Annotated in this window: 57 protein-coding genes and 2 tRNA genes (2 of these 59 cut by a window edge); 33 read left to right on the plus strand and 26 right to left on the minus strand. The window is 43.0% G+C overall.

Annotation, left to right across the window (positions count from 1 at the left end):
• From Q7J63_RS08370 to solA, 3 genes are all read left to right on the plus strand, one after another.
• Positions 1-1,535, plus strand: the 3' portion of a protein-coding gene (locus Q7J63_RS08370; protein WP_304885369.1) for a GMC oxidoreductase. The gene continues 172 nt to the left of window position 1, outside the view; only the last 1,535 of its 1,707 coding nucleotides appear in the window; its start codon lies beyond the left edge, outside the window; its stop codon occupies positions 1,533-1,535.
• A 10-nt stretch (positions 1,536-1,545) separates the two neighbouring features.
• A complete protein-coding gene (locus tag Q7J63_RS08375; RefSeq protein ID WP_304885371.1) occupies positions 1,546-2,139 on the plus strand; it encodes a gluconate 2-dehydrogenase subunit 3 family protein in 594 nt (197 codons plus the stop codon).
• Between the two features lie 293 nt (positions 2,140-2,432).
• A complete protein-coding gene (gene solA / locus Q7J63_RS08380) occupies positions 2,433-3,593 on the plus strand; it encodes an N-methyl-L-tryptophan oxidase (protein WP_304885372.1) in 1,161 nt (386 codons plus the stop codon).
• 54 nt (positions 3,594-3,647) lie between these two features.
• On the opposite strand, the gene Q7J63_RS08385 is transcribed toward solA, so the two are convergent.
• Positions 3,648-4,364 carry an NUDIX domain-containing protein gene (locus Q7J63_RS08385; protein ID WP_031327114.1) on the minus strand — a complete coding sequence of 239 codons (717 nt, stop codon included), beginning with the start codon at positions 4,362-4,364 and terminating at the stop codon, positions 3,648-3,650.
• A 99-nt stretch (positions 4,365-4,463) separates the two neighbouring features.
• Between Q7J63_RS08385 and Q7J63_RS08390 the strand changes: the two genes are divergently transcribed.
• Positions 4,464-6,098: a carboxylesterase/lipase family protein gene (locus tag Q7J63_RS08390; RefSeq protein WP_304885375.1), complete on the plus strand. Its 1,635-nt coding sequence runs from the start codon at positions 4,464-4,466 to the stop codon at positions 6,096-6,098.
• Positions 6,099-6,236: 138 nt separating this feature from the next.
• On the opposite strand, the gene Q7J63_RS08395 is transcribed toward Q7J63_RS08390, so the two are convergent.
• A complete protein-coding gene (locus Q7J63_RS08395; protein ID WP_304885377.1) occupies positions 6,237-7,286 on the minus strand; it encodes a proline iminopeptidase-family hydrolase in 1,050 nt (349 codons plus the stop codon).
• Positions 7,287-7,365: 79 nt separating this feature from the next.
• Entirely contained in the window at positions 7,366-7,821 is a 456-nt protein-coding gene (locus Q7J63_RS08400) for a heme-binding protein (protein ID WP_304885378.1), read from the minus strand.
• Positions 7,822-7,956: 135 nt separating this feature from the next.
• On the opposite strand from Q7J63_RS08400, the gene Q7J63_RS08405 reads away from it, so the two are divergent.
• Positions 7,957-9,060 (plus strand): Gfo/Idh/MocA family protein, encoded by a 1,104-nt coding sequence (locus tag Q7J63_RS08405; RefSeq protein WP_304885380.1) that lies wholly within the window; start codon positions 7,957-7,959, stop codon positions 9,058-9,060.
• A 77-nt stretch (positions 9,061-9,137) separates the two neighbouring features.
• Here the strand turns inward: Q7J63_RS08405 and Q7J63_RS08410 are convergent, their stop codons facing one another.
• The 4 genes from Q7J63_RS08410 to recG all read right to left on the minus strand — a co-directional run bounded on the left by Q7J63_RS08410 (position 9,138) and on the right by recG (position 13,178).
• Positions 9,138-9,329 (minus strand): hypothetical protein, encoded by a 192-nt coding sequence (locus Q7J63_RS08410; protein WP_304885382.1) that lies wholly within the window; start codon positions 9,327-9,329, stop codon positions 9,138-9,140.
• Between the two features lie 283 nt (positions 9,330-9,612).
• A complete protein-coding gene (locus Q7J63_RS08415; RefSeq protein ID WP_019596078.1) occupies positions 9,613-10,035 on the minus strand; it encodes a hypothetical protein in 423 nt (140 codons plus the stop codon).
• Between the two features lie 26 nt (positions 10,036-10,061).
• On the minus strand, positions 10,062-10,481 hold the full coding sequence (locus Q7J63_RS08420) for a hypothetical protein (RefSeq protein WP_304885385.1): 420 nt from the start codon (positions 10,479-10,481) through the stop codon (positions 10,062-10,064).
• 603 nt (positions 10,482-11,084) lie between these two features.
• Positions 11,085-13,178 (minus strand): ATP-dependent DNA helicase RecG, encoded by a 2,094-nt coding sequence (gene recG, locus Q7J63_RS08425; RefSeq protein ID WP_304885387.1) that lies wholly within the window; start codon positions 13,176-13,178, stop codon positions 11,085-11,087.
• Positions 13,179-13,593: 415 nt separating this feature from the next.
• Between recG and Q7J63_RS08430 the strand changes: the two genes are divergently transcribed.
• Complete coding sequence (locus Q7J63_RS08430; protein WP_304885389.1) at positions 13,594-14,697, plus strand: 6-bladed beta-propeller; 1,104 nt, start codon at positions 13,594-13,596, stop codon at positions 14,695-14,697.
• A gap of 1 nt (position 14,698) precedes the next feature.
• Complete coding sequence (locus Q7J63_RS08435) at positions 14,699-15,823, plus strand: hypothetical protein (RefSeq protein ID WP_304885391.1); 1,125 nt, start codon at positions 14,699-14,701, stop codon at positions 15,821-15,823.
• Between the two features lie 333 nt (positions 15,824-16,156).
• Here Q7J63_RS08435 and Q7J63_RS08440 read toward each other — a convergent pair whose 3' ends face one another.
• The 5 genes from Q7J63_RS08440 to dapF all read right to left on the minus strand — a co-directional run bounded on the left by Q7J63_RS08440 (position 16,157) and on the right by dapF (position 23,000).
• Positions 16,157-16,933, minus strand: coding sequence for a S1/P1 nuclease (locus tag Q7J63_RS08440; protein WP_019596071.1), 777 nt, complete (start codon positions 16,931-16,933; stop codon positions 16,157-16,159).
• A 60-nt stretch (positions 16,934-16,993) separates the two neighbouring features.
• Positions 16,994-18,181, minus strand: a complete 1,188-nt coding sequence (locus Q7J63_RS08445; RefSeq protein ID WP_304885695.1) for a M20 family metallopeptidase — start codon at positions 18,179-18,181, stop codon at positions 16,994-16,996.
• Positions 18,162-18,704 carry a hypothetical protein gene (locus tag Q7J63_RS08450; protein ID WP_019596069.1) on the minus strand — a complete coding sequence of 181 codons (543 nt, stop codon included), beginning with the start codon at positions 18,702-18,704 and terminating at the stop codon, positions 18,162-18,164. The genes Q7J63_RS08445 and Q7J63_RS08450 overlap by 20 nt, the downstream gene beginning before the upstream one ends.
• A gap of 10 nt (positions 18,705-18,714) precedes the next feature.
• Positions 18,715-22,101, minus strand: a complete 3,387-nt coding sequence (secA, locus tag Q7J63_RS08455; protein ID WP_304885394.1) for a preprotein translocase subunit SecA — start codon at positions 22,099-22,101, stop codon at positions 18,715-18,717.
• Positions 22,102-22,226: 125 nt separating this feature from the next.
• On the minus strand, positions 22,227-23,000 hold the full coding sequence (gene dapF / locus Q7J63_RS08460) for a diaminopimelate epimerase (protein ID WP_026333429.1): 774 nt from the start codon (positions 22,998-23,000) through the stop codon (positions 22,227-22,229).
• Positions 23,001-23,211: 211 nt separating this feature from the next.
• Between dapF and Q7J63_RS08465 the strand changes: the two genes are divergently transcribed.
• The 5 genes from Q7J63_RS08465 to Q7J63_RS08485 all read left to right on the plus strand — a co-directional run bounded on the left by Q7J63_RS08465 (position 23,212) and on the right by Q7J63_RS08485 (position 26,987).
• Positions 23,212-23,979, plus strand: a complete 768-nt coding sequence (locus tag Q7J63_RS08465; protein WP_304885396.1) for a superoxide dismutase — start codon at positions 23,212-23,214, stop codon at positions 23,977-23,979.
• A 229-nt stretch (positions 23,980-24,208) separates the two neighbouring features.
• Complete coding sequence (locus Q7J63_RS08470; protein WP_304885398.1) at positions 24,209-24,427, plus strand: hypothetical protein; 219 nt, start codon at positions 24,209-24,211, stop codon at positions 24,425-24,427.
• On the plus strand, positions 24,428-24,973 hold the full coding sequence (locus tag Q7J63_RS08475) for a hypothetical protein (RefSeq protein WP_304885400.1): 546 nt from the start codon (positions 24,428-24,430) through the stop codon (positions 24,971-24,973). It abuts the gene before it with no gap.
• Positions 24,974-25,065: 92 nt separating this feature from the next.
• Complete coding sequence (locus Q7J63_RS08480; RefSeq protein ID WP_019596064.1) at positions 25,066-25,539, plus strand: nucleoside triphosphate pyrophosphohydrolase family protein; 474 nt, start codon at positions 25,066-25,068, stop codon at positions 25,537-25,539.
• Between the two features lie 368 nt (positions 25,540-25,907).
• Complete coding sequence (locus Q7J63_RS08485; RefSeq protein ID WP_019596063.1) at positions 25,908-26,987, plus strand: acyl-CoA desaturase; 1,080 nt, start codon at positions 25,908-25,910, stop codon at positions 26,985-26,987.
• Between the two features lie 161 nt (positions 26,988-27,148).
• Here Q7J63_RS08485 and Q7J63_RS08490 read toward each other — a convergent pair whose 3' ends face one another.
• From Q7J63_RS08490 to mutS, 5 genes are all read right to left on the minus strand, one after another.
• A complete protein-coding gene (locus Q7J63_RS08490) occupies positions 27,149-27,562 on the minus strand; it encodes a VOC family protein (protein WP_304885403.1) in 414 nt (137 codons plus the stop codon).
• 137 nt (positions 27,563-27,699) lie between these two features.
• Positions 27,700-27,783, minus strand: a tRNA-Leu gene (locus Q7J63_RS08495).
• 68 nt (positions 27,784-27,851) lie between these two features.
• Positions 27,852-27,927: transfer RNA gene (locus Q7J63_RS08500), tRNA-Gly, on the minus strand.
• A 144-nt stretch (positions 27,928-28,071) separates the two neighbouring features.
• Positions 28,072-28,875 carry a LuxR C-terminal-related transcriptional regulator gene (locus tag Q7J63_RS08505; protein WP_304885405.1) on the minus strand — a complete coding sequence of 268 codons (804 nt, stop codon included), beginning with the start codon at positions 28,873-28,875 and terminating at the stop codon, positions 28,072-28,074.
• 67 nt (positions 28,876-28,942) lie between these two features.
• Positions 28,943-31,555 carry a DNA mismatch repair protein MutS gene (mutS, locus tag Q7J63_RS08510; RefSeq protein ID WP_304885407.1) on the minus strand — a complete coding sequence of 871 codons (2,613 nt, stop codon included), beginning with the start codon at positions 31,553-31,555 and terminating at the stop codon, positions 28,943-28,945.
• Between the two features lie 86 nt (positions 31,556-31,641).
• Between mutS and Q7J63_RS08515 the strand changes: the two genes are divergently transcribed.
• Complete coding sequence (locus Q7J63_RS08515; RefSeq protein ID WP_304885409.1) at positions 31,642-32,184, plus strand: RNA methyltransferase; 543 nt, start codon at positions 31,642-31,644, stop codon at positions 32,182-32,184.
• Between the two features lie 78 nt (positions 32,185-32,262).
• Here the strand turns inward: Q7J63_RS08515 and Q7J63_RS08520 are convergent, their stop codons facing one another.
• Positions 32,263-32,634, minus strand: a complete 372-nt coding sequence (locus Q7J63_RS08520; protein ID WP_304885410.1) for a hypothetical protein — start codon at positions 32,632-32,634, stop codon at positions 32,263-32,265.
• 77 nt (positions 32,635-32,711) lie between these two features.
• On the opposite strand from Q7J63_RS08520, the gene Q7J63_RS08525 reads away from it, so the two are divergent.
• Positions 32,712-33,047, plus strand: a complete 336-nt coding sequence (locus tag Q7J63_RS08525) for a tRNA-binding protein (RefSeq protein ID WP_304885411.1) — start codon at positions 32,712-32,714, stop codon at positions 33,045-33,047.
• Between the two features lie 4 nt (positions 33,048-33,051).
• On the opposite strand, the gene Q7J63_RS08530 is transcribed toward Q7J63_RS08525, so the two are convergent.
• Entirely contained in the window at positions 33,052-33,372 is a 321-nt protein-coding gene (locus tag Q7J63_RS08530) for a Rieske 2Fe-2S domain-containing protein (protein WP_304885412.1), read from the minus strand.
• Positions 33,373-33,423: 51 nt separating this feature from the next.
• On the opposite strand from Q7J63_RS08530, the gene Q7J63_RS08535 reads away from it, so the two are divergent.
• The gene (locus tag Q7J63_RS08535; protein ID WP_019596054.1) at positions 33,424-34,170 is read left to right on the plus strand and encodes a hypothetical protein; all 747 of its coding nucleotides are present in this window, start codon (positions 33,424-33,426) and stop codon (positions 34,168-34,170) included.
• Positions 34,171-34,309: 139 nt separating this feature from the next.
• Here the strand turns inward: Q7J63_RS08535 and Q7J63_RS08540 are convergent, their stop codons facing one another.
• From Q7J63_RS08540 to Q7J63_RS08550, 3 genes are read right to left on the minus strand one after another with little or no spacing between them, the layout of a single operon-like run.
• The gene (locus Q7J63_RS08540; RefSeq protein ID WP_019596053.1) at positions 34,310-34,906 is read right to left on the minus strand and encodes a DNA-3-methyladenine glycosylase I; all 597 of its coding nucleotides are present in this window, start codon (positions 34,904-34,906) and stop codon (positions 34,310-34,312) included.
• Positions 34,907-34,916: 10 nt separating this feature from the next.
• Positions 34,917-35,384 (minus strand): TspO/MBR family protein, encoded by a 468-nt coding sequence (locus Q7J63_RS08545; RefSeq protein ID WP_304885416.1) that lies wholly within the window; start codon positions 35,382-35,384, stop codon positions 34,917-34,919.
• Positions 35,385-35,690: a DUF4286 family protein gene (locus tag Q7J63_RS08550; protein ID WP_304885417.1), complete on the minus strand. Its 306-nt coding sequence runs from the start codon at positions 35,688-35,690 to the stop codon at positions 35,385-35,387.
• 121 nt (positions 35,691-35,811) lie between these two features.
• Here Q7J63_RS08550 and Q7J63_RS08555 point away from each other — a divergent pair, with 121 nt between their 5' ends.
• From Q7J63_RS08555 to Q7J63_RS08605, 11 genes are all read left to right on the plus strand, one after another.
• On the plus strand, positions 35,812-36,483 hold the full coding sequence (locus Q7J63_RS08555; RefSeq protein WP_019596050.1) for a carotenoid biosynthesis protein: 672 nt from the start codon (positions 35,812-35,814) through the stop codon (positions 36,481-36,483).
• A 41-nt stretch (positions 36,484-36,524) separates the two neighbouring features.
• Positions 36,525-36,968: a sterol desaturase family protein gene (locus Q7J63_RS08560; RefSeq protein WP_019596049.1), complete on the plus strand. Its 444-nt coding sequence runs from the start codon at positions 36,525-36,527 to the stop codon at positions 36,966-36,968.
• Between the two features lie 5 nt (positions 36,969-36,973).
• Entirely contained in the window at positions 36,974-37,870 is an 897-nt protein-coding gene (locus Q7J63_RS08565; RefSeq protein ID WP_019596048.1) for a MerR family transcriptional regulator, read from the plus strand.
• Positions 37,871-38,082: 212 nt separating this feature from the next.
• Positions 38,083-38,595 (plus strand): RNA polymerase sigma factor, encoded by a 513-nt coding sequence (locus tag Q7J63_RS08570; protein ID WP_026333427.1) that lies wholly within the window; start codon positions 38,083-38,085, stop codon positions 38,593-38,595.
• A 4-nt stretch (positions 38,596-38,599) separates the two neighbouring features.
• Positions 38,600-40,087, plus strand: coding sequence for an NAD(P)/FAD-dependent oxidoreductase (locus Q7J63_RS08575; RefSeq protein ID WP_019596045.1), 1,488 nt, complete (start codon positions 38,600-38,602; stop codon positions 40,085-40,087).
• 15 nt (positions 40,088-40,102) lie between these two features.
• Positions 40,103-40,945, plus strand: coding sequence for a phytoene/squalene synthase family protein (locus tag Q7J63_RS08580; protein ID WP_304885421.1), 843 nt, complete (start codon positions 40,103-40,105; stop codon positions 40,943-40,945).
• 3 nt (positions 40,946-40,948) lie between these two features.
• The gene (locus tag Q7J63_RS08585; protein ID WP_304885423.1) at positions 40,949-41,665 is read left to right on the plus strand and encodes a lycopene cyclase domain-containing protein; all 717 of its coding nucleotides are present in this window, start codon (positions 40,949-40,951) and stop codon (positions 41,663-41,665) included.
• Entirely contained in the window at positions 41,662-42,507 is an 846-nt protein-coding gene (locus Q7J63_RS08590) for a 4-hydroxy-3-methylbut-2-enyl diphosphate reductase (RefSeq protein WP_304885425.1), read from the plus strand. Before Q7J63_RS08585 ends, Q7J63_RS08590 begins: the two co-directional genes overlap by 4 nt.
• 32 nt (positions 42,508-42,539) lie before the next feature.
• Positions 42,540-43,268: a fatty acid desaturase gene (locus Q7J63_RS08595; RefSeq protein WP_304885427.1), complete on the plus strand. Its 729-nt coding sequence runs from the start codon at positions 42,540-42,542 to the stop codon at positions 43,266-43,268.
• Between the two features lie 97 nt (positions 43,269-43,365).
• Entirely contained in the window at positions 43,366-45,771 is a 2,406-nt protein-coding gene (locus tag Q7J63_RS08600) for a TonB-dependent receptor (protein WP_304885429.1), read from the plus strand.
• Positions 45,772-45,860: 89 nt separating this feature from the next.
• The gene (locus Q7J63_RS08605; RefSeq protein ID WP_304885431.1) at positions 45,861-47,000 is read left to right on the plus strand and encodes a BamA/TamA family outer membrane protein; all 1,140 of its coding nucleotides are present in this window, start codon (positions 45,861-45,863) and stop codon (positions 46,998-47,000) included.
• 301 nt (positions 47,001-47,301) lie between these two features.
• On the opposite strand, the gene Q7J63_RS08610 is transcribed toward Q7J63_RS08605, so the two are convergent.
• The gene (locus tag Q7J63_RS08610; RefSeq protein ID WP_304885433.1) at positions 47,302-49,002 is read right to left on the minus strand and encodes a capsule assembly Wzi family protein; all 1,701 of its coding nucleotides are present in this window, start codon (positions 49,000-49,002) and stop codon (positions 47,302-47,304) included.
• Positions 49,003-49,018: 16 nt separating this feature from the next.
• Complete coding sequence (locus Q7J63_RS08615; RefSeq protein ID WP_370691877.1) at positions 49,019-49,684, minus strand: hypothetical protein; 666 nt, start codon at positions 49,682-49,684, stop codon at positions 49,019-49,021.
• Between the two features lie 185 nt (positions 49,685-49,869).
• Here Q7J63_RS08615 and wecB point away from each other — a divergent pair, with 185 nt between their 5' ends.
• Complete coding sequence (gene wecB / locus Q7J63_RS08620) at positions 49,870-50,964, plus strand: non-hydrolyzing UDP-N-acetylglucosamine 2-epimerase (protein WP_304885699.1); 1,095 nt, start codon at positions 49,870-49,872, stop codon at positions 50,962-50,964.
• 342 nt (positions 50,965-51,306) lie between these two features.
• Positions 51,307-51,786: a cupin domain-containing protein gene (locus Q7J63_RS08625; RefSeq protein ID WP_304885435.1), complete on the plus strand. Its 480-nt coding sequence runs from the start codon at positions 51,307-51,309 to the stop codon at positions 51,784-51,786.
• A gap of 42 nt (positions 51,787-51,828) precedes the next feature.
• On the opposite strand, the gene Q7J63_RS08630 is transcribed toward Q7J63_RS08625, so the two are convergent.
• Positions 51,829-52,407 carry an O-methyltransferase gene (locus tag Q7J63_RS08630; RefSeq protein ID WP_019596033.1) on the minus strand — a complete coding sequence of 193 codons (579 nt, stop codon included), beginning with the start codon at positions 52,405-52,407 and terminating at the stop codon, positions 51,829-51,831.
• 180 nt (positions 52,408-52,587) lie between these two features.
• Here Q7J63_RS08630 and Q7J63_RS08635 point away from each other — a divergent pair, with 180 nt between their 5' ends.
• From Q7J63_RS08635 to arsB, 5 genes are all read left to right on the plus strand, one after another.
• Positions 52,588-54,054, plus strand: a complete 1,467-nt coding sequence (locus tag Q7J63_RS08635) for a pyruvate kinase (RefSeq protein ID WP_304885438.1) — start codon at positions 52,588-52,590, stop codon at positions 54,052-54,054.
• A 422-nt stretch (positions 54,055-54,476) separates the two neighbouring features.
• Positions 54,477-54,812 (plus strand): helix-turn-helix transcriptional regulator, encoded by a 336-nt coding sequence (locus tag Q7J63_RS08640; RefSeq protein ID WP_304885440.1) that lies wholly within the window; start codon positions 54,477-54,479, stop codon positions 54,810-54,812.
• A 44-nt stretch (positions 54,813-54,856) separates the two neighbouring features.
• Complete coding sequence (locus Q7J63_RS08645) at positions 54,857-55,387, plus strand: DUF6428 family protein (protein WP_019596030.1); 531 nt, start codon at positions 54,857-54,859, stop codon at positions 55,385-55,387.
• Between the two features lie 87 nt (positions 55,388-55,474).
• The gene (locus Q7J63_RS08650; RefSeq protein ID WP_304885442.1) at positions 55,475-56,080 is read left to right on the plus strand and encodes a protein-tyrosine-phosphatase; all 606 of its coding nucleotides are present in this window, start codon (positions 55,475-55,477) and stop codon (positions 56,078-56,080) included.
• Positions 56,080-57,123: an ACR3 family arsenite efflux transporter gene (gene arsB, locus Q7J63_RS08655; protein ID WP_304885444.1), complete on the plus strand. Its 1,044-nt coding sequence runs from the start codon at positions 56,080-56,082 to the stop codon at positions 57,121-57,123. Before Q7J63_RS08650 ends, arsB begins: the two co-directional genes overlap by 1 nt.
• A 125-nt stretch (positions 57,124-57,248) precedes the next feature.
• On the opposite strand, the gene Q7J63_RS08660 is transcribed toward arsB, so the two are convergent.
• Positions 57,249-57,518, minus strand: partial view of a TonB-dependent receptor domain-containing protein gene (locus tag Q7J63_RS08660; RefSeq protein WP_304885446.1) — the 3' end only. The gene runs 1,905 nt beyond the window's last position; the window shows 270 of its 2,175 coding nt (coding positions 1,906-2,175); its start codon lies off the right edge, out of view; its stop codon occupies positions 57,249-57,251.

A 57,518-nucleotide genomic window follows, 5' to 3' on the forward strand; every position in this document is an offset into this window, starting at 1 on the left:
ACAAGGATCCTTGGGATTTTGAAAACAACAATCGGCTCACCCACAGTGAGCGCGAAGATTATTATATCCAGGCAAGAAGCGGTTTTGTCAGCGAAGAAAACAAACATTTTTACCACAATGACAAAGCCGATCCCTATGAGGAAAAGCAGCGTTTTGATTGGATACGGGCAGATGTAGTCGGTGGTCGGTCCTTGCTTTGGGGCAGACAGTGTTACCGCTGGTCTGATTTGGATTTTGAGGCCAATGCCAAGGAAGGGATTGCTGTGGATTGGCCGATTCGGTACAAGGATTTGGAGCCATGGTACGGCTATGTTGAAAATTACATAGGGGTTTCGGGAGAAAAAATGGGTCTTGCCCATGTTCCGGATGGAAATTTTTTACCCCCGATGGAACTCAACTGCCTGGAAAAGCACATCAAAAAAGAAATTGAAAGCAAATTTGATTACCGGAACATGACCATCGGGCGGGTAGCCAACCTGACCGTACCCCATAACGGCCGCGGCGCTTGCCAATCCAGAAACCGTTGCTCAAGAGGTTGTCCTTACGGCGCCTATTACAGCAGCAATGGCGTTGCTTTGCCGGATGCGGCCAAAACTGGAAACATGACCCTGCGTCCAAACTCCATGGTGCACTCGGTCATCTATGATGCGCAATCCGGAAAAGCCACCGGCGTCCGGATCATCGATCGGGAATCAAAGGAGATGATCGAGTATTATGCAAGAATAATCTTTTTGAACGCATCAGCCCCCGGAACGGCTGCCATCATGCTCAATTCCACCTCCGATCGCTTTCCAAATGGGCTGGGCAATGACAGCGGGGAATTGGGACACAACATCATGGACCATCACTACAGATTGGGTGCTTCGGGTACTTTTGATGGTTTTGAAGACCAGTATTACAAAGGCAGACGCCCAAATGGGATCTACATTCCGAGGTTCAGGAACATCAACGAACAGACCAAGACAAGTGAATTTCTACGTGGCTATGGTTACCAAGGCAGCGCAAGCCGTGGAGGCTGGGGCCGAGGTGCCAACGAGAAGGATTTTGGAGGAGAATTCAAAGACGGATTGATGCAGGCCGGTCCTTGGGGATTTGGCATGACCGGATTCGGCGAAGTATTGCCCTACCATGACAACCTCATGTATCTCGACCAAAACCAAAAGGATCAGTGGGGACTTCCAAAATTGGTGTTTGATGCGGGATACAAAGAAAACGAAATGAAAATGCGGGAATTCATCAAATCCGATGCCGCCGAAATGCTGGAAGCCGCAGGCTTGAAAAACGTCCATACCTATGACAACAGTGGCGCTTTGGGTGTAGGCGTACACGAAATGGGGATGGCCAGAATGGGAAGAGACCCAAAGACATCGGTCTTGAACGGTTTCAACCAAGTCCATTCCGTGCCAAATGTATTCGTGACCGATGGAGCTTGCATGACATCTTCGGGAACCCAAAACCCTTCCATTACCTACATGGCCATGACCGCAAGGGCCGTCGATTATGTAACCAAGGAAATCAACCGCAACAATCTTTAATTCCATGACCATGAACAGAAGAGAAGCCCTCAAAGGCACCGCAATGATACTGGGCTATGCATTTACCGGTTCTACGGTGGCTGCCCTCATGCAATCCTGCGACTCAGGAGCAAAATTGACATGGATCCCACAGGTGCTTTCCGAGACACAAGCCAAAACCCTCTCCGCGATTGTGGACAGAATCCTCCCGAAGACCGAAACACCGGGCGCTTTGGAGGTGGGCGTAGACCAGTTTATCGATAAAATGCTACAAAAAGTCTTCCCAGAAGACATCCAAAAGGGATTTTCCGGAGGATTGGATAGTTTTAATGCCGCTGCAAATACTGCTTTCGGAAAAGATTTCACCAAGGGCAGTGCCGAACAGCAAGACCAACTTATCCGTGAATACGAGGAAAAATCCGGACCGCTTCCCGGTTCGATGTGGGGATTTTCCTTTGGGGAACCCACAGAATTTCCTTTCTACAGGATGATGAAGGAATTGGCCTTGATGGGCTATTTTCAATCCGAAAAAGTGGGCAAGGAAATACTCGCCTACAATCCCATTCCCGGACCTTACGAGGGATGCATCCCCTACAGCGATGTCGGGAAAATCTGGACCGAATAGCAAACAAAAAACCTTCGAAGTCTTCAGGACAGAGAAGGTTTTTTGTTTTATGGATTTTTGTAAAGAAAACCTGGGTTTTAAGGAAATGGAATCCGCTAGAAAAAAAGGTCAAGAATCAGTTGATTTCCAAATTCCATGGGCTTGAAAAACCTGCCCACAAAAGCATTCTCCCTCTTTTCATGCCTACTTGTCAAAACAGGAAGCATTTTAGACCAACCGACATGCCTGAACCCAATGGTTCCGCATCTGATTTTTTCTATTTTTGTACCCTTCTGGAAAAATAATCTTTCAAAATGCAGCGAAAACCATTTGATATCGCAGTGATTGGCTTGGGGGCTTTGGGCTCCTCGGCGCTTTGGCAATTGAGTAAGTCGGGTAAAAGAATTTTGGGTATCGATCAATTTTCCCCGCCCCACACCATGGGATCGACGCACGGCGAATCCAGGATCACCCGCTTGGCTGTTGGTGAGGGAATGGATTTTGTCCCGGTGGTCAAACGCTCCCATGAAATCTGGCGCGAGCTGGAAAGGGAAACCGGGCAGGAAGTCATGATCACCACAGGCGGTTTGCTCTTTGATTCAGGAGGAAAAAGCTGGTCAAAACACGGATCGGAAGGTTTTTTTGCCAGAACCGTCAAGTTTTCTGAGGAAGGAAATATTCCACATGAGGTTTTTGATGGCCGGGAACTGAAAAGAAGGTTCAGGGAATTTAATTTGGAGGATGAAGGCAAGGTGTATTTTGAGCCGTCCGCGGGGATTCTTAAACCAGAACTTGCGGTTTCCCTTCAGTTGTCATTGGCTGAAAAAAATGGGGCGGTGATCAAAACCCATACAAAAGTATTCGGTGTACAGCCCATTTCCGACGGAGGCGTTTTGATCCGGACCAACCATGGGGATTTTGAAGCGGGGAAGGCGCTTATCAGCTCAGGACCCTGGATCAAGGATTTTTTGCCGGCACCCGAAAAAAGCCATTTTAAAATCTGTCGGCAACTTTTGCACTGGATCCCTAAAAACAAGGACTTTTTTGAGCTTGGGAAAACCCCTGTTTTTATGTGGGGGTTTGGGGAAAATCCGGAAGATTTTCTCTATGGATTCCCATCCCTGGACGGCCAGACCATTAAAATGGCATCAGAATCATTTATGGAAAGAGGGCATCCGGATACCGTTTCCCGAGAAGTGACAAGCGAGGAACAGCTTGCGTTTTTGAAGGAAAAAATATCCGGAAGAATCCATGGGATTGAAAATCGGATTGTAGATTCGAAGGTCTGTCTCTACACCATGACTGCCGACGCCAATTTTGTGATCGATGAAATGCCCGACTTTCCTGAGGTCCTGATCGCCTCTGCCTGTAGTGGCCATGGATTCAAGCATTCTGCTGGACTTGGGGAAGCCCTTGCCGAACAGCTTTTGGAAAAGACCACGAAAGTGGACCTGAAGCCATTTCTCCGGAAATAAGAACGTGGGTTGGATGAAAAATCCTTTGGCGAAAAAATTAAGGCATTTATATCTTCAATTCCCCATTTGATTTCCCTTAAAACTGTAGAGAAAGGGTGCTTTGTGTGATTTTCCGCTGTACAATTTTTCATGTCTTTCGAGGATATCCAAGCTTAATATTTTCCTTTGGAAGGTCGTTCTGCGGAGTTTTTCGCCCAAGATCGCCTCATATACCTGCTGCAATTCCTTGATTGTAAACCTTGGCGGAAGAAGGTTCATGCTGACCAATTTCCTGTCTATATTCGATTTTAAAGTTTCCAAAGCCTTCTTGACGATTTCCGAATGGTCCAAGATCAATTCCGGAAGGGCGTCTACATCATACCAAGCGATGGAATCCGATAAGGCATCCGGTTTTGGCTCGACTTCATGGTAATTGATCAGGGCATAATAAGCCACAGAAACAAACCGATCCAGCATCCAATTTTCCGCCGCGACCTGGTGGCCATTGGCTGCCAAAATGGTCTGCATGATCTCGGGCTTGAAACGGGCCAAATCCCCAAAGGTATAGAACTGCTCCAAATAGATTTTGTCCAATCCCGTCCGCTCCTGGAGGCCTCTTCTGACAGCGTCATTGAGATTTTCATTTTTCCCTACAAATCCTCCGGGCAGCGCCAGCCAGGCCGTATTGTGGTATTCCATCAGGAGGATTTTCAACTTTTCTCCCGAAAACCCAAAAATCACCGAATCAAAAGCCAAGTGTGGAATAAAATCGTTTTCTAAAGGAAGACTCATTTTTTGTTCAGGATTGTAAATTGTTGCCAAGTAAGTAGGAATTATCCTCAAATCCAATTACTATTGTTTCATATTGAGACAATAGTAAACCCATTCAACATGAAAAAACAAGCATTTTATATTTTGAGCCTACTTCTCCTTTCTTGTGCTGGGGCATTTGCACAGGGGAAAAACAGTTTCCCTGTGCAAGCCACGCTGACCACTGGTGTCATCGAAGGAGATTATGACACCCATTCGGGCATTCAAAGTTACCTCGGAATTCCCTTTGCCCAACCTCCGGTAGAGGCGCTCAGGTGGAAAGCGCCTCAGCCGATGGAAAATTGGGGGGAAGTAAAAGAGACCAAAAAGTTTGGGCCTAGACCCATGCAGACTGTCGTGTTCGGAGACATGAATTCATGGTCCGACGGGGTGAGTGAAGATTGTCTCTACCTCAATGTCTGGACACCGGCCAAAAGAGACACGAAAGACCTTCCGGTTTTGGTTTACTTCTTTGGTGGAGGTTTTGTAGCCGGTGACGGAGCAGAGCCGAGGTACAATGGAGAAAGCATGGCTAAGAAAGGAATCGTCGCTGTGACGGTCAATTATAGATTAAATGTCTTTGGCTTCCTTGCCCATCCTGAATTGAGTGCAGAAGCGCCTTACAAAGCATCTGGAAATTATGGTCTATTGGACCAATTGGCAGCATTGAAATGGGTGAAGGAAAACATTGCTTCCTTTGGAGGTGACCCCAATAAGGTAACCATTGCCGGTGAATCTGCAGGATCCATCGCGGTAAGTTACCAAATGGCGTCTCCCTTGGCCAAAGGCCTGATAGCAGGTGCCATTGGAGAAAGCGGTGCAGGAATCCATCCAACCTTGGCTCCGGTATCTTTGGCAGAAGCCGAGAAAGCAGGTGCTGAATTTGTCACCAAGGCCGGCATTTCATCGATCGCCGAGCTGCGAAAACTCCCTGCAAGGGACATCTATGAGATTTATAATGAGTCGGGAAGATTTGGATTTCCGATTGCATTGGATGGATATTTCTTGCCCAAAACCCTTCCGGAAATTTTCAACAACAGAGAGCAGGCGCAAGTCCCTTTGCTATTGGGATGGAATTCGGCAGAAATCCCGGGAATGGCATTTATGCAAGGTGCTCCTTATGACGAAAAAAACTACATTGATAAAGTGAAAGAAGCCTATCCAAATGACCATGCGGAAGTCTTGAAACTTTATCCTTACGGGTCGGCAAAGGAAATCGAACAATCGGCTACTGATTTGGCTTCTGACAGATTTATCGCATACAGTACCTGGAAATGGTTTGACCTGCACCGAAAAAATTCTGATCAACCTGTTTACCGGTATTTGTACAGCAAGCTTCGTCCGCCTTTGGTCGATCAAAACCTAACGACCGGACTTGCCGGAGGCACTACTTCCAATGATTCAGGTGCCAAAATGCCGGAGGCAATCGGTGCTCCCCATGCTTGCGAAATAGAATATTGCATGGGAAATCTCCATTTGGTCAAGGATTTTGCCTGGACAGCAGACGATTATAAGGTCTCCGAAGTGATGCAAAATTACTTCGCCAATTTCATCAAAACCGGCAATCCAAACGGAAACGATCAGGTAGAATGGCCGGCTGCCCAAGCGGCAGATCCAAATCCTCCGGTAATGATCCTGGATACGGAATCAAAGGTAATGAAGGCAAATAATGATGCCCGATATCTTTTCTTGGACAAGGCCTACGGCAATAAATAAAAAATGCAGCTGGTGGATTACACCATCAAAATAAAAAGACAATCGCTTTGAATTCAATATTCAAAGCGATTGTCTTTTTTAAACTTCTCTATACTCCAATCAAAGCCACGCTCTCATGGAATGTCAATTGTCATTTTTTTATCTCGTCCCTTTGTCCACATCCTTCACAAATTGGATCAATCCTTTGAAAAAGGTTTTTTGGTCATCATATTGGGAGAGATGGCTACCATTTGGACAATAGAGGTAATGTCCGTTTTTTACCTGAGTAGACATCCACTCCATGTGCTTGGGGTCCATGGTGTCATGTTCTGCCCCGATGACCAATGTAGGAACGGTGATTTTTGGTAAATCCGCCTTTCTATCCCATTCCTTCAAAGTAGCATCCCCTGTAATGCCAAATTCACTGTAGCCCTGCATGTGTATATACACATTCGAATTGAGGTGTTTAAAGGCCCTGTTGATATTTTCAGGCCACTCTTCCAATGGCATTCTGAGAACATGTTCCGTATAATGGTGCTCCATCAACAATTCCTCATACCTCGGATTTTCAAAATCCTGATTGGCTTCAATCTCTTGGATTTCAGCAAAAACGGCAGGAGGCAATTTTGGTCCCAGAACTTCCTGCGCATAGGCATTGTACTCCGGAATGCTGGCCATCATGTTGGAAATAATGAGTCCTTTGAGATTGTCCTGGTACTTCAAGGCATATTCAATGGCCAAGATTCCGCCCCAGGATTGTCCAAACAGATAAAAATTATCCTTATCCAAATTCAGCGCTTGACGGACCTGCTCCACTTCCTCGACAAATCTCTCCGTCGTCCAGAGTTCATCTCCCTCAGGTTGGTCGCTGTAATAGGAGCCCAATTGGTCATAATAAATGTATTCGATGCCTTCCGAAGGAAAGTATCCGTCAAAAGATTCATAGATTTCATGGGTCATTCCCGGCCCTCCATGCAGCAGGAGTACTTTTATCTTGGGATTGTTGCCTACCCTTTTGGTCCAGACCTTGAATTCTCCCTTTTCGGTGGAAATGGGAATCATTTTCACCCCACCGGTAAACTGATCATCCCTTTGGGAAAAATCAAGATAATTCCTCAAGGTTTCGCTTTCGTCCGTTTTCTTATCCGTCGAGACACAGCCAAAGGCAAAAAAACCTAACACAGCAAAAATCAAGAAATACTTGTTCATAAGGTCATGGTTTTTGTCGGGGAAAATAACAATTCCCCCTATGTATAGAATGCGATTTTTGGCAATACTACTCATAGAATCAAAGTGCCTTCAAGGCCGCTTCAGCAATGATCCCATCCTGCACCGAAGTCACCCCGGAAATACCGATGGAACCTACAATGATACCCTCTTTGAAAATAGGCAAACCACCCTCGATTGGAATGGCATTGGGCAAGGAAAGAATTCTGTTTCCTCCCTCATTGACTGCATCTTCGAACACTTTTGTTGACCTCTTGAAATACACTGCTGATTTGGCTTTTGCCTGGGCCACTTCCACACTGCCGATTTGGGTGCCATCCATCTTTTTCAACAACAACAAATGCCCTCCGTTGTCCAAAATGGCAATGACTACATTCCAGTTGTCCTGTCGGGCACGGGCTTCTGCCGCATCGGATATCCTTTCTGCCTCAGCCAGGTTGAGGTAAGGTTGTTGATGATTTTGGGAAAAAGAGGGGTAGGATAAAAAGAGCAAAAACAGGAATGTTAAATTCTTCATGGAATAGGTTTTTATGATTTTGGAAAAGAGACTAAGACTCTAATTTAATGAATTTTTTTGAACAAGTTTTTAAAAACCCTAAATTGAAGTCTACATGCATTTTTAACTATTGATTTCACACAACACAACCAAACCATGAAGAGTTTTTCCAGAAGGGATACCCTCAAAATGATCACATTAGGATCAGGAATCAGCCTATTGTCACCACTTAGCCTCTTGGCTTGTCAAAATGCGCCCAAAAAGGACAAATTGGGCATTGCCCTGGTGGGTTTGGGCTATTACAGCACGGATTTGCTGGCTCCTGGATTGCAGCAAACCGAGCATTGTTACCTTGCGGGAATCGTGACGGGAACACCTTCCAAAGCAGAAGCCTGGAAGGAGAAGTACAACATCCCCGAGAAGAATGTCTACAACTATGAGAACTTTGACACGATCGCTAATAATCCCGATATCGATGTCATCTATATCGTCTTGCCGCCTTCCATGCACATGGAATATGTTGTCAGAGCAGCAAATGCAGGCAAACATGTTTGGTGTGAAAAACCCATGGCGGTGACTGTGGAGGAATGCCAAACCATGATCGATGCCTGCAAGAAAAACAAGGTTTCTCTTTCGATTGGCTACCGCTGCCAGCATGAACCCAACACCTTGGCCTTTCAAAAAATCGTCAAGGAAGGTCAATTGGGGAAAGTCACCAAAGTCGATTGTGCGGCTGGATACCGGGAGGGAAGGACTGATCATTGGAAACAAAAAAGAGAAATGGGCGGTGGTGTGATTTACGACATGGGAGTTTATTCCATTCAGGGTGCACGCTTGGGATCTGGGATGGAACCCATCGCTGTCCAATCCGCGAAAGTCTGGGCAGAGCGGCCTGAAATCTACAAAGACGGTTTGGGCGAAGTAGTAACTGCTGTGCTTGAATTTCCAGGTGGCGTGATCGGAAACATCAAAACCTCCTTTTTTGAAAACACCAATTTTTTGAACATCACCTGCGAAAAAGGAACTATCGAAATGTCCCCGTTCTCATCTTATGCAGGAAACAAAGGAAAAAGCCCCTTGGGAGAAATCAATTTCCCTTATGAGGTGCCATTTCAGCAAGCGAACCAAATGGACCATGATGCCTTGGCAATTATGGCAGGAAAACCAATGCCAGTACCAGGAGAGGAAGGATTGAGGGATATCCGCATCGTGCAGGCGATATTGGAATCTGCAGAGACTGGAAAGAGGGTGGTGATTTAATTTATTTTCCCGCGGATGAGGCGGATTTTCATAGACCCATTCTGCGCCATCTGCGGGAAAAAATTAATTGTCCCGGTCTAAAACTGTACAATTTCTCTATATGCGGAAGAGAGAAGATTTTCCCCATCAAGTAATTCTCTCGTTGTTCCTTCTTTGACAATCAGACCATCCTCTAATATATAAACCCTGTCAGCAATTAATGCAGGTTTGATTTTATGTGTAACAACTAAAATAATCATATTTGATTTTAATTTGATCAATAATTCCAAAACAAGGTTTTCAGTATTCCGATCCATTGCACCGGTAAGTGGCGATGACGTATGTTAACCAAAGCCATTTCCCACGGAACTCAAGCATATTCTGAATTCTGGTATAGGTAAATTTATCTGAGAGATGACTATAGTATACTTCTTCAGAAAGGAAGTGAAAATCAATAAGCAGACCCAAACAAATACCTGTCAGTGCTAATGGGAAAAAATATTTCATAATCTAATTCAAAGAGACAATTTGATTTTTTTTAACGTCTTAATCATCAATAACTAGAAAATAGATTTATTCTTTTTTAAACATCATCCTGCTATTAAATACTGTACCATCCTTTGGATGAATAAGCTTTAAATGAAGCTCATTTGCATCTAATTTTGATATTATGTATTTCTGTAAATATATTTTATTTGTCTGACCAATAATCAAAGTATCAGCATCAATCCAATAGATCCCTTTTAATTCCACAATTTCATGATTTTTGAAATCAGTAAAATAGACAGTGTCTTTTCTAAAATCATAATAGAATCCATTTAAAATTTTATTAAAGGTTTCAAACAAAGCTTTCTGCTGTTGTTCATCCTGCATTTGAAAATTGGGAGAGGTAAGAATATTCTCAAAGGATTCATCCCTTACCATTTTCCACTTGCCTTCTACTGAGGGACGATTCAATAAAATAATTAAAGTAATCAATAATGAAATTGTTCTCATTTTTTGTCTTAGTTAGATGGATAAAATTATTCTCTTTTAAACATCCACCTCATGTCTAGAACAGCACCTTTAGGATCAATCAATTTTAGATGTAACTCTTTCTCATTGATTTTTGAAATCAAATATTTTTGGACTTTTATTTTATCAAATTGACCAATAATCAGTGTATCTGAGTCAATCCAATAGATTCCTTTTAATTCTACTAATTCATAATTTTTGAAATCAGTAAAGTAAACAGTGTCTTTTCTAAAATCGTAATAATAACCATCAAGGATTTTATTAAAAGTTTCAGCCAATGCTTTCTGTTGTTGTTCATCCTGCATTTGAAAATTGTTGGAAGTCAATATTTTTTCAAAAGCTTCACTTCGATTCATTTTCCATTTGCCTTCAATTGATGGTTTGTTGAAGGAAATAACGAGCATTATTAAAACTAATATTGAATTCATTTTTTTTTAATTTAAGTGAAAATAAAAAAGGAGAGCACAAAAGGCTCATCCTTTTTAAATTTGTTTTTCAATTACTGCCAGGAAGATGGTCTGGGCAATTAGCTGCATAACTTGAGGCAAGAAGTAAATACAATTCATCACTCCCCTGAAATCCACCACCGGAAAAGCAGTATCCAAGCTGTGTCACAATAGTTAGACCCTCCGACTAGACTCTCCATTTTTTCTAAGCTTAATGCTTCCATAAAATTTGTTGTTTAAAATGTGAAAAGATTGAATATCAGATAATTCTAGTCTTTAAAATTCAAAAACACAAATATTAGGTATACGAACAACCCTCTTATCCGTTTATAGTCGACTAAATTGCACTATTTCTATAGTGGATTTCAGGACTATCTTTGGATTTCACATTTACCCCCCCCATTTCAAACTAAAAGGATTGTAATTTCATAAAAAACAGAACATAAAATTTATTTTTATAATAACGAAAAATACTTGAGTACAATTTCTGATTTTATGATAAAAATGTACTGGAAGAATCAATATCTTTCCTACTCCTATCTTCGAAATCTGCGTGAGCAAATTCAGTAGTTCAAGCGATTTCTATTAAGAAATCCTGCTCCAGTTTATTTCATGCTTCTTTTGACTCCGGATTTGACGAAGGACCATTGCGCTTCTTGGCTGGGAAAGATCTGGGTCTTCCTGGAGCAATAGCTGCGCAGCATCCCTTGCCATCGTCAAGATCGGGGCATCCTTGCTGAGGTCCGCAATCAAAAGATCCATCAAGCCACTCTGCTGCGTACCCATCAAGTCACCCGGCCCTCTCAATTTGAGGTCAACATCCGCAATTTCAAAACCGTTGTTGGTCCGTACCATCGTCTCCAACCGGATACGGCTGTCCTTGGAAAGTTCATACTTGGTCATCAGCAAGCAATAAGACTGATCAGCGCCCCTTCCTACCCTTCCCCGGAGTTGGTGGAGCTGTGAAAGGCCAAACCTTTCCGCATTTTCGATCACCATGACCGAAGCATTTTGGACATTCACACCCACCTCGATCACTGTGGTGGCGACCATGATTTTGGTTTCCCCTTTCACGAAGCGCTGCATCTCAAAATTCTTGTCCTGAGGTTTCATTTTTCCGTGCACAATGCTGACGGGAAATTCGGGAAACGCCCTGCAAATGCTCTCAAAACCATCCATGAGGTTTTTGAGGTCCAAGGTTTCGGATTCCTCGATAAGGGGGTAGACGATGTAAACTTGCCTGCCTTCGAGAATTTGTTTGCGAATAAAACCGAATACTTTTAGACGGTCTTTGTCATAGCGATGGACAGTCTGTATGGGTTTACGGCCTACCGGAAGCTCGTCGATGACGGAAATATCCAAATCGCCATAGAGTGTCATCGCCAGTGTCCTCGGGATAGGTGTAGCAGTCATCACCAATACATGGGGGATAAATCTCGGGTTTTTGGCCCAAAGTTTGGCCCTTTGCGCCACCCCAAACCGGTGTTGCTCATCTACGATCGCCATGCCCAAATTTCTGAACTGAACAATGTCTTCCAGCAAAGCATGTGTTCCGATGAGGATGGGAAGCTCCCCCGAAAGCAGGGATTCGTGGATGACTTTCCGGGCTGATTTTTTGGTCGACCCAGTCAGCAGCGCAATGTTCAACCCCATCAAGTCCGCATACTCCTTTAACCCTGCATAATGCTGGTTGGCCAGGATCTCTGTGGGTGCCATCAGACAGGCCTGGGCACCCGAACTGATTGCAATCAAAATGCAGATAAAAGCCACCATGGTTTTCCCACTGCCGACATCCCCTTGGATCAGCCGGTTCATTTGTTTTCCGGATTTCATGTCGGCATACGCTTCCCGGACCACCCGTTTTTGTGCTTCGGTAAGCTCAAAGGGAATGTGTTCCTTGTAAAACACGTTCAACAGCTCCGTTTGATTCAGGATCTGGCCCTGGGATTTTTCGGTCCTTGTGAGCTTTAATTTTAGCAACCTCAGCTGCATAAAGAAGAACTCCTCGAATTTCAACCGAAAAATCGCTCTTTTCAGGACTTCTGGATTTTCCGGGAAATGGATTTCCTTGACAGCATCTTTTTTGGGAATCAAATTGAAACGCTGGAGAACCTCTCCGGGTAAGGTTTCCTGGATTTGCGGGAAGGCGGCAGTGACCAATCCCTCCATGATTTTGGAAATCCCTTTGGAATCCAAAAACCTGGACCGGAGTTTTTCTGTGGTTGGGTAGACCGGTTGGAAGAAACTTTTTTCTTCCTGGGCAGCAGACAAGGCTTCCATTTCTGGATGTGCGATGCTGAATTTCCTCCCGTATTTATTGGGTTTCCCGAAAAAAACAAAGGGGATTCCCGGAACCAATTTTTTTACCACATATTGAATTCCCTTGAACCAGGTCAGTTCCATTTCACCTGTTTCGTCAAAAATGGTGGCCACCAATCTTTTTCTTTGGCCCTCGCCGATGGTTTCGGCCGAGCGGATTTTGGCCACGATCTGAACATGTTCCAGATCCTCGGTCAACTCATTGATTTTAAAAAACTGGGTGCGGTCTTCGTATCGAAACGGGTAATGTTGGATCAACTCACCAAAGGTGAAAATATTCAACTCCTTGTTGATCAGGGCAGCTTTTTGGGGACCTACCCCCTTGAGGAATTCTATTTTGGTATCAAAAAAACTGAACAAGGTTACATTGTTTGGATTATAGGCTCAAATTAAAAAGGAAAGGGGGATTAATTTCTTCTTTTTTGACATAATCTTGAAGTTTATTCCAAGGCTATTGGAGAAGAGGGTCTTTGGGGACAAGGATGTGCCTTGGAAAGAGTTTGGTTTTGGAGATCAACCATGGTGGGTTTTTACCTATCTCGGGTTTAAGCGTGCCGGATTCAAGTTATCAAGACAATTTTTGGTTACAGTTCTGTTTTTTATTTCTCACCTCACATTGAGATTAGTCGACTAATTGTTTTTAAGAGTTAGGATTAATTAATAAGTGGGTGGTAATTTAGTTCATGAAAGGTTAAATTACCGGTAAAGCTTACTTTTTGGAGATTTACGCCTGCCCCTATGGTGTGAATGGGGAGAGTCTTTAAATCAAAAAATAATGAAATGGATAAAATCTGTATTTGTGATGGGCTTGATTGTGTGTTCGATGGCGTCATTTTCATGCGGAAGTTCCTCACCAGCGCTTGTCGATGCAATGGATCCCGAAAAAAAAATCTTTTTTGGGGACTTAATTGAGAACATAGAAATAATCCCGCTGGAATTCCACCATTCTTCGGGATTTGGTGAGGTTGAAAGGATTGCTGTTTTTGAAAACCAAATATTTATTCTTGACCCAACTTTCACCAAAAGTGTTCAGGTGTATGGATTGACTGGTGAATACATGAGGACCATCAAGTCATTTGAAAACACGGCGATCTGGGACTTCATCATTGATGAACAAAAAGAGGAGATGGTGTTGTTTGTCTTGGGAAATAAATTTGAACGCTTTTCGATGAGCGGGGAGTATTTGGGCAGTCAAAATTCCGATTTCCCTGTTCTCTCCATGCTTTTTGTGAATGATGGAGGAATGATGTGTGATTTGGGGCAACAAGTGATGGACGATGGCCAAAATTTTAATTTGGCCTATATGGATCGCCAGAAATATACTGTTCAATCTTTTCAAATTCCTTTTAGGGAAGAGCCAATACTCGTGCAGGATAGAATCAGGAACTATGCGATCAATGGAGCTGACACCTACTTTGCCCCACCTTTTGACAATAACATTTATAAGTTGGATGGATCTGGTAATGTTGAAACAGTGGTAAATCTTGATTTTAAATCCAAGCTGTTTTCCATTGAAGCTTTTAACAACTCTAAAATTTCAGGGGAGGATAAATTCATTACGGGTATGGATGGAATGTCTTACGCAAAAGGAAAGCTTTTTTTCCATTTCCTCAACGGGGAGGATACGAATTTTAGGTATTTTGATTTTGAATCCGATAAATTATTTGCTTTGGGATTCGGAAAAGACATCCCTTCTTTCCTGTATCAATTTATATTGATGAATTATAATTTCGAGTATCAGGAAGGGTTGATCACAGTGCTTGACTTGGACTATTTACGCCCCTTGCTTGCCGGTGGGAATCAAGACCTACCCTTTGACTTACAAAATATATTAATGGGTGAGGCACTCTTTGCCATTGTAAAAATCAAATTTCTATAGGATGCAGCTGATTTTTATACTTTTGGCGTTGTGGGGAATCGCGTTGCCACGCGTTCATGGTATTGTGAAAGATCGAGATGGAAGGCCAATTCCAAGTGTTTTGGTGGCCTCAGGAGACCATTTCAGCGTAAGCAACAACTCTGGTGAATTCACGGTGTTGTTGAATGAGGACCGTAATTTAACCTTCCAATCCCTCGGATTTTTCACAAAGGATTTTCTCGTAAAGGACCCAGAGCAACCGATAGAAATAATAATGGAATCATTGACCTATGAGCTGCCTGAATTCGAGCTTGTTTCATTGACGGCGCACCAGATTGTGGAAAACTCGGCAGCCTTATTTTGGAAAGCTTACCATTGGTTTCCTTCCACGACCAGGTACGAGTATGGCAATGAGGTTATTATTCATTCCGGAAGCACAAAAAAAGAGGCAAAACGTTTTGCTGTTTTTGATCGGTACAAAGCACATGTCAGAAAAGGTTTTCCCCAGTTTTCCATTCACGATATGCAGGTAGAGGATAGTAGTTTTTGGAAGGAAAATGAAAACCTCATCCTCAATAATGGATTTTGGCTAAGCAATAATTTTTTTTACGAAGCCGGATCGATGCCAAGTTTCTTTTTTGGTCCCAATATGAAAAAATACGCCTATGAATTGGATGGTGAATTTGAAAATCATTACCGGATTCTCGTGAAGTCAAAAAGCAACAGACAGCATGAGGACGGCGAAATATGGATAGATAGGCATACATTTAAGATCCAGAAAATCACGGTTTGGAAAAATGAAAAGGGACTGAGAGCCTATTTTTTGACGTCCAATCTTGCCTCAAAAAACCTTGCAGGGATAAGCGCACACCTCAAGGAAGAAACCATTCATTTTGAATTGGATGAGGTAGATTCCAAATATGTGATCAAGAACGTCAGTCATAAAAGGAGAATCCAAATGGATTTTAAAGGGCAGCCCAGTGTGACACTTGTTGAAAACTCAAAATTGAACCTCCTCACAATACTTTCCAAAACGCTACTTGTTGGTACAGGTTTTCAAGAGCAAACAGGATCTTTTTTTGATGTATGGGCAAATCCAAATCCATATCCCGGTCTACATGGCTACAGGATTTCCTTTGACAAATAATCAAGGAATAAAGGTGGCCAATAGCCTTTTAGACCTTTGTATATCGGTAGAAAAATTGGGAAAGATGGTCTTTAGGTGAATACCAACAACATGATCTTATTCGGTTTCGGCGAGAAACATTCAACCCGTATTATGCATTGCGAATGGCATTACAGCCTGAGATTGTCTGATTTTCTTTCAGTTTCAATCCCATTTGGAAACCCAATGCATCTCTCGGGTTCAAACCAATCTAGGATCAAATCCTTCCTTTTGGCAGAAAATGCATTCCTGAGGGAATAAAAAAAGCCATTGCCTGAAACGGGCAATGGCTTTTTTTTCCCACCTAAAAACAGGTTATCCGTAAATCTCTTCCAAGACCTTGGCCAATCTGATTCCCGCAGCGGTCAGTCTTTCCTCCACGTGGTGGTAATGTTTGTAGATATATTCATAACCGATTCTCCCATTTTCAGGGATATCATACATGTCCGGCCTCATCGCGGCGGCTTCTCTAAGCCAGTCTGCGGGAGTTGCGGCATTGTATTTTTGGGACACGGTTGGGTTGATCCTTTTTTTCAGTTCGCGAGAGATCTCGGTATAACTCATTTTCTTTCCTTCGATCAGGTCAGAATCCCAAATCGCGTGGATATTCGTCTCTTTGTTGAAAAAACTCACTTTCACGTCATTTCCACCACGGTCACCAGGTTTGCCAACATGAAAAGGTTGGTGCAAATCCCCAACAATGTGGATCAGCATTCTCAACTGGTCTCTTTCCTCTTCTGGAGAAAGGCCTCCTTTTTTTAGATTTGCCTTGATTCTCAGAAAAGCCTCATAAGCATCCCCGCCTTTTTCCTGAATTGCAGGATCGTATTCCCCATCCACAGTGGTGACCCAATGCCAGGTATTGGTATAGTCGTATTTTTTATCCGAACGGATATTGTCCATCCAGACGCCCACTCCAGAGATCGTTTGTTGCTGTAAAATTGCCTCCACCTTTCTGACGGTTTTAGACTTCATTTGCCATTCGGCAATGGCTCCGATCACATAATGTCCAACAGGTCCCCATGCAAAAGACTGGGAGATAAGGGAAATGGAAAGGATAAGGGTGAGGATTGAAATTTTTGATTTCTGCATACTTGGGAGAATATAAAGGGTGATTTTTTTATGGGCGTTTTGTCCGGTTCAAAACATCGGTCAGGAAGCAAGTTCGTTTAAGGCAAGCCAAGCCATCAGACCAGCGCCGATTTCAAGGGCATTTTCATCAATGTCAAAAGTGGGTGTATGGACACCGGAAACAATTCCTTTTGCCTCATTTCTTGTCCCAAGGCGGTAAAAGCAGCCATCAATTTCTTGGGTATAATAGGAAAAGTCTTCTGCAGCCATCCAAATATCGAGATCCAACACATTTTCTTCCCCCAGATAATCTATCGCCGCTTTCTGCGCCCTTCCGGTAAGTTCGGGTGAATTTTTAAGAAATGGATATCCTTTTCTAACTTCAAAATCGACGGTTCCGCCCATTCCTTCCGCTATTCCTGTTGCAATCTTGACCATGTGACCATGGGCTTTTGCTCTCCAAGCTTCATCCAGGGTCCTGAAGGTTCCTTGTATTTTCACTTCATTGGGAATGATGTTGGTTGCTCCAAGTGCTTCAATTCTGCCAAAGGACAGAACAGAAGGGGTTTTTGGGGAAGCATTTCTGCTAACCACCTGTTGGAGGGCGACGATCATGTGTGCCGCGATCAAAACCGGATCCACAAGTGTTTCCGGCATGGCGCCATGGCCACCTTTTCCCTTTACGGTAATGTAGAGTTCATCGGCACTGGCCATGTACATTCCTTTTCTGAAGCCTACCTTTCCCACAGGGATCAATGGCATCACATGCTGCCCAATAATCCCGGAAGGTTTTGGGTTTTCCAGAACCTTGTCCTTGATCATGAGCGAAGCACCGCCGGGAATAAGTTCTTCACCTGGCTGGAAGATAAGCTTAACCGTCCCTTCGAATTGGTCTTTGATTTCATTCAGGATCTTCGCTACTCCCAAAAGGGATGCGGTGTGCACATCATGCCCACAGGCATGCATGACTCCTGGATGAATGGATTTGTAGGGGACATCATTTTGCTCCACAATGGGAAGGGCATCCATATCTCCACGAAGTGCCACTGTTTTTTTGTCGGGATTCTTTCCTTTGATAAGGACCACAATTCCTGTTTCGGCCTTTCGCTCCATTTCAGAGATGCCATAACTTTGGAGTTGGGCCTCTACAAAGGCTGCGGTATTGTGCTCCTGAAACGAAAGCTCAGGATGGGCATGCAGGTGTCTTCGGTTGGAAATTATTTCGGTTTTGAATTCTTGGGCGAGGCTTTTAATCCTGTTTTTCAGCATTCTGATTTTCATCTGAGGAGAAATTTTCATCTCTTTGGAACCGATCTTGAATGATTCGGGCCGAAGGAAAACTATCCTTAAGTTTAAAATAATAGGCTTGGGCTTCGATTCGGTTGATGAACTTACCCACTTTCAACAAATACCGGGGCTGCTGGTACTGCAGGTCGAACTTGATTTCGGGGAAATTTGTATAGAGTTCATTACGGGTTTTGAAAGCAAGGTTCCTGTCCACTCCACTATAAACCAAAACGGTAAATCCACTGTAATACCTTTCCGCTTTATTGTTGTTGGCAAATCGGGTCAGTGCCTGATCCAAATCCTTGTCAATGGCAAGTTCACCGCCTTCAAACCTGCTTTCATCCACCACATTTGGAGCGGGTTGGGTTTCAAAGGTAATTCTGGAATCCGAAAGGTCCTCCTGATATCCTTTGTAGGCATCTGCTGGAGCACTGCTTTTTTTGATAAGATTACATGACCCCATCAATACCAATATGATGATCCCACTCCAAAGCCTATTTTTCATATTGATTTGATTAATGTTCTAAAATCACACATTTCCCCATGGCCACATCTTCTTCGATGCTTTTATACTTGACGTCTTTCTTGAGGTTTCCGTCTTTATATTGGACAGTGACTTTGTCATTTCGGCCATACGCTTTTTCTGATTTTCTTGGAGCCACTACCTGAGGTGCAGGGCTTCTGTTGGCCACTGCTGCAGCGGCTTGTCTGCTTGATCCTGGATTGAGCGAACTTCCGACCTCTGCCTTTGAAGCCTCGATCTTTGGCTCTACCGGTTTTTTGACTTGCGCGGGTGCTGCCTTTACTTGGTTGGGGTCTTGGGTTGGAAGCTCGGCTTTTGCCAAGAAAGAAATGACATCCTCATTCAACTTGCCCAAGAAACGCTTGAACATTTGGAAAGCCTCAAATTTATAGATCAAAAGTGGATCCTTCTGTTCATAAACCGCATTTTGGACAGACTGTTTCAAGTCATCCATATCTCTTAGGTGCTCTTTCCAGTTTTGGTCAATAATGGCTAGGGTTACATTTTTTTCTATCGCCCGAATCAGATCCCTTCCCTCGTTTTCAATGGTGGATCCCAAATTGATCACCACGCCGATTTGTTTGATCCCATCAGTGATAGGAACCATGATTTCCTTCACCGTTCCCCCTCTTTGGGTATGAACGTCTTTCAAGACAGGAAGCGCTTTTTCTAAGATCATCCCGTTTTTGGCCACATAATTTTTATAGGCGGCATTGAACAATTCTTGGGTCAAGGCACCCGCATCTTTCACCTTGATATCGGTTTCCGAGAATTTATAATCAATCCCGAGGGATGTGAATATATTCATTCTGAGATTGTCCATATCTGAAGTGGTTTTCGCCATATCCACGATGTCTGAGCAGACGTCGTACATAATGTTGAGGATATCCAGTTCCAGCCTTTCGCCCATGAGCGCATTTTTTCTTCTTCTGTAGACCACTTCCCTTTGGGAATTCATCACGTCATCGTATTCCAACAAACGCTTTCTTACCCCGAAGTTGTTTTCCTCTACTTTTCGCTGTGCCCGCTCTATGGATTTGGTGATCATGGAATGTTGGATGACTTCTCCTTCTTCCAGACCCATTCTGTCCATCAATTTGGCGATTCTTTCCGAACCGAAAAGGCGCATCAGGTTATCTTCCAAGGACACAAAAAATTGGGTGGAACCCACATCTCCCTGACGACCAGAACGTCCTCTTAGCTGACGATCCACCCTTCGGGATTCGTGTCTTTCCGTTCCGACGATGGCCAAACCACCGGCTTTTTTGGATTCCGGACTCAACTTGATATCCGTTCCCCTACCCGCCATATTGGTGGCGATGGTCACTGTTCCCGATTTACCAGCTTCGGCCACGATATCGGCTTCGCGGGCATGTTGCTTGGCGTTCAATACCTGGTGCTGGATTTTTCTAATGGTGAGCATTCTGCTCAGTACTTCGGAAATCTCCACCGATGTGGTACCCACCAAAACGGGTCTTCCCGCTTCTGTCAATACTTTGATCTCATCCGCCACAGCATTGAATTTTTCCCGGACGGTTTTGAACACCATATCCTCCCGGTCTTCACGGATAATCGGTCTGTTTGTCGGAATCACCACTACATCCAATTTGTAGATTTCCCAGAACTCACCCGCTTCCGTTTCAGCCGTACCGGTCATACCGGCAAGCTTGTGGTACATTCTGAAATAATTCTGAAGGGTGATCGTGGCGTAAGTTTGCGTGGCATCTTCCACTTTCACATTTTCCTTCGCTTCTATTGCTTGGTGAAGGCCATCTGAGTACCTTCTGCCTTCCATTACACGGCCTGTTTGCTCATCGACGATTTTCACCTTTCCATCTACAAGGATGTATTCGGTGTCTTTCTCAAACATACAATAAGCCTTCAGCAATTGGTTTACGGTATGGATTCTTTGGGCTTTTATGCTGTAATCCTTGATAAGTTCTTCTTTTCTGATCAGTTTTTCCCTATCGTCCAAATCTGGATTTTTTTCCATTTCGCCGATTTCCACACCGATATCCGGAAGGATGAAGAAGCTAGGGTTTTCATTTTTCTGGGTAATGACCTCTATGCCGTTGTCGGTCAGTTCAACCGTATTGGTTTTTTCTTCAATAATAAACAAAAGCGGCTCATCGGCCTCTGGCATCATCCGCTTGTTGTCTTGAAGATAATGGTTTTCGGTCCTTTGCAAGATGACCCTTACTCCCGGCTCGGAAAGATATTTAATCAAGGGTTTGTATTTTGGCATTCCCCTGAAAGCCCTGAACAGCGGCAATCCGCCTTCTTTTTCATTCCCTTCGGAGATCAGTTTTTTGGCTGTGGTCAAATAGCCCTGAACCAACTTTCGCTGTTCGTCCACCAAAGTAGAGACCCTTGGTTTCATGTCCATAAACTCATGCTCGTCACCTCTCGGTACTGGGCCCGAAATGATCAATGGCGTTCTTGCATCATCAATCAACACGGAATCGACCTCATCAATCATGGCAAAATGGTGTTTCCCCTGCACCAAATCCCCGGCTTCACGGGCCATATTGTCCCTGAGGTAATCGAAACCAAACTCATTGTTGGTTCCATAGACGATGTCGGAGGCATAGGCCTTTTTCCTGGCATCGGAGTTGGGCTGATATTTGTCGATACAATCCACGGTCAGACCATGGAATTCAAAAATCGGGGCATTCCACTCGGAATCCCTTTTGGCGAGGTAATCATTGACCGTAACGATATGAACTCCTCGGCCTGCAAGCGCATTGAGGTATGCGGGTAGGGTCGAAACCAATGTTTTTCCTTCACCGGTTGCCATCTCGGCTATTTTGCCTTTGTGAAGGACCATTCCTCCGATCAGCTGAACGTCATAATGGACCATGTCCCAAATGACTTCCGTGCCAGCGGCAAGCCACTTGTTGTGCCAAATGGCTTCTTCACCCGATATTTCCACGTTTGCCTTTTTGGCGGCAAGTTCATTGTCTCGAAGATTTGCGGTGACCACCAATTTTCCGTTTTCCTTGAACCTTCGGGCGGTTTCCTTCACCACAGCGAAGGCTTCGGGCAAGACTTTGTCCAAAACTACTTCCAATGCTGCATCCCTTTCCTTTTCGATTTTGTCGATTTCGTTGAAAAGTGCGTCTTTTTGATGCACTTTGTCGGGTGCAAATGCATTTATTTTATCCCTTATTTCGAGGATTTTATCATCGAAGGATTTTAGATCCCCATTGATGATTGCTTTGATTTCAGCGGTTTTTCCCCTCAATTGATCATCCGTCAAGCCTTTTAATTTTTCAAAGGCCTCATTGATGAGTGGTACTCTGGGGGACAACTCTTTTATATCTCTTGCCGACTTGGTTCCAAATACTTTTGCCAGTCCTTTGGCTATTAATTCTAACATATTTTAATCTTGTGTATATAAGGCCTTAAAATTACAGTCTTTTTGTTACAATTGATAATCCAACCGCATCGGATATGGGAGGAAAAGGATTGGAATTCTCACTTTCCCCCATCCACTGTCGGTGGTCAAATGGTTATTTCCCCTGAGAAAACCTGTTCCGCAGGACCGATCAACAGGATGTCTTTAAAACTCCCATCCGCGCTTTTGGTGAATTTTACTTTGAGGTTTCCCCCCAAGGTTTTGATTTTGACCAGATTCAGTGCGTTTTGATACCCAAATACCAACGCACATGCCGTGACGCCGGTTCCACAGGAAAGTGTCTCGTCTTCCACGCCCCTTTCGTAGGTCCGGACATGGATCTCATCCGATGCGATTGGACTTACAAAATTGACGTTGGTGCCTTTTGGGGCATAGGCTTGGCTGTATCTGATGAGGCCGCCCTGCTCGACTACCGGATAATCCAACACATTCTCCACATAGCGGATATGGTGCGGAGACCCTGTATTCACAAAATAATCCTGCCCCATATTGGCAAGACTGCTGACCGGGGACATTCCCAATTCCACCAGTCCATCGTTCAAGGTGGCTTGATGTGGACCATCGATGGCTAAAAAGCTCGTGTTTTTTTCAATTATTCCGAGGAATTTTGAAAAGGCAACCGCGCACCTTGCACCATTTCCACACATGCTCTTGGAACCATCAGCATTGAAATAGATCATCTCGAAGTCAAAATCCGCCTTATTTCTGATCAAAATAAGCCCGTCTGCCCCTATCCCAAACCTTCGGTCGCAAAGCTGCCCAACCAAGGAGAGATCCTGATCAGGAAAACTTTCCGAACGGTCATCGATCATGACAAAATCGTTGCCGGTTCCTTGGTATTTATAAAAAGAGATTTTCATCATGCGGTTTCCCATTTGTGGGACAAATTGATATTTCAAAAACCAAACCAGTAATTGTTTGGTTCTACAAACATAATCATCTTGTCACAAAATCAGACGTATTGTCCGCTACTTGATTTTATTTTCAGGACGAATTGTTTAACTTGATGCCAATTGTTTTCATAAAAAAATTGGAAAAAATTTAATTTCTAAAGGATCAAAACACAAAAAAATGAAAAAAACACCCTTTCACGTTTCCAGAAGATCATTTATATCGCAAAGTTCCAAGGCGACTTTGGCGTTGGGAATTGGCAGTACGATGGTAGGTTCTTCTTTTTTGGCCGCCTGTGGAAGTCCCGGCGAGAAGGAACAAAAAATCACATTGAGTACGGGGTTCGAACAAACTCCGCTTGGGTATGACTACACCTCCTTGGAGCCAAATATTGACGCCATGACCATGGAAATCCACTATACCAAACATGCTGCCGCTTATGCCAAAAACTTGGGAAAAGCTGTTTCGGAGGAAGGTGTGGATGCCTCAAAACCTTTGGAAGATGTTTTGATGAACATTTCAAAGTACTCAACCAAGATGCGCAACAATGGTGGTGGACATTATAATCACGAATTGTATTGGAAAATCATGAAGCCAAATGCAGGAGGAAAACCTGAAGGGGTTTTGGCAGAAGCCATCAACAGCAGCTTTGGCAGCTTCGAAGCTTTTGTGGAACAATTTGAAACCGCCGGCAAAACTAGGTTTGGTTCCGGTTGGGCATGGTTGGTACTGGACAAAAGCAATAAACTTGCAGTTGGCTCTACCCCTAACCAAGACAATCCCTTGATGGATGTTTCGGAATTTCAGGGAATCCCTTTGATGGGCATTGATGTATGGGAACATGCCTATTATCTCAACTACACAAGTGATCGTGCGGGCTACATCAGCAATTGGTGGAATGTCATCAATTGGGACTTGGTTTCCGAACGGTACGAGGCCTTGGTTTAAATTAAAAAAGATCAATTTTACATTGAATAGCGAGGTTTGTCCCTCGCTATTTTTTTTGCCAAAAAAAATCGACTTTTCTTTTAGTTGCACCGTCTTTCCTTTAAGTGGTAAAATAAACCCCTTTTCTGTCCTTTAAGCTATGGATTTAGGCACAAAACAAAGCTACTAATGGCATGGGCATTGCATAGAGGGCCTTTATAAAACCAACTATTCAAAAAAAATCCAGATTATGAAAAACTATCAAAAACTGTTTACACTGCTTACCCTAGGAGCCTTGGCCATGTCTTGTTCTTCTGAGACCGACGAAAATGTAATCACTGAGCCACAGAGCCAAGTTACACTTAGCGCTTCAGCCCAGAGTATTTCATCTGCTTCGGATGCAAAAGGAAGAACAGTTGTCAATGGTTTCGCAACCACCGGATTCACGGTTGGAACCCAGAAGGTATAAATGATGTATGCAGCTCAAGCCGATTTGGTGGCAGGGGTAAATCTAGGTAACATCACTTTTAAGTCAAATGTGAATACCAAACTTCACGCCTCTACAGCGGAATCCAAATCTTTGGTTTTGGTTGCCCAAGGAGATAAAAAATACACTTTGGTAGGTGAAGGAAATACCTCAAAGGGAAATTATTCGGAGGTAAACTTTAAACTGTTCAAAAACACCGGGACGAACGAAAACGATCCGATGTTCAAGAAATCACTTTTGCTGACTGGTGAGGTGAACGGAAAATTAACCAGAATTTGGACGGAATCTGAAATGGAAATAAAGGCATTGACCGAAAGTGCTTTGGGCATCGAGGTAGATGGAAATACAGATTTGGTCATGATGTTTGACATGGACAAATTGTTTCAAGGAATCGACTTCAAGACTGCAGTAGATGCAGATGGTGATGGACGTATAGAAATCAGTCCTAACAGTCCTGACGGAAATGCTGCTATTTTGAGCAAAATCGAAAGCAACTTGAAGTCATCAGTGATTTTGAAAAAGAAATAAACCAACAGTTATTTAAGTATCGAAAAAAAGCCGGAAAATTCCGGCTTTTTTTGTTTTTTTAGGGTTTAGAAACAGATTAAACAACAATAAAAATGCAAGATCCAACCACCTTGACTTCAGTAGCCGCTTTTCACACCACCTTTAAGCATCCTATTTTACCCGAACCGATGATTCCGAACGAAAAAAGATGTCAATTGAGGGTATCCTTGATCGCGGAAGAATTGAGGGAATTGCAGGAGGGTATCGAAAACAAGGATATTGTGGAAATCGCCGATGCATTGTGCGACATACAATATGTATTGGCGGGGGCCATATTGGAATTTGGATTGGCCGACAGTTTCAAATCGCTATTTGACGAGGTTCAAAGGTCAAATATGAGCAAGGCCTGCGAAAATCTAGAGGAGGCTGAAGCGACAGTATCCCATTATCAAAATAAGGGAGTCGATTGTTTCCACGAAAAAGAAGGAAATTTATATTTGGTCTTCAGGACCGAAGACCGGAAAACATTGAAGTCAATCAATTATTCACCTGCGGATTTAAAGAGCATTCTTGAAAGAACCCCCTAAAAAATTGGTGCAAAGGAATGATGTTGGGTCTTAGTCGTCAAACCTTAAAACCTTTACATCCATTCAATAGTTATATTTGTTCGTTTTTATAATGGTATTTATAATTTTAATTTGGGATATTTAAGGTTGTAAATCATCTCCAATACAGTCCGGGCAAATCCGTGCTGGTTTGGTAATCCCAAGTGGGGTTTAAATTATGATGGGCCCCTGTTAAAGAAGCATTTATCAATAAAAATTAAGGGTGCATTAAATGAATATTCCGTATTTGAAAAAAAAATATTGAATTTATTTCGATTCAAAAGCGTTTCCCAAAAGACATCCAGTTTACACAAATTATATCCGCTTACCCCAATAACAAAATAAGTATCATGAGCCAACCCATTAAATTCATTGATTCAGGTAACTCGCTTTTCTTCGTAACAATAAAAAACAGGATTGATGAATACTTCACATCAAATCAAATTTCCAAGAAAGCAAACGGCGCTATGGTTTTCAAGACGGCCGTCTACATTGTCCTCTTTGTTGGATTTTATGCATTGATCATTTCAGATATTTTGCCGCTCTACCTGACATTTTTTGTTGCGATAGGACTAGGGTTCGTAATGGCATTTATTGGTTTTAACATCTGCCACGATGCATTACATGGATCGTATTCAGAAAAGGCATGGGTAAACAAATCCCTTGGTTTTCTCTTCAACTTCATTGGTGCCAATGTATATGTCTGGAACATCACCCACAACAAGGTGCACCATACCTACACCAATATCATCGGTCACGATGGAGATTTGGAAGTAGCTCCGGGTCTGGTCAGGGTTTCCCCAGAAGAAAAGAAAAAAAGCATTCATAATTATCAACATATCTATGCCTTTTTCCTCTATTCTTTGGCCTCAATTTCTTGGTTTTTCAGAAAGGACTATGTGAAATTCTTTCAAAAGAAAATTGGCGCCCATGTGAACAAGCATCCCAAAATTGAATACTTCAATCTTTTCTTTTACAAGGCATTCTATTACACCCTGTTCATTGTGATTCCCTTGGTATTTATGGACATCACGTGGTGGCAATACCTGATTGGCTATTTATCAATGAATTTTGCAATGGGACTGGTTTTAGGACTTGTTTTCCAACTGGCGCACTTGGTGGAAGATACCGATATGCCAAATCCTAAGGAGTTCGAAAACATTGAGGAAGCTTGGGCTGAACACCAAATCAAAACCACTGCAAACTTTGCAAGGAAAAGCAAAATTGCAACGTTCTTGTGTGGTGGGTTGAATTATCAGGTGGAGCATCATCTTTTTCCAAAGATCTGCCACATCCACTACCCTGCCATGTCTGAAATCGTCAAGAAAACCGCACATGAATTTCAACTTCCTTATCACGAAAACGAAACCTTTTATTCAGCGCTAAAATCCCATTACCATTTCCTAAAGCGATTGGGCCAAGCTGCCTAAAACGAATTTCAGTACTGGGCAGAAAGCGAACAATAATGTATTCCCACAAAAAAAGAACCTGGCATCAAATGTCAGGTTCTTTTTTTATGAGGCTGTCTTGATTGACTGTAGTCCATCCAAATCCAATCCAAAGAGCGGGAACCCGAAAAACCAAATTCAGGCTATTTCGTCCTTCCCTCCACTATTTTGTCGTACTCGGTATCATTGGGCTCCCAAAGTTCGATTTTGTTTCCTTCGGGATCCAGGAGATGCACAAATTTCCCATACTCAAACGCCTCGATTTCATCCAAGATCGTGACACCATCCTTTCTGAGTTCCTCCACCAAGCGTGTAATGTCTTCCACCCGGTAGTTGATCATGAATTCCTTTTGAGAAGGATGATAATGTTGGGAGTTTTCGGAGGAGGTGCTCCATTGGGTGAATCCTTTTTTTTCCGAGTGCTCAGCCTGTCTCCATTCGAAGTTGGTCCCATAGGCATCTGTTTGGAGGCCGAGATGATCGGCATACCATTCCTTCATTTTTTGGGGATCCCTACACTTGAAAAAGATTCCTCCTATACCGGTTACTTTTTTCATATTGTACAATCGATGGAGGTGAAATTACAAAAAAACGAAAGAATTTTGAGGGAAATGAATTTTTTTCGGGGAGAAATAGAGTGAAAAAATATGCTCCCTAAAATACAAAAAGCCTCGCAAAATGGCGAAGCTTTTTGTACCAGGAGCGGGAATCGAACCCGCACGAGATTTCTCTCACAAGATTTTAAGTCTTGCGTGTCTACCTATTCCACCATCCCGGCTTCACTGCGGATTTCTCCGAGCTACTTGGTTTTTGTTGTAAACAACAAAGCCCTCTTTCAAGGGCTTTTGGAGCGAAAGACGAGATTCGAACTCGCGACCCCGACCTTGGCAAGGTCGTGCTCTACCAGCTGAGCTACTTTCGCTTTTGTTTAAATTGCGAATCCAGATCGTTTTCTGAATCAATTATGAGTACAAAGGTAAAGCAGAATTCTAAATTTACAAGTTTGTGAACTTAAAAAAATTTAATTTTCGTTTCTTGATTTGCTCATAAATTGAACGTCAACCACTTAAAGGGTCCTTTGATCCATTAATTTTTTTATCATATCCCCTGTATTTTTGGCTTTCAGTTTTTTCATGATCTTTTTCCTATGGGTAAAAACGGTATTTACCGAAATAAAAAGCTTTTCCGCAATCTCTTTGGAATCCAAGCCCTCCAACATCAGGGATCCAATCTCCTTTTCTTTTTTGGTTAACGGAATCTCAACGCTCACCGGCTCGTTCTTGTAACAGGCGATTCTGGTGCCATCATGGGATGTATAGGAATAGCCCCAGTCGAATTCCTTGACAGCCGGTGGACTGGTAAGATGGGCTACAATATGCAAATCCATCACAACATTCCCATTATCGTCTATCCAATAAGGCTTCACTTTTGTCAAGAACCATTTGGCTATTTGTGTTTCTTTATGGAGCCACCGCACGACATAGGTAAACTCAAAGCCTTTTTTTTCTTCAAAATTCAATTTGGAAAGCACGCCAAAAATGATGTCCTGAAACTTATACAGTATTTCACGATCCTCTGGATGGATCATGTCCAAGACTCCTTCAAATCCCCTTTTTTTGAAATACGAGCTCGGATACCCAATAATATCCCCAACATTGTCCGTACAAAAAGCGATGCTGAGGTCCCGATAATCAATGCAAGCAATGATCAACCCCTCCTTCATCCCGATATTATCACTGATCATTGCCAAATCCTCCATCAATTTGGATTCATTTTGCTGGTATGAACAAAAATCCTGTTCTGTCCATTGGATAAATTTTTCTGAAAACTTATTTTGGGTGCTTAACTTATTTATTAAAAATTGATCCATAAAAAACTTTTCCAAAAACGTAACCCCTCAATATACGATATAAAGTTTTATTTATGGAAAAAACCACCTACTTCTCTAATTTTTTCTTTATTTCATTTAGTTTTATGAGCGCCTCAATCGGAGAAATGGTATTGATGTCAATCTTTTCCAACATTTCTTTTGTTTCCTTGAATTTTGGGTCCATTTCAAACAGGCTCAATTGATAGGTGTTTTTTGGGATTTCCCTTATTTTCTCATTTTGGTTATGAATCGCCTTGTCTTTTTCCAGGTGCAACATGATTTCCGACGCTCTTAAAACGACATGGTTAGGCATTCCGGCCATTTGGGCAACATGGATACCAAAACTGTGCTCGCTACCGCCTTCTTTGAGTTTTCGCATGAAGATCACTTTGTTACCGACTTCCTTTACGGAAACGTTGTAATTTTTAACTTTTGGAAAATCATCAGCCAATTGGTTCAATTCATGGTAATGTGTGGCAAACAAAGTCTTCGCCCTAAACTTTGGGTGATTGTGCAGGAATTCTACAATGGACCATGCGATGGAAATGCCGTCGTAGGTAGACGTCCCCCTTCCGATTTCATCCATCAAAACAAGACTTCGGTCCGACAGGTTGTTGAGAATACTGGCTGTTTCGGTCATCTCTACCATAAACGTGGATTCTCCCCGGGAAAGGTTGTCAGAGGCCCCGACACGGGTAAATACCTTGTCGATAATGCCGATCCTGGCATAGGAAGCCGGGACAAAACTCCCCATCTGGGCCATCAGTACGATGAGGGCCGTCTGCCTGAGCAATGCGGACTTACCCGCCATGTTGGGTCCCGTGATGATGATGATTTGCTGGGCATCATTGTCCAGGTAAATGTCATTGGGCACATAGGGTTCTCCGATCGGTAGCTGTTTTTCAATGACAGGATGCCTGCCGTCTTTGATTTCGAGGGAATCGGTATCCGCGATTTTTGGCTTGCAATACTGATTGCTGCGGGCCACCCGGGCAAAGGAAAGGAGACAATCCACCGTGGCCAAAATCCTTGCATTCTGCTGGATTTGGGGGACATACTCAGAAGCATCCTGGATCAGGGCCATAAAATACCTTTGCTCGATCGCAATCATCCTTTCCTCCGCATTCAAGATCTTCTCCTCATACTCCTTAAGCTCAGGCGTAATGTATCTTTCTGCGTTGACCAAGGTTTGTTTCCTGATCCATTCCTGCGGAACCTTGTCTTTATGGGAGTTGGTCACCTCCAGGTAATATCCAAAAACCTTATTGAAGGCGATTTTTAGGGAAGTGATTCCGGTAGCCTGGATTTCTCTTTGTTGGAGTTTGAGCAAATAATCCTTTCCCGTATTGGCCAATCCACGGTATTCATCCAGCTCTGCATCCACGCCATCGTTGATGATGCCACCTTGGTGGATCAGCATTGGGGCCTCCTCCTGCAGTTCCCTTTGAATTTTTTCAAGCAAAAATTCACTGGGATTGATCTGATCTGAAAGTTTTCGGAGTGAATTGTTTTTTCCGGTCTTGAGCAAGCTTTTGATCGGAAGGGTGTTTTTCAAAGCCCTTTTGAGCTGATTCATTTCCCGCGGGTTGATCCTGCCCACAGCGACCTTTGAGATAATCCGTTCCAAATCCCCAATGTGCTTCAGGTGGGCAAGAATTTCCTCTCCAGCTTCCGCTTCATTGTAAAAATGCTCCACCACCTTCAGCCGCTCTTCGATGGGCTCTTTTTCCTTGAGGGGGAGCACCATCCATTTTTTCATCATCCTGGAACCCATTGGAGTGATGCTGTGGTCCAGAATCTGGATCAGCGGAATACCGCCTTCTTGCTGGGGATAAACAAGCTCCAGGTTTCGGATCGTGAATTTGTCTAACCAAACATATTTCTCCTCTGCAATACGCGAAATGGATGCAATGTGCTTTACCTCCCGATGCTCCGTTTCTTCCAGATAAAAAAGGACCGCACCGGCAGCGACAATTCCATGTTCCAAGTTTTCGATACCAAAGCCCTTGAGGTTTTGGGTGGCGAAATGATTGATTAGTTTTTCGTAGGTATAATCAAACTGGAACACCCAATCTTCGCAATGAAAAGTGGAATAATTGTCTTTGAGCACCTCTGCCGCTCTGCTTCTTGCGGCTTTTGAATAGATGACTTCAGAAGGACTGAAACTTTGCAGCAATTTATCAATATAGGATTGGGAACCTTCGGCACACATGAACTCTCCCGTTGAAAGGTCCAAAAAAGCGATGCCAAGAATTTCATTGCCAAAATAAATGGATGCCAAGAAGTTGTTTTTTCTTTTGTCCAAGACATTGTCATTGAAGGACAGGCCCGGAGTGACCAGTTCAGTGACCCCTCTTTTGACAATTCCTTTTGCCTCCTTGGGATCCTCAAGTTGGTCACAGATGGCCACCCTGTGGCCGGCACGCACCAATTTGGGCAAGTAGGTGTCCAGGGAATGGTGTGGGAACCCAGCCAGCTCAATGTGCGAGGCAGAACCATTTGCTCTTTTGGTCAGGACAATGTCCAATACCTTGCTTGCCTTGATGGCGTCCTCCCCAAAAGTTTCATAGAAATCCCCAACCCTAAAAAGCAAAAGTGCCCCAGGGTGTTTTGATTTGATGGCATTGTATTGCTTCATCAATGGGGTTTCCTTCACTTCTTTATCCTTCTCCTTGGCCATATTCGCTCGAAATTAAATCTTTATGTTAATTTTGGATTTGATTTAACACCTGAAATTAAAAGATTAAAAAAGCTAAACAAAACCCAATGAAAAAATTAAGCATGGAGGAGCTCAACAGACTCTCGGTGGAAGAATTCAAGAAGATAGAAAAAAGCCCACTCGTGATTGTGTTGGACAATGTCCGAAGCTTGAACAATGTGGGTTCGGTTTTTAGGACTGCAGATGCTTTCTTGATCGAAAAAATCTATCTCTGCGGCATTACCGGAACACCCCCGCACCGTGAAATCCAAAAAACCGCTTTAGGCGCCACCGAATCCATGGAATGGACCTATGCGCCCACTACCCTGGAAGCACTCGAAACCCTGAAATCCTCCGGATATACCCTATGTGCCTTTGAGCAAGTGGAGCATAGTCTTTCCCTTGATGAATTTAAACCAGAAAAAGGGGAGAAATATGCACTCGTGTTTGGAAATGAAGTCTTCGGCGTGGAAGACGAAGTGATCCAGGCTTGCGACCACATCATCGAGATCCCACAATTGGGTACCAAGCATTCTCTTAATATTTCTGTCAGTTTGGGTATAGCTGTTTGGGATTTTATCTCCAAAATGGGGGTTTTGAAGGGCAATTGAGGAATTTTCCTTTTTTCCCAAACAAAAAAGCCAGACTTGATGGCCTGGCTTTTTATTTAATGAATATTTTTCACCACTTTAATCCTCCTTGAATTTGTCCACGACATAAAGAAACAAATTGAATGATAAAGTGGACATTCCTTCTTTCCTGTTCTCTTTTTCACCACCCTGCTTTAAGATTGGATTTTCCTTTCTTTGGGGAGCGGCATTTAAAACCTGAGGCTTATTTTTTGCCGGGTTGGGTCTGTAAAAATTATCTGATCTTTGGTCTACTGTACCGGATTCTGGACTTTCAAAACTCCCCGAGTGATCAATCGTTTTTGGCAACTCAGGTATATTTCTTTCTTGTTCAACTTGGGCGAATGCATTCATGGAAGCAACAATGCAAAAAACAACGGCAAGAAAAGTTCCTTTTTGGGCATTTAAAGAAATTTTGTTTGGTTTTGTCATTTTGGTGAATGGATTGAGTACTTTCAACACTGTGTTTAAGCAAGTTAAGATTCAAAAATACAAAAAATTACAACACTATGCAAACGATTGATATCACTGATTTTTATAAGATTGAGTTGAGAGTGGGGACGATCACCAAAGCAGAAGTCTTCGGGAAAACCAAAAAACCCGCCTATAAACTCTGGGTGGATTTGGGAGAATTTGGAATCAAAAAATCCTCCGCCCAGATTACCGACCACTATACAACAGATGAGTTGGTCGGCAAGCAGGTCGTCTGTGTTTGCAATTTCAAGCCTAGGCAAATTGCGGATTTCATGTCGGAGATATTGGTGACTGGATTTGATGATGGATCCGGTAAAATTGTCCTGGCCACCGTGGATGTCCCAGTTCCCAACGGGGGAAAATTGCACTGAAAAATCAGATAAAAATCTGCAGCCCCTCCTCGGAAAGCAAATTTTTATAAACCTTGAGTTCTGCACAATTTCCGGATCGGACTTGTCCCGTATGGAGATCAAATCTGAAATGGTGCAAAGGACAAATCACCTCCGCCAAACCAGTGACTTGGCCCTGATGAAGAGGTGTCTTCTGATGGGGACACAGCGTTTCGAAGGCGAAAAATTCATTTCCAAGTCTGGAAACACAGATTTTGACAGTCCCTAATTGGACCAGTTTAATCCCCCTATCCGGGATGAGTGCCATCACCTGTTCCCTACTTTGCCCCAGCGTAAATGTTTTCATAACAGAATTTAAAAATGTACTTTAGTAGACTCAACCAAATATAACCAGAACATGAAAAAAATGATGATACTTCCCCTTTTGTTTTTTGTGGCAACCCTGACCGCACAGCATCTGGAGGGATCATGGAAAATGACCCATCAAAATGGAAAGCCGGTAACCGATAGGGAAATCGTAAAAATTTACCAAGATGGTTATTTTTCATTCGGAGCAAAAGAGCTGGATGGGGATAAATTTATCAGTGCAGGCGGAGGAGAATACATCCTTAAGGACAATTACTACACGGAAAAATTCGATTTCAATACCGAAACACCCGAAATGGTGGGGCAAGTGGCTGATTATTCGCTTGACTTGGTAGATGGAAAGCTTGTGATTTCTGCTGAAATCGAGGGCAAATCCCGGGTGGAAATTTGGAAAAAAATCAGTGATCAAAAAAATGATCTCACCGGAAACTGGGTGATGACGGGAAGAAAAAGAGATGGAGAAATCAGCAGAAGCACACCTGGAGCACGAAGGACTATCAAAATCCTCAGTGGAGGGCATTTCCAATGGGTGGCATTCAATTCCGAAACCAAGGAGTTTATGGGGACTGGTGGCGGAAATTATACGGCAGAAAACGGCAAATATGTCGAAAACATCGCTTTTTTCTCAAGGGACGACAGTCGTGTTGGGGCCACCTTGGGTTTTGATTTTGAAGTGAACGAAGGTGAATGGCACCACAGTGGCGTGAGTTCCACCGGAAACCCCATTTATGAAATCTGGACCAGATACAGGGACGGTTATAAGAAACCAAAGCAATAACCTGAAGCAAAAAGCGCCATTCCCTCAAAACCTAAACCTTGGGGGAATGGCACCTTCAATCTTTTTTCAGCTTTTGTAATTCATTGAGGAATTCCAAAACTTCGTTTGATTCAGCTAAATAAAATAAAAAAGGGCCAAGTTATTTCTGGAGCAACTTCACTTCTTCATGGCGGAAACAATCCACAAAATGGTCATTGACCAAACCCGTGGCCTGCATGTGTGCATAAATAGTCGTGCTTCCCAAAAATTTGAAACCTCTTTTTTTTAGGTCCTTGGCCAAGCGGTCGGATTCGGGAATGGTGGCGACCACTTCTTGTAGTTTCGTCAACTTCCTTTGAATGGGTTGGCCATCAACAAAATCCCAAATATAATTCGAGAAGCTTCCAAATTCGGATTGGATTTCCATAAACCTTTTTGCATTGTTGATGGCAGCTTTGATTTTCAGGACATTTCGGATGATGCCGGGATTTTGCAGCAATTCCTGCACGTAACCATCTGGAAATTCCGCAACAATTTTGTAATCAAAATCGGCAAAAGCATTTCTGTATCCCTCCCTTTTTTTGAGAATTGTCGCCCAGCTCAATCCTGCTTGGGCACTTTCCAGAATCAAGAATTCGAAATGGATGCTGTCCTCATAAACGGGCACGCCCCATTCTTCGTCATGGTATTGGATGTATTGCTCGAAGCCGAGACACCAGGGACACCTGTGCTTTTCCGGATCTTGTGGTCTGTTCATTTTGTTTGCATCAAAGGTTCAAATACCAAATACTCGCATTCAACAACATGGCAAAGCTTACCCAAAGGATATAAGGAATCATCAAATATGCTGCAATTTTATTGATCGGAAAGAAAAGCCTGATGCAGATCAGGATCAAAACCCAAAGCGGAATGATGATCACCAAACCCAGTATCGGGGATTCCAGCCCGAAGAACGCGGGAGACCAAATAGCATTCAAAACAAGCTGTGCGATAAAAACCACCAGAGCCTGTTTTTTAAAGGGGTGCTGCGATTTCCAAATCAGATAAACCGCAAGCCCCATCATCAGGTACAAAAGCGTCCACGCCGGTCCAAAAACCCATGAAGGCGGAGTGAAAAAAGGTTTTTCTATGCTTTGGTACCAGCTCCCAATAGAGGCAACCGTAACTAGCGCGCCCAATCCACCCAACAATTGTGGAACAACGATCGAAATCACCAATTTGAGTGTGTTGTTCATTTATTTTACGATCTCTAACAATGATCTAAAAACAACATATTTATCTTCGAATTTGGCTTTGAAATCTGACTGAAGCTTTGGGCCGTATGTCGAATTGTACTCACTTATTTTTTCCATGCTGTCGGTGAAGTATTGAATGGAATAGTTGACCGTGCCATCATCTGTCTCATGCAACAATTTGTAAAATTTATTTTCATGGAAAATACCCGTAGCCAAAACGTCCGGAATATGCACCTCCTTCATCCATAGGATCCATTCCTGCTCAACTTGCTTTTCAATGTTGACTGTTATATTGTATAATATCATTGTTATTGGGTTTTATCTTTATTTTTGTGGCCCGAAAGAATAACAAATATAGTCTTGTCGGGTTAAAAAAACGCCACGAACAATTAATTGCGATCACCCAAAGGATGAAATTAGAAAAATAATGGAGCGAATCACTGCGGAAGAAACAACCAAAAACCACCAATTGGACAGGATCAATATTTTCAAACTCATCATCCTTGTCTTTCACATCGTGGGGATTGTCGGGATGTCGATTCCTTCCATCAGGCCTTATTTCCAGCTGCTAACCCCATTTCACCTTTTGCTGTGTACGGGTTTATTGCTGGTATTCCACAAAGGATGGAATGTGAATTTCCTGATTTTTTCCCTCTTGGCTTTTGGGATAGGTTTCGGGGCCGAGGTCATTGGCGTCCATACACAATTGCTTTTTGGGGGTTATTCCTATGGTTCGGTTTTGGGAGTTAAGGTTTTTGAGGTCCCTTTGATGATTGGGGTAAATTGGTTTCTCCTTGTGTACCTGAGCGCTGAGATTTTTGAGGGAAGAATCCGCAACTGGTTGGTAGCAGCCATTCTGGGAGCATTGGTCATGGTAATCATGGACTTTCTGATTGAGCCAGTCGCAGTGTCCCTGGATTTTTGGGCCTGGGAAGGCGGCCAAATCCCTTTGTCCAATTATACCAGTTGGTTTATAGTGGCTCTTGTCATTCAATTGATCTATGGAAAACTTGAGTTTAGGAAAAAAAACCCCCTAGCTTTGTTTTTGTTGCTCAATCTGATTGTCTTTTTTGGGATCCTGAATGTCGTACTCAGTTGAGGTGGAAAAAATCCTTTAAACATTGTAATTACTAAAGTGTTATGAATTTTATGAACGCGATCATATTTGTTCTTCTTGGTTTTGCAGCCATGGAATTTTCCGGATGGTTCATTCACAAATACATCATGCATGGGCCTTTGTGGAATGTTCACAAAACCCACCATCAAGCATCCAAATCCTTCTTTGAATTGAATGATTTATTTTCCCTCTTGTTTGGCAGCATCGCCATCGCCTTGATCATTATCGGAGCGGAGGGCTTGGATTTTAGGTTTTGGATCGGAGTGGGGATCAGTCTCTATGGAATCAGCTACTTCTTTCTCCACGACATCCTGATCCACCGAAGGTTGAAATGGCTCAATAAGCCAAAGAACAAATTCATTAAGGGCATATTTAAAGCCCATCAAGCGCATCATGCTACCAACAAAAAGAACGATGCTGTTTCTTTTGGTTTGTTCATCGTTCCTAAAAAATACTTTAAAAATTAAATGACGTGAGCACTTATTCAATAAAAGATCTGGAACAGTTGTCAGGCATCAAAGCCCATACCCTCAGAATTTGGGAACAAAGACACAATCTGCTCAGCCCAAAGCGGACAGAAACGAACATTAGGTACTATGATGATGATGATCTGAAATTGATACTCAATGTTGCCCTTCTCAATGACAATGGTTTCAAGATCAGTAAGATTGCCGTGATGTCAGAGGCCGAAATCAGGCAAAATGTCATTCAACTCACCGAGCGCTCACTGACCCATGATGATCAGATCCATGCCTTGACCATCTGCATGATTGAGATGGATGAGGAGCGATTTGACAAAGTTCTTTCCACCAACATCATTAAAATTGGCTTTGAGCAGACGATGCTCAATATCATCTATCCCTTTATGTCCAAGATTGGGGTACTGTGGCAAACCGGCGCGATCAACCCTGCCCAAGAGCACTTTATCAGCAATCTCATCAGACAAAAACTGATTGTGGCCATCGATGGCCAAATCTATAAAAGTGGGGGCAAAAAATTTCTGCTTTTTCTCCCGGAGGCCGAGCTACACGAAATCTCTCTTTTATTTGCCGCGTATCTAATCAAGCTGAGGGGCCACAAAGTCATCTATCTTGGGCAAAACACGCCCAATGAAGATCTGTTGACCGTATACCGATTGCACCAACCGGATTATCTAATGACGGTGATCACGACATCCCCCAGTTCGGAAAATATCCAGGAATACATCGATTTGCTTTCGGAAAGGTTCAGTCAATCCAAAATCCTTTTGACGGGATACCAAGTGGTCGGCCAAGACTTGAAATTCCCAAAAAATGTCAAGGTCATGAACTATATCCGAAGCATTTTGGAATACCTGGCTGAGATAGAAGAGGTGAAGCAAGAGAAATAGTTTACAAAAACACATTTTTGTTAAACAAGGTGAAAATTTATTTTTCACTTTTTTTATGTCTTTTTTTATTGAATAGTGCCTTTTCTGGTTTAAAACGGATCCTAAAATTTTGGGTATCTATATTTTGTTTAAGAAACATAAAAAAATATTAGACAAAACTATTGCACTTTGTTTAATATGTTCTATATTTGTTTCAACAAAAACACAAAGCCATGACTACTTTAGAATTTAGCTACTCATTGAATAAACTCTCTAGTTCATTAAAGCCTTTTGCGTTGAAACTGACTAGAGACATGGATGATGCCAATGATCTCTTACAGGATACGATGGTAAAAGCCTTCACAAACAAAGACAAGTTTGCGGACGGTACGAACCTAAAGGCATGGTTATATACGATCATGAAAAATACTTTCATCACCAACTATCAGCGTATGGTTAGAAGAGGTACTTTTGTGGACACCACGGACAATCTTCATTACATCAATTCCGGTGGAGCTTTGGTTGAAAACGACGCCTACGGAGATTTTACGATGGACGATATCACCAATGCGATCGACCAATTGGATGATGTGTATAAGACTCCGTTTATGATGCATTACAGAGGTTTTAAATACCATGAAATTGCTGACAAATTGGACATTCCAATTGGAACTGTAAAAAATAGAATTCATATTGCCCGTAAGATTTTGAAAGACCAACTTCACGTTTACAAACATAAAAACTAAATTCATGTTGAATAAAAGGGTGGTCGTCATTGGTGCTGGATTTGCAGGTTTATCGGCCGCAACACACCTTGCTGACCAAGGATATCAGGTCACACTTTTGGAAAAAAATGACACCCCCGGTGGACGAGCAAGAAAGTTCGAAACCGAGGGTTTCGTTTTTGATATGGGGCCGAGTTGGTATTGGATGCCAGATGTTTTCGATACTTACTTTGCACATTTTGGCAAGAAGACTGCTGATTATTACAACCTCGTGCGCCTTGATCCTTCCTATGCAGTGATTTTTGGACAAGACGATTTTGTGAACATACCAGCCAATCCCACGGAATTTAGAAATCTGATGGAAAAAATGGAGCCTGGTGTAGGACCGAAACTTGACGAATTTCTAAAACAAGGAGCTTATAAATACAAGGTGGGTATCCAAAACTTGGTATACAGGCCCAGCAGGTCCATTCTGGAGTTTGTTAGTCCCCGTCTGCTTCTGGACATGGTCCACTTGAATATCTTCCAATCCATGTCCAAACATGTCCGTGAATTTTTCAAGGCAGAAAAAATACTTCGGTTGATGGAATTTCCCGTTCTCTTTTTGGGAGAAACCGCTGAAAACATCCCTGCATTGTACAGCCTGATGAATTATGCGGACATTTCTCTGGGAACATGGTATCCCATGGGAGGAATGCACAAAATCATCGAAGGAATGGTCACTTTAGCGGAAGAAAAAGGAGTCCAAATCAGATACGATTGTGCCGTTTCTAAAATCAACGTGACCAATGGAAAAGCGGAAAGCTTGACGCTTTCTTCGGGTGAAAAAATAGAAGCAGACATCATTATTGCAGGAGCTGATTACCACCACGTGGACACGATGCTTTTGGCTCCTGAATTGAGAAATTACAGTCCTAAATATTGGGACAGTAGAGTGATGGCGCCTTCCAGTCTTTTGTTTTACCTCGGAATAGATAAAAAACTGGAAAATCTCCTTCACCACAATTTATTTTTCGATGAGCCGCTTGGACCCCACGCAGACGCGATTTATAAAAATCCAAGGTGGCCCGAAAAACCTTTGTTCTATGTTTCGGCCCCTTCGGTTACAGACCCTTCGGTAGCGCCGGATGGAAAGGAAAACCTTTTTCTTTTGATTCCTTTGGCACCCGACCTAGTGGATACGGAGGAATTAAGAGAAAAATATTTCAACATGATTATGGATCGATTGGAAAAACTTACCGGTCAGGAAATCAGAAGCCATATCATTTACAAACGCTCTTATGCACTATCTGATTTTAAGGCAGATTACAATGCCTTCAAGGGAAATGCCTATGGTCTGGCCAATACTTTGTGGCAAACTGCTTTTTTGAAGCCCTCTCTTAAAAACAAAAAAGTTAAAAATCTGTATTATACAGGTCAGCTTACCGTTCCCGGCCCAGGAGTTCCTCCTTCCTTAATTTCGGGACACGTAGTGGCCAAAGAGGTAATAAAAGAATATAGTTTACAAAAATAAAGGTATATTATTAGCATGGATGCCAAGGCACTATTTGATCAGACGACATTCGAATGCAGTAAACTGATTACCCAACGCTACAGCACAAGCTTCACTTTGGGAATCAAAACCCTGGACAAGAAATTCCATATGCCCATTTATGCGGTGTATGGGTTTGTCAGGTATGCTGATGAAATTGTGGATACATTCCATGAACACGACAAAAAATCCCTTTTGGAAGCATTTAAGATAGATACTTTTCAATCCATCGAACAAAAAATCAGCCTTAATCCCATCCTGCATGCATTTCAACTCATCGTCAACCAATACAAAATAGGAAATGACCTGATCGAGGCTTTTTTAAAAAGCATGGAAATGGATTTGGATTTTAAGACGTACAACGATTCCAGGTACCATGAATACATATATGGGTCTGCGGAAGTAGTGGGTTTGATGTGTCTCAAGATTTTCTGCGAAGGAGACCAAAACCAATACGAGAAGTTGAGGGAATCCGCTTGTAAACTCGGAGCCGCCTTCCAAAAGGTGAATTTCCTGAGAGACATCAAAAGTGATTACGAGGAACGCGGAAGGGTATATTTCCCTGGAGTGGATTTCAAAAGTTTTGACAAATCCGTCAAATCCCTTATCGAAGAGGATATCCAAAAGGATTTTGACGAGGCATTGGAGGGAATAAAACGTCTCCCCAATGGAGCCAAAATGGGTGTTAAAGTAGCTTATCTATATTATTTGAAACTTTTCGACAAAATAAAGGGCCTTTCTCCCGAGACGATCTGCAATGAAAGGATCCGGATCCCAAATGCTCGGAAATTTTCACTTTTGCTGTTCACTTACTTTGGGATGAAACTTGGACTTGATTAAATCATGGATAAATATCTTTATTTAACACTGATCCTGTTTACGATCTCCTTTCCCCTTATCCGATCCTTTGAACCCAAAATACAGTATGCCAAAAAATGGTATGCACTGTTCCCTGCGATCATCATCACGGGGACACTCTTCGTGATTTGGGACCATTGGTTTACCGTGATGGGTGTTTGGGAATTCAATCCCCGCTATAACATGGGCATCTATATTTTGGATCTTCCGATCGAAGAATGGATGTTTTTTATCGTGGTCCCTTTCTCCTGCGTTTTTATTTATGAGGTGTTGAATTACTTCGTAGAGAAGGACATTTTAGGGAAAATAGCAAAACCCTTAACCGTTATTCTTGTCCTTTGCTTTGTTGGAATAGGTTTAATGAACCTTGACAGAATGTACACTTCAGTCAATTTCCCGATAGCAGCGGCGGTACTGATCATTCATTTCATACTTTTCGGGGTGAAATATCTTGGGAGATTCTACTTGACATATTTGGTCCATCTCATTCCTTTCGCCATCATGAATGGAATATTGACAGGTTCGTTTATCGAAGAGCCAGTAGTGCTCTACAACAATTTAGAAAACCTTTCCATTCGATTTTTTACCATTCCTGTGGAGGATTTCGTATATTCCATGACACTTTTACTCATCAATATTTCCATCTATGAGGCCATAAAGAATCGAAAACATTTTAAGCTTGCAAAAGTTAATACGCTATGATGAATCTCCAAGTCCATATAGATCAAAGTTCCGGATTCTGCTTCGGCGTAGTCTATGCCATAGAGATGGCGGAGGAAATACTGGATGAAAACGGTTACCTCTATTGCCTTGGAGACATTGTACACAATGATGAAGAAGTCAATCGGCTGACTAAGAAAGGTCTCAAAATCATCAATTACGATGAACTGAAAACCTTAAAAAACGAAAGGGTTTTGATCCGTGCCCATGGCGAACCGCCTTCCACATACGAGTTGGCCATCACCAATAACCTTACGCTCATAGACGCAAGTTGTCCGGTTGTATTGAAGCTTCAGAACAGGATCAAGAATTCATTTGACAAGAAAGAAACCATCTACATATACGGAAAACACGGACATGCAGAGGTAATCGGCCTTTTGGGTCAGACCAACAACAAAGCGATTGTCTTCCAAGACATCTCCGAGCTGGATCTTCCCAGTCTGCCAAGAAATATCACGCTGTACAGCCAGACCACTAAAAGCACGGACAAGTTTTACGAGATCAATAAGATTCTGTTTGAAAATGGGATAACGGTCAATACCAACGACACCATTTGCCGGCAAGTGTCGAACAGGGACAAGGAACTCAGGGATTTTGCTGACAAATATGACCACATTGTTTTCGTAAGTGGAACAAAATCTTCGAACGGAAAAGTCTTGTTCAACGTATGCAAAGAAAGAAACCAAAACACTTATTTTGTGTCCAATTCGGAACAGGTGGATAAGGAATGGTTTTTGGAAGGCCAAACCATCGGGATATGCGGCGCTACATCCACGCCAATGTGGTTGATGGAAGAGGTGAAGCGAAGAATCCTCGCTTTTTAGGATTCCATTGGATCTTGAATTAATTTTGCTCCGTGTCCAAATCGATTCCGCAATCTTACTCTTTAGGCAATAAAGGTGTCATCATCGCATTGACGGTCATTGTGCTTTGGTTTACCTCCCTAATTTTTTTGCTAAATACTGAAATGAGTTGGTCCAATCCACTGACTTATTTGGGAATATTGGTGCAAATGCACCTATACACTGGGCTTTTTATCACCGCCCATGATGCCATGCACGGAATCGTCTCACCAAATAAAAAAGTGAATCATGCAATAGGATGGATTTCAGCTATCCTTTTTTCATACAACTTCTATTGGAAGTTATTTCCAAAACACCACGAACACCACCGCTTCGTGGCCACAGAAAAGGACCCTGACTATCACGCGTCGGGAAACTTTTTTCGCTGGTATTTGAGTTTTCTCCTCCAGTATGTCACTATCTGGCAAATCCTCTTGATGGCCGGTACTTTCAACATCCTCAAGCTTTTTTTGCCAACGGAAAACCTGATTGCATTTTGGATGATCCCCGCAATTTTATCCACGCTGCAGTTGTTTTATTTCGGTACTTTCCTTCCACACATGGGAAATGCGCACAACAGACACCATTCTTATAGCCAATCGAAGAATCACATATGGGCATTTTTTTCCTGTTATTTCTTCGGCTATCATTACGAACACCACGATTCCCCGGGGACCCCTTGGTGGAACCTTTGGAAGGTAAAGGAGGAATACACAAAATCCGGGAAGCCAAGTAATGATTGAAGGGGAAACGCGTTTTTTAGAACAAATGTGAAAAAATGAAATTCGGGTTGGTAGCGACCCACTCTAATTGACCAGTTGAAATTGATAATCCCCTTCCATGAGAAAGCTGTTTACTGTTATTTGCCTTTTGTTTGTTTCCTTCCAAATTTTGGGTCAAGGCGGAGTCATCTCCGGCCGGGTATTCAATCCCATCAACAATGATCCCATTCCCTTTGCAAATATCCTGGTTCTAGACACAGAATTGGGAACCGTCTCCGATGAAAATGGGAACTATAGATTGGAAAACATTACACCGGGTCTTTATAATGTGCGTGCAAGTTTTGTCGGATTTCGTTCCAAAACCACCTTTGAAGTACAAGTAACCTTGGCAAAATCGGTTCAGCTTGATTTTGGGCTTCTGGAGGAAGCCTCGGAGCTTGGCGAGGTATTGGTCAGCTCGGAATTTACCAGATCCGAGGAAACACCGCTTTCTGTCCGAAAACTCAATGCCAATGAAATCGAGCGGTATCCCGGCGGAAACAGAGACATCAGCAGGGTGATCCAATCCCTTCCAGGAGTGGCCAGTACCGCCAGTTTTCGCAATGACATCATTATTAGGGGAGGGGCACCCAGCGAAAACAAATTCTATATCGATGAAATCGAGGTTCCGGTCATCAACCATTTTGCAACCCAAGGTTCTTCCGGAGGACCCGTCGGGATTCTCAATGTAAACCTGATCAAAAATGTGGACCTGATCACCGGAGGATTTCCTTCCAACAGGATGAATTCCCTGAGTTCTTTTTTTGAATTTCAACTGAAGGAAGGACGAAGGGACAAAATGGCGACCCAGCTTACCGTAGGCGCAAGCGAACTTACCTTGTCCAATGAAGGTCCTTTGGGGGATAAAACGACCTATTTGGTGTCTGCAAGACGTTCGTATCTGCAGGGATTATTCAGATTGATTGGACTCCCTTTTCTCCCCACTTTCAATGACTTCCAAGTCAAAACGACAACAAAAATCAACGACAAAACCGAACTCACTTTTATCGGAGTAGGGGCAATCGATGATTTCGTACTGAATTTTGACACACCCAAAAATGAATTGGAAGAGGATCGCGAAAACCGACTTTTCCTGTTGGAAAGCCTCCCTATTTCCTCCCAGTGGAATTACGCCACAGGGCTCAAGCTCAAAAAATTCAGGGACAATGGTTTTTGGACATTTGTACTCAGCCGAAACATGCTGAACAACCGCTCCTTCAAATATGCGAGAAACGACGAAAGCAATCCTGAAAATCTATTGTTCGATTATACCTCTCAGGAGAGCGAGAACAAATTCCGGGCAGAAAACAGTGTCTTTGGAAAAGGTTTTACCTTGAAATATGGGGTGAATTATGAATTTGCACGGTATCTCATCCGTGATTTTGACCGGGGAACACTGGCCGGGCAAGGCGAAACCATCAATGTGAATGACAAATCATTTTTCAACAGTTATGGGGCTTTTATCTCCGGGAGCAAAAATTATTTCCAAGACAGGTTGTTGGTGACGGGAGGCGTCCGGTTGGATGGAAGCGATTTTGGAAAAACAGCCCAAAATCCTTTGAACCAAATCAGCCCAAGGATATCGGTATCCTATCAATTGAAACCCAACCTATTCCTAACCGGAAATACGGGTGTTTATTACCAGAAGCCTCCTTACACCGCTTTGGGGTACAGAAACAACGAGGGAGAATTGACCAATCAAATCAATGACATCCGATTCATCCGTTCCGCTCAGGTGATTGCAGGAATTGAAAAGGTCATGCCTGAAAAAAAACGAAGGATCACTGCCGAGGCCTTCTACAAACACTACAGCAACTATCCATCTTCCATCCGAAATGGGATTGCCTTGGCCAATCTCGGGGCTGATTTTGGGGTCATTGGCAATGAGCCCATCAATTCCAATGCACAAGGCAGGGCTTACGGCTTGGAATTATTGGCCCAACAGCGGCTTTTCCAAAATTTTTACGGAATAGCAGCCGTCACCTTGGTCAGAAGTGAGTTTACCAATCCCAACACAGTCGGTTACCTTCCCTCTTCTTGGGACAACCGATTTATCGTCAGCCTGACGGCGGGTAAACGATTCGGCAAAAACTGGGAAATCGGAGGTAGATGGAGATTTTTGGGAGGAACACCGTATACGCCTTTCGATCTGGCATCTTCTTCGCTGATCAGCAACTGGGATTTGAGAGGCCAAGGGCAACTTGATTTTAATCAAATCAATGCGGTACGTTTGCCTGCTTTCCATCAATTGGATTTGAGGATCGATAAAAAATATTTCTTCGAAAAATGGAGCCTGAACTGGTACTTCGACATCCAGAATGCCTATAATTTCCAGGCAGAGCAAGCACCTCGTTTGGTCCCTGTCAGAGATGGTTCGGGCCAGCTAATTGTAAGGACAGACGACCCATCCCGATATCAGTTGCGGACAGTAGAAAACCCTGCAGGGACCATTTTGCCGACGATTGGATTGATTATTGAGTTTTAGATGTAAAGTCTCATCGGCATAACCGGAAATTGCAAGGGGCAAAAAGGTTCTTTCTTTGATTCCTCAAGCATTGCTTATCTTTGCCTCCAATGAAAAAAATACTGATTGGGTTGGCGATGTTTTTATCGTTCGGCGGATATGCCCAGGAATCCTCCAAAGGTGATTCTACGGGAAATCCGGGATTGATAGAAAAGCTGTTTGATTTTGCCGACAATACCATCAACCTGATCTCGGGTGAAAAATGGTCCTTTATTCCGGCAGTGGTCTATTCCCCCGAGACCAGCTTGGGTTTTGGGGCCCGGGCAATCCGAGTTTTTCGGCATAAAAACATCGCGGACTCCCTTTTGAGACCCTCCACCCTGCCCATCACCTTTTTGTACACCTTCAACAACCAGACTTTTCTGACCACCGAGCTGGATCTTTGGGCAAACAAGAATAGGGAACACATGAACGTCCGACTGGAACTGTCCAATTATCCCTTCAAGTTTTATGGGATTGGAAACGAGTTAGATGCCTCCAATGAAGAATTTTATTCCACCAGATTTTTTTATTTTCATGTGGATTACGAGTGGCAAATTTCAAAAGGGCTTTATATTGGCCCCAGATATGAGTTTCGAACAGACAATATCTACAAGAAAAAACCAGATGGGATTTTGGATAGTGATCAGGTTGCAGGGAGTGATGGCCAGCGCATTTCGGGACTGGGATTGGTCCTCAACCAGGACACCCGCGACAATATCTTCCAACCACACAAGGGCTGGTATAACCAATATTCTTGGATGACTTTTCAGCCTTTCCTGGGTAGCAATTTCACCTTCAACCAATACAGACTAGACTTCAGAAGATACCTAAACCTTCACAAAAAACAGGTCCTTGCCCTGCAGAGTTGGTGGAGTTTCACGGCAGGAAATCCACCTTTCCAACACGTTTCCCTTATTGGGGGGAGCCAACTGATGCGGGGTTATTTTGAAGGGCGCTATCGTGACAAGCATGCCATGGTCCATCAGGCAGAATACCGCGTTCCCATTTTCCGGAATTTTGGAATGGTTTTTTTCGGAAGTGCCGGGCAAGTCGCCCATCAAGTCAATTCCTTCGGCTGGGATAGATTTAGGTATGGAGGTGGACTCGGTTTCAGATATCGACTGAATCAAGAAGGCCTCAATATCCGGATGGATATTGCCTTCGGGGACCAGAAAGCGTTCTATTTTGGATTGAATGAGGTTTTTTAGATTCTTGGTTTTACTCCAAGATTTCATTACAGCCGAATACGTTTTTTTTGCAGGCTTTGATTCTTTTCTCTGCGTTCCTTGTGAAAAAACACTTTTGGCTTTTTTTGCCTTACCGGTGAAGAGGTTTTGCGCAAAGATCGGCAAGGGGTTTTCAGAGACCGCAAAGGCCTTTTTCTATACAGTATCGATTTTTTTCCTAGTGTCTTTTTCGAATCACGTTGCGTGCTTTGGAAAAAAACAAAGAGAGCAAGGCATTTTTTGTGCTGGTGAAAACCTCTTTTTCCAAAACCAAGCTTAAGATCTACTTTAGAATGTAGGACAATCCCACGTTTGCGACAAAGTTCTTGCGGTCATAGCCAGGCACAAAGTATTGGTCGGGTTGATTTTCGAGGAACCACTTGTAGTTCAATGTGTTTACATACTGAAATGTACCGCTCACCAGAAGATTGCCAAATCTCCAATCTGCGACTAAAGAGGGAACCAAGTCCACGTATTTGTTCCTTAAATCCTTGGAGGCTTCATATCGGAAATAATAAAAATCATTGTTGTACACGATGCGCTCAAACTGAAAACCCAATCGATTGAAGTCCTTTACCCAGGCAAATTCAACCCAGTTGACATTTGCCGCAGGCCCATATCCGACCCCAAGGACTTGCCCTTTGTGTGTGTATCCGTGGCGCACATGGTCGTGGATGTACCAGGTATCCAAATCTCGGATGGATTCACGGATGGATTGACCGGTTTGCGTCATCTCGGCGCTGATCTGCAAATATTGACCACTGCGTTTCAATGACATCATGTTGGAAAACCCGAGCGTAAAACCACGGTTTCTTTCAGGGGTAATGATAAAGTCACTGATTCGTCTGCTGTTCCCATTGGTGCCATACTCTCCGTAAAATTCAAAGTGGCCCTCAGTGCTCATCCAGCGGAAAAAGCCACTGCTGAATTGCTGTCTTTTGTCGCGAGTGGAATTCACGACATTATTCAGACCTTTTTCTCCATTGAAAACCGGTAGATAATCCGCAAATCTGTCCATATCGGATCGGTACATATGATTCACTGAAGCATAGCCAACCGAAAGTCCCGGAACCCATTTGGGTTGATACGTGAAGATCAATCCCGAAAGGTAGCGGCCATTGTCCTCTCTTTTGGGTATCAATACAGGGTTTTGCTGAATATTGTAATCCGGGTGAGGAGGCAAATAATCTGTGCTTTTTAGAAAGCCGGCAATAAATTGACCTTCAAAATGTCCAATGGGAGTTTCCACCGGTTTCAAAGTGTTGGCCGTGAAATGTAAAAACCCAGGAGCATTATTACTCAACAGCAGTGAATTGCGTTTTGCCGGTCCCCACCAAAGGTTTTCAGTGGATACACCAACCGAAAAGTCCCCGGGATTGTACCGGATACTTGAATTTCCCGGGAGAAGCCGATTATAACCTGCGCCTCCAAATCTTTCGGGCATATCAATCCGGTTCATGTACTCGTAATAAAACAGTATCGTGGCCTGATGTTCCAAGGGGAATCCAAGATAATCCTGGTTTTGGGCAAGCAAAATTTCAGGTTGAAGCTGGAAACTAAAATCCTTGTACTTGACAAAAATCCCCCCGCTCAAAACGGTCTGTAATCCCTTATTTGGGATCATCGCTCCGTCATTCAGCCCAAAAGCATACCGTGAATTAAACTGGGTCCTTATTCCAAATGGCATGGTCAAAATAAGACCTTCCTGCTCCTCTCCAAATTTTCGGTTAAACTGTGAATCCTCGTAATCGGTGAAAGTACTGTCCAAGTCAATCCCATTGTACCTATCAAAGGCGTAAGCGGGATATAGTGGTCTGATGGAAAAGGAACTGAGAGGATCTACCTTGCCCAGCAATTGTTGTCTTCTGATGTATTCTTCCAAAACGGGAGTGTTCAGTGGAAGAGATTGTGCCAAAAGACCTGTATTCAAGGAAGCACCAAGACACAGGAGAAGAAAAATGGATTTGAATACCGTTATTTTCATTTTGTTTTTTTCTGTATCAAATGACGACCATGGAAGTCACTTCTATTTTGGCAATCGACCAACTCTCGTCACAGATGGGATCGGGTGAATTTAGGGCCTTGAGCTCGTCTCCCAGGGTGATTTTCACACTGGAAGAACGGTGGGTAACCAATCTGGAAATACTGTATCGCGTGGTGTAGCTTTGACTCGCCCCAAAAAGGCAAAGTCCTGGTAAGTTCGTCTGTACCGCACCTGTTTTCGGATCGTTTTGCCTAAAATAATCCTGAGGATATGACTGTTTCAAGCAATAGGTCGATGCACAGGGAGAGTTGGAAAAGGTGGTTCTGACCACTTGTTGCCCATCCACCTTCATGTACCATATGTCCGGGCCACTAAGTCCATCGTCTGGATTCCCATCCCAACTGTCGTGGATTAGAATATCTACTGTCACTTTTAAAATATTGTGTCCTGGCAAATCCGGGATCGTCATTGAAACTTCCTCATTGTGATAAAATCCCACAACTGTATCAGATTGGAACACAAAAAGCCTGGCATTTTCAAAGTTGGCCAAATTCAAGGTGGAAAAATCATTGGAATACACCATGACTTCACTTTCAAGTGTGTCCTCACAAGAAGAGGTCAAAATAAATAGAGTCATGAGTCCTAAAAAAGAAGCAAATGGGTTTTTTATTATGCTAAGCATATCTTGCGGAAAAGAGGTAATCGTAATTCAATCAAGCTGTTATGGATAATCAGTTTTTAACTTACCCACAAATAAACGAAATTAAACTTGAAATGGGTCAATTTCTTGTTGGGTATATCATTCGCTGAAATTCAAGAATGAACAGATTTTTCTCTATTTTGCAGCCTCAAATTGCAGCTTTTAAGATGATCAAACTTACTTTAGTGGCTGGTGCAAGGCCCAATTTCATGAAAATCGCACCTATGGTCCATGCCATCCAGGCCCAACAGGCGTTGGGTTCAACCATTTCATTCAGACTTGTCCACACAGGACAACATTATGACAAAAAAATGTCCGGTGATTTTTTTGACCAATTGAATATCCCTGAACCGAATGCAAATTTGGGAGCAGGTGGCGGAACACAAGCAGAACAGACATCTGCGGTAATGATCGCATTTGAAAAGGAATTGATGGAAAACAGGCCGAATTTGGTCATTGTGGTGGGAGACGTCACTTCCACCTTGGCGTGTTCCATCGCTGCGAAAAAACTCAACATCGATGTCGCCCACGTAGAGGGAGGGATTCGTTCCGGAGATTTAAGCATGCCCGAAGAAATCAATCGGATGGTGACAGACAGCATCACGGATCATTTTTTCACCACCTCCGAGATCGCCAATGAAAACCTTAGAAAATCAGGTTTTCCAAAGGCAAGCATCCATTTTGTCGGAAATACCATGATCGATACGCTGATGGCCAACATGGACCGATTCCAAATACCTGAGGGGAAAATTTATGATACATTAAAACCAAAGGAATATTTCGTCATGACCATGCACCGACCTGCCAATGTGGATCAGGAAGAAACGCTCAAGGAAATGATCCAGGCAATTTTGGATGGGACAAAGGGTTTTCCAGTGGTGTTCCCAGTGCATCCAAGGACAGCCAAAATCCTCGAAAACATGGGGATTTCAGACCCTAACCTACACATGACAGATCCCCTGGGCTACCTTGAATTCAATTACTTGGTCAAAAACGCCAAAGGCGTCATCACTGATTCTGGTGGAATTACCGAAGAAGCTTCCGTCATGAACGTACCCTGCATGACACTAAGGAACAATACCGAAAGAGCGGAAACAATTCATTTGGGCACAAATGAATTGGTCGGTACCGATCCCAAAAAACTTGCCCCCTACCTTGAAAAATTGATGAAAGGAGAGTGGAAACAGTATCAGGGAATTCCGATGTGGGATGGGAAGACCGCCCAGCGGATTGTGGATAAAATTATTTCCATTTATTCCTAAAATAGCAAATCCAAATGGTCAGTTTCCACTGCTTTGATTAAAAAAACCTACCCTTCCTTTGCCGAATTCAGCAAAGGAAGGGTACTTTAATGTTCCTGATTGACCTGACCATTCGGATGAATCAAGGACTTGAACAGAAGGCTTCCAAAGGAATACTTTGACAAATCCTGACCTTAAATTCTTCATTTCGGAAACAGGAGATTTTGGAAATAAATAGAAATTGGCTCAATTTATCCCTCATATTAAAGTTGCCCATTATTTTTTCAGGGTCCCAAATCGAACAGACCAGACGCTGTGGAAGTTTAGGCAGTTAGAGGGCTCAAAAAAACAATGTGGACAATTATGCAAAACAGAATCCAAGAATTGATTGAGACATTGGGACTACAACCCCATCCTGAAGGTGGATATTTTGCGGAAACTTACCGTGCTCCACAATGGATCAACACTGAGAACGGGAATCGAAGCCTGGCAACATCCATTTTCTTTTTGCTCACTTCTGAAAACATCTCCAGATTCCATCAGATCAAAAGTGATGAACTCTGGTTTTATCATGAAGGAAGCCCTTTGACCGTGCACATCCTTTCAGAAAATGGGTATAAAAAACTCTTGGTCGGTCCTGCATCCGGAAGTGGTCATTTCCCCCAACAAATGGTGCCTTCGGGAGTTATTTTTGGGTCAACAGTCGATGAACCGGATTCCTATTCTTTGGTTTCTTGCGTCGTCGCCCCTGGGTTTGATTTTCAGGATTTCAAAATGTTTAGCGAGGCAGCACTTTTGGAATTGTTTCCTGAGGAGAAAGCCATCATTGCGCGGATGTCCTAATTGGTCATCAACTGAACTTCAAGCCTTATTCCAACTAAGAATTTATCTTTTGACACAGATAACGATTCCTGTTGCCCAGTGCTGCTTGGTTAAAAAGAGATCTCCTCTGTTTTCCAAAAAAGAAACAAGTTTTTCGGCCTTTTCCTGATGACCTTCCGGCCAATTGTCTTGGGGGAGCATGTCATCTATGATATACAATCCACCTGGATTCAACATGGACAAAACCTCCTCCAAAAGCAGGTATTTTCCATGCCAGGTATCTGCAAAAATGTAATCGAATTTCCGGGACAAATTCTTCCCCACCCAAACCCCGCCATCCGTTTCCACCAGTTCCAACCTGCTGTCTTCTCCCAAATATTCCATGGCGATACCCAAAAAATTTGGGTCATTGTCGATGGAAACCAGAGTGGCGTTCTGATCCATTCCATCCAATATCCAGGCTGTTGAAAGCCCTGTTCCGGTACCCAATTCAAGAAATTTACCTCCTGGTTTGGTTCCGGCCAATGTGCGGAGCAAGGAACATGTCAAGATATCGGAAGCCATATTGAAACCGCAATTTTTGGTTGCTTGGTCGATTTCCACATAGGCATTGGGAAGTGGTTGATTGTTTTCTTTTGTCATATATTTTCGTTTTAATCCGGGATGCCTTTTGATTGGGACAATAAAACAACCCACAACATAGTCGAATTATTTTTGAATTTGATAGGTAATGATAGGCAATTCAATTCAAATACTTTTCGAGTATCGCATTATTTTATGTAGCTTGATTCCTGTTAGGACTCCTTCAAAAAGCCATCGGATATGTTGCCTTCGAACCTCACTTTTATCAAAGAGCAGTTGGATTCCCTTGAATCCAAAATGTTGGCTGAAGTGGACAAAAGGAGTTTTTTACTAAAAACCCTTCATCCCGAACAATTTCATTCTGCCAGAAACCTGATTCATTATCTTACCCTCAGGAAAGAGGAAATTAGGCCTTTGCAGAATGAACTGCATACGCTCGGCTTGTCCTCACTGGCAAGTGCCGAAAGCCATATCCGCAGACAAATCCAAGCGATACAGGAGCGCATTGGGATGGAATATTCCCCCGAACAATTGGAAGTCTGCACCTATGATTTCAGCAAGACAATTTTGGCCAATAAAAACATCCAGCTTTTCGGCCCCAAACCTGGCCTTGACGAGCCTTACATCATGGTCACTTTCGATGTGTCTTTTGCAGAAAACCTTGACCTGATCAAGAATCTACTGAAAAAGGGGATGAATGTTTGCCGCATCAATTGTGCACATGATGACGAAAAGACTTGGTCCAAAATGATCCTAAACCTCAAAAAAGCCTGTCAAAAAACCGGATTGAATTGTAAAATCTATATGGACCTCGCTGGCCCAAAAATCCGGACTCAAATTCTGAACAAGGGTAAAGACAAAGGAAAAGTCAAGATCAAACTGGGACAATTGATTTGGTTGGCTTACGAAAGTGGTGGTTTTGAAAAGGAAGATGTCGTCATCAGTCCAAATGAACCGGGTATCATTCCCTTTCTGAAAATTGGGGAGAGGGTTTTCATCGACGATGGGATCATCCTCGGATTTGTCGAAAAAATCAAAAAAGGGGTCGCTGGTATTCGGATCACAAGGATTTCATCCTCCAAAAGTCATATCAAAAAGGGGAAAGGCATCAATTTTCCGGACACCCATTTGTCCATTCCCTCTCTCACGGATTATGATAAAAAATGCCTGCCTTTCATCTGTTCCCAAGCAGACTTGATTGGGTATTCCTTTGTAAGGACTCCTGAAGATATCACAGAACTTCACAAATTGTTACAAATACAATCCCAGCAACCGCCAAAACTCATTCTGAAAATCGAAACGCATGAGGCTGTTAAAAATCTCCCACATCTTCTCCTTGCGGGTATGCAACAAGCTGCCTTTGGAGTGATGATCGCAAGAGGGGATCTGGCTGTAGAAATTGGATTTGAAAGGACTGGAGAAATCCAGGAAGAAATCCTATGGATCTGCGAAGCTGCGCACACACCTGTGGTTTGGGCCACACAAGTCTTGGAAAGCCTCAACAAATCCGGGATGGCTACCCGTTCGGAAATCACCGATGCCGGGCAAGCCGCCCAAGCCGAATGTGTCATGATCAATAAAGGGGAATATACATTGGAGGTACTCGAAGCCTTCCGAAACATTTTCCATCGAAGTATGGCCCATAAAACAAAAAAACGCTTCATTTTCCGCCCCTTGGGAATTGCGGCCAAGTTTATTGATTCCTAAGTATACTGTATCCCTTGGATAATTTTTCGATTGCCATTAGTACACAAAATTTGAACCGTTTTATACAGTATCAATTTTATTCCGGTTTGTAATTGCTTATTAATCGGCCGGTTGTTTACTGGTTTTGACTTCTCCGTTTTAGGTTTTACATTATTATCCAAATAGCCTGATTTTTTTTGCATTTATAGCCCTATTTGGAAACCTAATGCATATTTCGGGTTTAAGTGAGGGATAGCAGGTAGTCCGTACCCAGATTTTTTTCAAATAAAAAGAGATTTTTTTCTTCTTTTTTATTTAATCATCGTAATATTGCAATATCATATTCACCTTTCTGAGAGTCATTGGTTAGCTTTACTTTGTGCAAAGAAAAGTGCCTGTGCAATTCGGAAACAGATTTCATTTCAACAAAAAATAGCAAGACAATGGGAGTAACAAAATCAGCACTCTTTACGGCCGAGCAAAATCAAATGGCTCAGTTCGCCAAAGTTTTGGGGCATCCTGCAAGAATCGCCATTATCCAATATTTGCTTAAATCCAATACCTGTATCAATGGGGATCTGGTCCTTGAGCTGGGTTTGGCACAGGCAACGATCAGTCAGCATTTGCGGGAATTGAAAGAAATTGGGATTATCCAAGGCACCATCGAAGGAGCTTCAGTAAGTTATTGTATCCATCATGGGAGGTGGATAGAGTTCAAGGAAATATTCAGTGCACTGTTTAACCAATACGAAGGCCCTGACGCAAATACCTGTTGTTGAATAAACCCACTCAAAATCATTGAAAATTCGCTAAAACCAAAATCATGAAAACCTCAGAATTCACCACATTACTCGAACAAAACCCTGGCTTGGCTTTGTATTTTGAATACCAGGAGGGGAAATATGTAAGAACGGACTACCACATCACCGAAATTAAAAATGTCAGTTATGACACAGTGGATTGCGGTGGAATTCAAAATGCGTGGAATGAAGTCCATGTGCAGCTTTGGGAAAACCAAATCCCTGAACCGGATCACCATGTGGATACGACCAAAGCTTTGAAAATCTTCCAAGTGGTAGACAAAGTTCGGTCAACCCTCAAAGACGTCGAGATCAAATTCGAATACGGAAACGCTTCTTTTCCAACAGCAATCCTGCCCATAAGCAACCTCCTAAACAATGGCTCAAGCATCATTGTACAATTGACACCAGACCAAACCTCCTGCAAAGCCAAGGACAGGGCGACCAGCCCAGAAGAAGCGGCAGCGGCCTGCTGTGGTACTCCCGTCAAAAAAAGCATCCAATTGTCTGCGATTTCAGCGGCAGAATGTACTCCTGGCGGGGGATGTTGCTAATAAATTCTAGACAGGGGAAGTAACATTAAAGTGTCATGACCCCTGTCTTTTGATTTTGATTTCACTTAAAAATTCCCTCAAAAACTGATGAATCCCACCCTCCAAACCACCATCAACAAAGCCAAAACGCTTCCAATTTCGGAAGAAAGAAAGGCCATTCTTCAGGAATTCATCCAGTATATCCAACAAAAAGTGGATGCTGGAAAGACCGTCAACCTGAATTTTATCTGTACGCACAATTCCCGACGCAGCCAGTTTTCCCAGATCTGGGCACAGACCGCTGCAGACCTCAATGGCATCGAAGCCGCCTGTTTTTCAGGAGGAGTGGAAGTCACCGAATTCAATGAAAGAGCTGTAAATTCTATCAAACGTGCGGGATTTCGAGTGACCAAAAATGGCCTTGAAAACCCTAAATACTTCATTTTCCATTCGGATGATTCGGAACCAATTGTCGCATTTTCCAAGATTTTTGATGATTCCGCCAATGCGCCTACGGGTTTTGCCGCAATTATGACCTGTTCCCATGCTGACGAGAATTGTCCCTTTATCCCAGGTGCTGAAGCCAGGATTCCGGTCAGGTATGAAGATCCAAAAGCTTTCGATGGCACTCCGGAAGAATCCGAGAAGTATGACGAGAGGAGCTTGCAAATCGCATCCGAAATGTTTTATGTATTTTCCAAAATCAAAAAATAATGAGCCCTGTTTTGGAACAACCTAAAAAGCAAATCGCATTCTTCGAGAGGTATTTGAGTCTTTGGGTAGCCTTGTGTATCGGTTTGGGAATCCTCATTGGGCATTTTGCGGGAGCAGACCTTGCTTTCCTGAGTGGAATGGAGATTTACAATGTCAATATCCCCATCGCCATCCTCATCTGGATGATGATCTATCCGATGATGCTGCAAATCGATTTTTCCAGCTTGAAGAAAATCGGAAAATCTCCAAAAGGACTTTTGCTTACCCTTGTGATCAATTGGCTGATCAAGCCCTTTACCATGGCTTTCTTTGCCTGGATATTCTTCGATCAAATTTATTCGGCTTTCATTTCGCCAGAATTGGCTGGGGAATATATCGCCGGAGCCATTATTTTGGGCGTTGCGCCCTGCACTGCAATGGTCTTTGTATGGTCTTATCTCACCGATGGCGATCCCAATTATACGTTGGTACAAGTCACCGTCAATGATTTGATCATTCTGGTTGCATTTGTTCCCCTCGTTGGCTTATTGCTTGGGATCACGGACATCACGGTCCCCTATGATACTTTGGTCGCCAGTGTTTTGATTTTTGTGGTTGTGCCCTTGGTAGCGGGGATCATCACGAGCAAGACTTTGGTCAAAAGCAAAGGGGAAGTCTGGTTCAAAAAGGAATTTCTCCCCAAATTCAAGCCCGTCAGCATCATTGCCCTTTTGCTTACCTTGGTGTTGCTGTTTGCTTTTCAGGGCCCCAATATCGTGGACAATCCCCTGATCATCCTGCTTATTGCCATTCCCTTGACAATACAGACCTATTTTATTTTCTTTTTGGCATGGTTTGGAGGAAGAAAACTGAAACTTTCCCATGCGATCTGTTCCCCGGCCGCAATGATTGGGGCAAGCAATTTCTTTGAGTTGGCAGTGGCGGTCGCGATTGCCTTATTTGGTTTGCAAAGCCCGGCGGCTTTGGTGACGGTTGTCGGTGTTTTGGTGGAAGTTCCAATCATGCTGTCTCTGGTAGCCTTATCCAATAAGTGGAAGTATTGATGAAAAAGTGAAAAAATCCGAGAAATGTGGATATTCCGGTATTTGCCTGACTTCCGGAGTCAATTTCATCTAAAAATCGGGGCAACTGAAGGATTGAAATCTATCGGTTGCCCCGCTTTTTTGCTTTACATCAATCTCAACTTCACCCCGCCATTGATCACAAATCCATCCAAAGGTGCATAAATGTCCCTAAAGTTGGGATTGTCGAGATTTCCGGTGAAGATGCTGTCAAACCTTGTTTGCCGGGCATCCAGGAAATTTTCGAAATTGATATAGAGGGAGAATTTCTCCCATATTTTCTCCGCCATCAAACCCACAATCCAATAGTCTCGGCCAATCGTACCGTCGCTCAATTTTTGCTCACTGAAATAATAGCCTTCCAGTCCTACTTTCCA

The organism is Rhodonellum sp. (assembly GCF_030656585.1).
Classification (GTDB): domain Bacteria; phylum Bacteroidota; class Bacteroidia; order Cytophagales; family Cyclobacteriaceae; genus Rhodonellum; species Rhodonellum psychrophilum.

What these genes read in the sequence shown, in the direction of transcription:
- Q7J63_RS08530 (WP_304885412.1), bottom strand. Translation starts at nt 33,372, where the DNA reads ATGAAAACATTTACGCTGGGGCAAAGTAGGGAACAGGTGATGGCACTC.
- Q7J63_RS08575 (WP_019596045.1), top strand. Translation starts at nt 38,600, where the DNA reads ATGTTGAATAAAAGGGTGGTCGTCATTGGTGCTGGATTTGCAGGTTTA.
- Q7J63_RS08450 (WP_019596069.1), bottom strand. Translation starts at nt 18,704, where the DNA reads ATGAAAAATAGGCTTTGGAGTGGGATCATCATATTGGTATTGATGGGG.
- Q7J63_RS08490 (WP_304885403.1), bottom strand. Translation starts at nt 27,562, where the DNA reads ATGAAAAAAGTAACCGGTATAGGAGGAATCTTTTTCAAGTGTAGGGAT.
- Q7J63_RS08505 (WP_304885405.1), bottom strand. Translation starts at nt 28,875, where the DNA reads ATGGATCAATTTTTAATAAATAAGTTAAGCACCCAAAATAAGTTTTCA.
- Q7J63_RS08405 (WP_304885380.1), top strand. Translation starts at nt 7,957, where the DNA reads ATGAAGAGTTTTTCCAGAAGGGATACCCTCAAAATGATCACATTAGGA.
- Q7J63_RS08475 (WP_304885400.1), top strand. Translation starts at nt 24,428, where the DNA reads ATGATGTATGCAGCTCAAGCCGATTTGGTGGCAGGGGTAAATCTAGGT.
- Q7J63_RS08480 (WP_019596064.1), top strand. Translation starts at nt 25,066, where the DNA reads ATGCAAGATCCAACCACCTTGACTTCAGTAGCCGCTTTTCACACCACC.
- Q7J63_RS08560 (WP_019596049.1), top strand. Translation starts at nt 36,525, where the DNA reads ATGAATTTTATGAACGCGATCATATTTGTTCTTCTTGGTTTTGCAGCC.
- Q7J63_RS08570 (WP_026333427.1), top strand. Translation starts at nt 38,083, where the DNA reads ATGACTACTTTAGAATTTAGCTACTCATTGAATAAACTCTCTAGTTCA.
- Q7J63_RS08630 (WP_019596033.1), bottom strand. Translation starts at nt 52,407, where the DNA reads ATGACAAAAGAAAACAATCAACCACTTCCCAATGCCTATGTGGAAATC.
- Q7J63_RS08625 (WP_304885435.1), top strand. Translation starts at nt 51,307, where the DNA reads ATGCAAAACAGAATCCAAGAATTGATTGAGACATTGGGACTACAACCC.
- Q7J63_RS08415 (WP_019596078.1), bottom strand. Translation starts at nt 10,035, where the DNA reads ATGAGAACAATTTCATTATTGATTACTTTAATTATTTTATTGAATCGT.
- mutS (WP_304885407.1), bottom strand. Translation starts at nt 31,555, where the DNA reads ATGGCCAAGGAGAAGGATAAAGAAGTGAAGGAAACCCCATTGATGAAG.
- Q7J63_RS08555 (WP_019596050.1), top strand. Translation starts at nt 35,812, where the DNA reads ATGGAGCGAATCACTGCGGAAGAAACAACCAAAAACCACCAATTGGAC.
- Q7J63_RS08650 (WP_304885442.1), top strand. Translation starts at nt 55,475, where the DNA reads ATGAATCCCACCCTCCAAACCACCATCAACAAAGCCAAAACGCTTCCA.
- Q7J63_RS08615 (WP_370691877.1), bottom strand. Translation starts at nt 49,684, where the DNA reads ATGCTTAGCATAATAAAAAACCCATTTGCTTCTTTTTTAGGACTCATG.
- Q7J63_RS08400 (WP_304885378.1), bottom strand. Translation starts at nt 7,821, where the DNA reads ATGAAGAATTTAACATTCCTGTTTTTGCTCTTTTTATCCTACCCCTCT.
- wecB (WP_304885699.1), top strand. Translation starts at nt 49,870, where the DNA reads ATGATCAAACTTACTTTAGTGGCTGGTGCAAGGCCCAATTTCATGAAA.
- Q7J63_RS08435 (WP_304885391.1), top strand. Translation starts at nt 14,699, where the DNA reads ATGCAGCTGATTTTTATACTTTTGGCGTTGTGGGGAATCGCGTTGCCA.
- Q7J63_RS08585 (WP_304885423.1), top strand. Translation starts at nt 40,949, where the DNA reads ATGGATAAATATCTTTATTTAACACTGATCCTGTTTACGATCTCCTTT.
- Q7J63_RS08470 (WP_304885398.1), top strand. Translation starts at nt 24,209, where the DNA reads ATGAAAAACTATCAAAAACTGTTTACACTGCTTACCCTAGGAGCCTTG.
- Q7J63_RS08445 (WP_304885695.1), bottom strand. Translation starts at nt 18,181, where the DNA reads ATGCTGAAAAACAGGATTAAAAGCCTCGCCCAAGAATTCAAAACCGAA.
- Q7J63_RS08610 (WP_304885433.1), bottom strand. Translation starts at nt 49,002, where the DNA reads ATGAAAATAACGGTATTCAAATCCATTTTTCTTCTCCTGTGTCTTGGT.
- Q7J63_RS08525 (WP_304885411.1), top strand. Translation starts at nt 32,712, where the DNA reads ATGCAAACGATTGATATCACTGATTTTTATAAGATTGAGTTGAGAGTG.
- Q7J63_RS08640 (WP_304885440.1), top strand. Translation starts at nt 54,477, where the DNA reads ATGGGAGTAACAAAATCAGCACTCTTTACGGCCGAGCAAAATCAAATG.
- Q7J63_RS08550 (WP_304885417.1), bottom strand. Translation starts at nt 35,690, where the DNA reads ATGATATTATACAATATAACAGTCAACATTGAAAAGCAAGTTGAGCAG.
- Q7J63_RS08395 (WP_304885377.1), bottom strand. Translation starts at nt 7,286, where the DNA reads ATGAACAAGTATTTCTTGATTTTTGCTGTGTTAGGTTTTTTTGCCTTT.
- Q7J63_RS08390 (WP_304885375.1), top strand. Translation starts at nt 4,464, where the DNA reads ATGAAAAAACAAGCATTTTATATTTTGAGCCTACTTCTCCTTTCTTGT.
- Q7J63_RS08605 (WP_304885431.1), top strand. Translation starts at nt 45,861, where the DNA reads ATGAAAAAAATACTGATTGGGTTGGCGATGTTTTTATCGTTCGGCGGA.
- Q7J63_RS08465 (WP_304885396.1), top strand. Translation starts at nt 23,212, where the DNA reads ATGAAAAAAACACCCTTTCACGTTTCCAGAAGATCATTTATATCGCAA.
- secA (WP_304885394.1), bottom strand. Translation starts at nt 22,101, where the DNA reads ATGTTAGAATTAATAGCCAAAGGACTGGCAAAAGTATTTGGAACCAAG.
- dapF (WP_026333429.1), bottom strand. Translation starts at nt 23,000, where the DNA reads ATGAAAATCTCTTTTTATAAATACCAAGGAACCGGCAACGATTTTGTC.
- solA (WP_304885372.1), top strand. Translation starts at nt 2,433, where the DNA reads ATGCAGCGAAAACCATTTGATATCGCAGTGATTGGCTTGGGGGCTTTG.
- Q7J63_RS08520 (WP_304885410.1), bottom strand. Translation starts at nt 32,634, where the DNA reads ATGACAAAACCAAACAAAATTTCTTTAAATGCCCAAAAAGGAACTTTT.
- Q7J63_RS08635 (WP_304885438.1), top strand. Translation starts at nt 52,588, where the DNA reads ATGTTGCCTTCGAACCTCACTTTTATCAAAGAGCAGTTGGATTCCCTT.
- Q7J63_RS08440 (WP_019596071.1), bottom strand. Translation starts at nt 16,933, where the DNA reads ATGCAGAAATCAAAAATTTCAATCCTCACCCTTATCCTTTCCATTTCC.
- Q7J63_RS08375 (WP_304885371.1), top strand. Translation starts at nt 1,546, where the DNA reads ATGAACAGAAGAGAAGCCCTCAAAGGCACCGCAATGATACTGGGCTAT.
- Q7J63_RS08515 (WP_304885409.1), top strand. Translation starts at nt 31,642, where the DNA reads ATGAAAAAATTAAGCATGGAGGAGCTCAACAGACTCTCGGTGGAAGAA.
- Q7J63_RS08535 (WP_019596054.1), top strand. Translation starts at nt 33,424, where the DNA reads ATGAAAAAAATGATGATACTTCCCCTTTTGTTTTTTGTGGCAACCCTG.
- Q7J63_RS08545 (WP_304885416.1), bottom strand. Translation starts at nt 35,384, where the DNA reads ATGAACAACACACTCAAATTGGTGATTTCGATCGTTGTTCCACAATTG.
- Q7J63_RS08590 (WP_304885425.1), top strand. Translation starts at nt 41,662, where the DNA reads ATGATGAATCTCCAAGTCCATATAGATCAAAGTTCCGGATTCTGCTTC.
- Q7J63_RS08600 (WP_304885429.1), top strand. Translation starts at nt 43,366, where the DNA reads ATGAGAAAGCTGTTTACTGTTATTTGCCTTTTGTTTGTTTCCTTCCAA.
- Q7J63_RS08580 (WP_304885421.1), top strand. Translation starts at nt 40,103, where the DNA reads ATGGATGCCAAGGCACTATTTGATCAGACGACATTCGAATGCAGTAAA.
- Q7J63_RS08430 (WP_304885389.1), top strand. Translation starts at nt 13,594, where the DNA reads ATGAAATGGATAAAATCTGTATTTGTGATGGGCTTGATTGTGTGTTCG.
- Q7J63_RS08540 (WP_019596053.1), bottom strand. Translation starts at nt 34,906, where the DNA reads ATGAACAGACCACAAGATCCGGAAAAGCACAGGTGTCCCTGGTGTCTC.
- Q7J63_RS08645 (WP_019596030.1), top strand. Translation starts at nt 54,857, where the DNA reads ATGAAAACCTCAGAATTCACCACATTACTCGAACAAAACCCTGGCTTG.
- Q7J63_RS08420 (WP_304885385.1), bottom strand. Translation starts at nt 10,481, where the DNA reads ATGAATTCAATATTAGTTTTAATAATGCTCGTTATTTCCTTCAACAAA.
- arsB (WP_304885444.1), top strand. Translation starts at nt 56,080, where the DNA reads ATGAGCCCTGTTTTGGAACAACCTAAAAAGCAAATCGCATTCTTCGAG.
- Q7J63_RS08485 (WP_019596063.1), top strand. Translation starts at nt 25,908, where the DNA reads ATGAGCCAACCCATTAAATTCATTGATTCAGGTAACTCGCTTTTCTTC.
- Q7J63_RS08385 (WP_031327114.1), bottom strand. Translation starts at nt 4,364, where the DNA reads ATGAGTCTTCCTTTAGAAAACGATTTTATTCCACACTTGGCTTTTGAT.